53 protein-coding genes and 1 pseudogene (2 of these 54 cut by a window edge) are annotated in these 56,582 nt (G+C 59.6%); 36 read left to right on the top strand and 18 right to left on the bottom strand.

Features of this window, described 5'->3' with window-relative positions:
- On the top strand, nucleotides 1-514 hold the 3' portion of the coding sequence (locus tag J1G35_RS02495; RefSeq protein WP_223013267.1) for an IclR family transcriptional regulator. 308 nt of this gene lie to the left of the window's left edge; only the last 514 of its 822 coding nucleotides appear in the window; its start codon lies beyond the left edge, outside the window; it ends in the stop codon at nucleotides 512-514.
- Between the two features lie 182 nt (nucleotides 515-696).
- Here J1G35_RS02495 and J1G35_RS02500 read toward each other — a convergent pair whose 3' ends face one another.
- Complete coding sequence (locus J1G35_RS02500) at nucleotides 697-1,506, bottom strand: sugar phosphate isomerase/epimerase family protein (protein WP_223013269.1); 810 nt, start codon at nucleotides 1,504-1,506, stop codon at nucleotides 697-699.
- Nucleotides 1,507-1,775: 269 nt separating this feature from the next.
- Between J1G35_RS02500 and J1G35_RS02505 the strand changes: the two genes are divergently transcribed.
- Nucleotides 1,776-2,567, top strand: coding sequence for an SDR family oxidoreductase (locus tag J1G35_RS02505; protein ID WP_223013271.1), 792 nt, complete (start codon nucleotides 1,776-1,778; stop codon nucleotides 2,565-2,567).
- 188 nt (nucleotides 2,568-2,755) lie between these two features.
- Here J1G35_RS02505 and J1G35_RS02510 read toward each other — a convergent pair whose 3' ends face one another.
- Complete coding sequence (locus tag J1G35_RS02510; protein WP_223013273.1) at nucleotides 2,756-3,364, bottom strand: TetR/AcrR family transcriptional regulator; 609 nt, start codon at nucleotides 3,362-3,364, stop codon at nucleotides 2,756-2,758.
- A gap of 78 nt (nucleotides 3,365-3,442) precedes the next feature.
- On the opposite strand from J1G35_RS02510, the gene J1G35_RS02515 reads away from it, so the two are divergent.
- Entirely contained in the window at nucleotides 3,443-4,327 is an 885-nt protein-coding gene (locus tag J1G35_RS02515; protein WP_223013275.1) for an NmrA family NAD(P)-binding protein, read from the top strand.
- Between the two features lie 175 nt (nucleotides 4,328-4,502).
- Here the strand turns inward: J1G35_RS02515 and J1G35_RS02520 are convergent, their stop codons facing one another.
- Complete coding sequence (locus tag J1G35_RS02520; protein ID WP_223013445.1) at nucleotides 4,503-5,420, bottom strand: LysR substrate-binding domain-containing protein; 918 nt, start codon at nucleotides 5,418-5,420, stop codon at nucleotides 4,503-4,505.
- Nucleotides 5,421-5,607: 187 nt separating this feature from the next.
- On the opposite strand from J1G35_RS02520, the pseudogene J1G35_RS02525 reads away from it, so the two are divergent.
- The 7 genes and pseudogenes from J1G35_RS02525 (at nucleotide 5,608) to J1G35_RS02555 (ending at nucleotide 13,627) form a co-directional block, all read left to right on the top strand.
- Nucleotides 5,608-7,109, top strand: a pseudogene (locus J1G35_RS02525) (ABC transporter substrate-binding protein).
- 81 nt (nucleotides 7,110-7,190) lie between these two features.
- Nucleotides 7,191-8,108 carry an ABC transporter permease gene (locus tag J1G35_RS02530; RefSeq protein ID WP_064053624.1) on the top strand — a complete coding sequence of 306 codons (918 nt, stop codon included), beginning with the start codon at nucleotides 7,191-7,193 and terminating at the stop codon, nucleotides 8,106-8,108.
- A gap of 9 nt (nucleotides 8,109-8,117) precedes the next feature.
- Complete coding sequence (locus J1G35_RS02535; protein ID WP_053139004.1) at nucleotides 8,118-9,020, top strand: ABC transporter permease; 903 nt, start codon at nucleotides 8,118-8,120, stop codon at nucleotides 9,018-9,020.
- Between the two features lie 32 nt (nucleotides 9,021-9,052).
- Nucleotides 9,053-10,069: an ABC transporter ATP-binding protein gene (locus J1G35_RS02540; RefSeq protein WP_223013276.1), complete on the top strand. Its 1,017-nt coding sequence runs from the start codon at nucleotides 9,053-9,055 to the stop codon at nucleotides 10,067-10,069.
- Nucleotides 10,066-11,055, top strand: a complete 990-nt coding sequence (locus tag J1G35_RS02545; protein WP_223013278.1) for an oligopeptide/dipeptide ABC transporter ATP-binding protein — start codon at nucleotides 10,066-10,068, stop codon at nucleotides 11,053-11,055. Before J1G35_RS02540 ends, J1G35_RS02545 begins: the two co-directional genes overlap by 4 nt.
- The gene (locus tag J1G35_RS02550) at nucleotides 11,052-12,476 is read left to right on the top strand and encodes a M20 family metallopeptidase (RefSeq protein ID WP_053138998.1); all 1,425 of its coding nucleotides are present in this window, start codon (nucleotides 11,052-11,054) and stop codon (nucleotides 12,474-12,476) included. Before J1G35_RS02545 ends, J1G35_RS02550 begins: the two co-directional genes overlap by 4 nt.
- Nucleotides 12,473-13,627 (top strand): M20 family metallopeptidase, encoded by a 1,155-nt coding sequence (locus J1G35_RS02555; protein ID WP_223013280.1) that lies wholly within the window; start codon nucleotides 12,473-12,475, stop codon nucleotides 13,625-13,627. The genes J1G35_RS02550 and J1G35_RS02555 overlap by 4 nt, the downstream gene beginning before the upstream one ends.
- 34 nt (nucleotides 13,628-13,661) lie before the next feature.
- On the opposite strand, the gene J1G35_RS02560 is transcribed toward J1G35_RS02555, so the two are convergent.
- The 3 genes from J1G35_RS02560 to J1G35_RS02570 all read right to left on the bottom strand — a co-directional run bounded on the left by J1G35_RS02560 (nucleotide 13,662) and on the right by J1G35_RS02570 (nucleotide 15,740).
- A complete protein-coding gene (locus J1G35_RS02560) occupies nucleotides 13,662-14,084 on the bottom strand; it encodes a hypothetical protein (RefSeq protein WP_223013282.1) in 423 nt (140 codons plus the stop codon).
- A 47-nt stretch (nucleotides 14,085-14,131) separates the two neighbouring features.
- Nucleotides 14,132-14,596, bottom strand: coding sequence for a transketolase (locus J1G35_RS02565; protein WP_223013284.1), 465 nt, complete (start codon nucleotides 14,594-14,596; stop codon nucleotides 14,132-14,134).
- Between the two features lie 127 nt (nucleotides 14,597-14,723).
- A complete protein-coding gene (locus J1G35_RS02570; protein ID WP_027603421.1) occupies nucleotides 14,724-15,740 on the bottom strand; it encodes a 1-aminocyclopropane-1-carboxylate deaminase in 1,017 nt (338 codons plus the stop codon).
- Nucleotides 15,741-15,938: 198 nt separating this feature from the next.
- On the opposite strand from J1G35_RS02570, the gene J1G35_RS02575 reads away from it, so the two are divergent.
- Nucleotides 15,939-16,448, top strand: coding sequence for an Lrp/AsnC family transcriptional regulator (locus J1G35_RS02575; RefSeq protein ID WP_223013286.1), 510 nt, complete (start codon nucleotides 15,939-15,941; stop codon nucleotides 16,446-16,448).
- A 7-nt stretch (nucleotides 16,449-16,455) separates the two neighbouring features.
- Here the strand turns inward: J1G35_RS02575 and J1G35_RS02580 are convergent, their stop codons facing one another.
- The gene (locus J1G35_RS02580; protein WP_223013288.1) at nucleotides 16,456-17,436 is read right to left on the bottom strand and encodes an AraC family transcriptional regulator; all 981 of its coding nucleotides are present in this window, start codon (nucleotides 17,434-17,436) and stop codon (nucleotides 16,456-16,458) included.
- 188 nt (nucleotides 17,437-17,624) lie between these two features.
- On the opposite strand from J1G35_RS02580, the gene J1G35_RS02585 reads away from it, so the two are divergent.
- Both J1G35_RS02585 and J1G35_RS02590 read left to right on the top strand, forming a co-directional pair.
- Nucleotides 17,625-18,803 carry an aldo/keto reductase gene (locus tag J1G35_RS02585; RefSeq protein WP_223013290.1) on the top strand — a complete coding sequence of 393 codons (1,179 nt, stop codon included), beginning with the start codon at nucleotides 17,625-17,627 and terminating at the stop codon, nucleotides 18,801-18,803.
- 178 nt (nucleotides 18,804-18,981) lie between these two features.
- On the top strand, nucleotides 18,982-19,692 hold the full coding sequence (locus J1G35_RS02590; RefSeq protein WP_223013292.1) for a hypothetical protein: 711 nt from the start codon (nucleotides 18,982-18,984) through the stop codon (nucleotides 19,690-19,692).
- A gap of 42 nt (nucleotides 19,693-19,734) precedes the next feature.
- Here J1G35_RS02590 and J1G35_RS02595 read toward each other — a convergent pair whose 3' ends face one another.
- Nucleotides 19,735-20,628 (bottom strand): LysR family transcriptional regulator, encoded by an 894-nt coding sequence (locus J1G35_RS02595; RefSeq protein WP_223013294.1) that lies wholly within the window; start codon nucleotides 20,626-20,628, stop codon nucleotides 19,735-19,737.
- A gap of 100 nt (nucleotides 20,629-20,728) precedes the next feature.
- Between J1G35_RS02595 and J1G35_RS02600 the strand changes: the two genes are divergently transcribed.
- The 3 genes from J1G35_RS02600 (at nucleotide 20,729) to J1G35_RS02610 (ending at nucleotide 24,303) form a co-directional block, all read left to right on the top strand.
- Nucleotides 20,729-21,898 carry a mandelate racemase/muconate lactonizing enzyme family protein gene (locus tag J1G35_RS02600; protein ID WP_065939592.1) on the top strand — a complete coding sequence of 390 codons (1,170 nt, stop codon included), beginning with the start codon at nucleotides 20,729-20,731 and terminating at the stop codon, nucleotides 21,896-21,898.
- Between the two features lie 101 nt (nucleotides 21,899-21,999).
- On the top strand, nucleotides 22,000-23,307 hold the full coding sequence (gene dctA / locus J1G35_RS02605; RefSeq protein WP_223013296.1) for a C4-dicarboxylate transporter DctA: 1,308 nt from the start codon (nucleotides 22,000-22,002) through the stop codon (nucleotides 23,305-23,307).
- 123 nt (nucleotides 23,308-23,430) lie between these two features.
- Nucleotides 23,431-24,303: an isocitrate lyase/phosphoenolpyruvate mutase family protein gene (locus J1G35_RS02610; RefSeq protein ID WP_223013298.1), complete on the top strand. Its 873-nt coding sequence runs from the start codon at nucleotides 23,431-23,433 to the stop codon at nucleotides 24,301-24,303.
- 58 nt (nucleotides 24,304-24,361) lie between these two features.
- Here the strand turns inward: J1G35_RS02610 and J1G35_RS02615 are convergent, their stop codons facing one another.
- Nucleotides 24,362-24,949: a TetR/AcrR family transcriptional regulator gene (locus tag J1G35_RS02615; RefSeq protein ID WP_027603413.1), complete on the bottom strand. Its 588-nt coding sequence runs from the start codon at nucleotides 24,947-24,949 to the stop codon at nucleotides 24,362-24,364.
- Nucleotides 24,950-25,049: 100 nt separating this feature from the next.
- On the opposite strand from J1G35_RS02615, the gene J1G35_RS02620 reads away from it, so the two are divergent.
- A complete protein-coding gene (locus J1G35_RS02620; RefSeq protein WP_223013299.1) occupies nucleotides 25,050-25,808 on the top strand; it encodes an SDR family NAD(P)-dependent oxidoreductase in 759 nt (252 codons plus the stop codon).
- Between the two features lie 212 nt (nucleotides 25,809-26,020).
- Nucleotides 26,021-26,761 (top strand): NAD(P)-binding domain-containing protein, encoded by a 741-nt coding sequence (locus tag J1G35_RS02625; protein ID WP_347709448.1) that lies wholly within the window; start codon nucleotides 26,021-26,023, stop codon nucleotides 26,759-26,761.
- Nucleotides 26,762-26,827: 66 nt separating this feature from the next.
- On the opposite strand, the gene J1G35_RS02630 is transcribed toward J1G35_RS02625, so the two are convergent.
- On the bottom strand, nucleotides 26,828-27,238 hold the full coding sequence (locus J1G35_RS02630; RefSeq protein ID WP_053138985.1) for a helix-turn-helix domain-containing protein: 411 nt from the start codon (nucleotides 27,236-27,238) through the stop codon (nucleotides 26,828-26,830).
- Between the two features lie 88 nt (nucleotides 27,239-27,326).
- Here J1G35_RS02630 and J1G35_RS02635 point away from each other — a divergent pair, with 88 nt between their 5' ends.
- Both J1G35_RS02635 and J1G35_RS02640 read left to right on the top strand, forming a co-directional pair.
- Nucleotides 27,327-28,175 (top strand): SDR family oxidoreductase, encoded by an 849-nt coding sequence (locus J1G35_RS02635; protein WP_223013303.1) that lies wholly within the window; start codon nucleotides 27,327-27,329, stop codon nucleotides 28,173-28,175.
- A 269-nt stretch (nucleotides 28,176-28,444) separates the two neighbouring features.
- A complete protein-coding gene (locus J1G35_RS02640; RefSeq protein ID WP_223013447.1) occupies nucleotides 28,445-29,023 on the top strand; it encodes a DUF1349 domain-containing protein in 579 nt (192 codons plus the stop codon).
- 143 nt (nucleotides 29,024-29,166) lie between these two features.
- Here the strand turns inward: J1G35_RS02640 and J1G35_RS02645 are convergent, their stop codons facing one another.
- The 3 genes from J1G35_RS02645 to J1G35_RS02655 all read right to left on the bottom strand — a co-directional run bounded on the left by J1G35_RS02645 (nucleotide 29,167) and on the right by J1G35_RS02655 (nucleotide 31,133).
- Complete coding sequence (locus J1G35_RS02645; RefSeq protein ID WP_223013305.1) at nucleotides 29,167-30,360, bottom strand: GGDEF domain-containing protein; 1,194 nt, start codon at nucleotides 30,358-30,360, stop codon at nucleotides 29,167-29,169.
- A gap of 127 nt (nucleotides 30,361-30,487) precedes the next feature.
- Complete coding sequence (locus J1G35_RS02650) at nucleotides 30,488-30,970, bottom strand: Lrp/AsnC family transcriptional regulator (RefSeq protein ID WP_053138978.1); 483 nt, start codon at nucleotides 30,968-30,970, stop codon at nucleotides 30,488-30,490.
- Complete coding sequence (locus J1G35_RS02655; RefSeq protein WP_223013307.1) at nucleotides 30,963-31,133, bottom strand: hypothetical protein; 171 nt, start codon at nucleotides 31,131-31,133, stop codon at nucleotides 30,963-30,965. Before J1G35_RS02655 ends, J1G35_RS02650 begins: the two co-directional genes overlap by 8 nt.
- A gap of 26 nt (nucleotides 31,134-31,159) precedes the next feature.
- On the opposite strand from J1G35_RS02655, the gene J1G35_RS02660 reads away from it, so the two are divergent.
- Nucleotides 31,160-32,200, top strand: a complete 1,041-nt coding sequence (locus J1G35_RS02660; RefSeq protein ID WP_223013309.1) for a zinc-dependent alcohol dehydrogenase family protein — start codon at nucleotides 31,160-31,162, stop codon at nucleotides 32,198-32,200.
- Between the two features lie 80 nt (nucleotides 32,201-32,280).
- Here J1G35_RS02660 and J1G35_RS02665 read toward each other — a convergent pair whose 3' ends face one another.
- Nucleotides 32,281-33,636, bottom strand: a complete 1,356-nt coding sequence (locus J1G35_RS02665) for an aromatic acid/H+ symport family MFS transporter (protein ID WP_223013311.1) — start codon at nucleotides 33,634-33,636, stop codon at nucleotides 32,281-32,283.
- Nucleotides 33,637-34,169: 533 nt separating this feature from the next.
- Between J1G35_RS02665 and J1G35_RS02670 the strand changes: the two genes are divergently transcribed.
- From J1G35_RS02670 to J1G35_RS02690, 5 genes are read left to right on the top strand one after another with little or no spacing between them, the layout of a single operon-like run.
- Entirely contained in the window at nucleotides 34,170-36,602 is a 2,433-nt protein-coding gene (locus J1G35_RS02670; RefSeq protein WP_223013313.1) for a TonB-dependent receptor, read from the top strand.
- 44 nt (nucleotides 36,603-36,646) lie between these two features.
- Complete coding sequence (locus J1G35_RS02675; protein ID WP_223013449.1) at nucleotides 36,647-38,260, top strand: ABC transporter substrate-binding protein; 1,614 nt, start codon at nucleotides 36,647-36,649, stop codon at nucleotides 38,258-38,260.
- The gene (locus tag J1G35_RS02680) at nucleotides 38,257-39,207 is read left to right on the top strand and encodes an ABC transporter permease (RefSeq protein WP_053138972.1); all 951 of its coding nucleotides are present in this window, start codon (nucleotides 38,257-38,259) and stop codon (nucleotides 39,205-39,207) included. The genes J1G35_RS02675 and J1G35_RS02680 overlap by 4 nt, the downstream gene beginning before the upstream one ends.
- A 3-nt stretch (nucleotides 39,208-39,210) precedes the next feature.
- Complete coding sequence (locus J1G35_RS02685; RefSeq protein ID WP_223013315.1) at nucleotides 39,211-40,095, top strand: ABC transporter permease; 885 nt, start codon at nucleotides 39,211-39,213, stop codon at nucleotides 40,093-40,095.
- The gene (locus tag J1G35_RS02690; protein ID WP_223013317.1) at nucleotides 40,092-41,714 is read left to right on the top strand and encodes an ABC transporter ATP-binding protein; all 1,623 of its coding nucleotides are present in this window, start codon (nucleotides 40,092-40,094) and stop codon (nucleotides 41,712-41,714) included. Before J1G35_RS02685 ends, J1G35_RS02690 begins: the two co-directional genes overlap by 4 nt.
- Before the next feature lie 3 nt (nucleotides 41,715-41,717).
- Here J1G35_RS02690 and J1G35_RS02695 read toward each other — a convergent pair whose 3' ends face one another.
- Entirely contained in the window at nucleotides 41,718-43,049 is a 1,332-nt protein-coding gene (locus tag J1G35_RS02695; RefSeq protein ID WP_223013319.1) for an ABC transporter substrate-binding protein, read from the bottom strand.
- 275 nt (nucleotides 43,050-43,324) lie between these two features.
- Here J1G35_RS02695 and J1G35_RS02700 point away from each other — a divergent pair, with 275 nt between their 5' ends.
- Nucleotides 43,325-43,714 (top strand): DUF2946 family protein, encoded by a 390-nt coding sequence (locus J1G35_RS02700; RefSeq protein WP_053138967.1) that lies wholly within the window; start codon nucleotides 43,325-43,327, stop codon nucleotides 43,712-43,714.
- 82 nt (nucleotides 43,715-43,796) lie between these two features.
- Nucleotides 43,797-45,884, top strand: a complete 2,088-nt coding sequence (locus tag J1G35_RS02705) for a TonB-dependent receptor (protein WP_223013321.1) — start codon at nucleotides 43,797-43,799, stop codon at nucleotides 45,882-45,884.
- A gap of 793 nt (nucleotides 45,885-46,677) precedes the next feature.
- On the opposite strand, the gene J1G35_RS02710 is transcribed toward J1G35_RS02705, so the two are convergent.
- Entirely contained in the window at nucleotides 46,678-47,196 is a 519-nt protein-coding gene (locus J1G35_RS02710) for an SgcJ/EcaC family oxidoreductase (RefSeq protein WP_053138965.1), read from the bottom strand.
- A 164-nt stretch (nucleotides 47,197-47,360) separates the two neighbouring features.
- Here J1G35_RS02710 and J1G35_RS02715 point away from each other — a divergent pair, with 164 nt between their 5' ends.
- Genes J1G35_RS02715 through J1G35_RS02730 form a run of 4 tightly spaced genes read left to right on the top strand, consistent with a single transcriptional unit; the run spans nucleotide 47,361 to nucleotide 52,021 of the window.
- Nucleotides 47,361-48,539 carry a sensor histidine kinase gene (locus tag J1G35_RS02715; protein ID WP_223013324.1) on the top strand — a complete coding sequence of 393 codons (1,179 nt, stop codon included), beginning with the start codon at nucleotides 47,361-47,363 and terminating at the stop codon, nucleotides 48,537-48,539.
- Nucleotides 48,536-49,189 (top strand): response regulator transcription factor, encoded by a 654-nt coding sequence (locus J1G35_RS02720; RefSeq protein WP_053138962.1) that lies wholly within the window; start codon nucleotides 48,536-48,538, stop codon nucleotides 49,187-49,189. The genes J1G35_RS02715 and J1G35_RS02720 overlap by 4 nt, the downstream gene beginning before the upstream one ends.
- A 10-nt stretch (nucleotides 49,190-49,199) precedes the next feature.
- Nucleotides 49,200-51,515, top strand: a complete 2,316-nt coding sequence (locus tag J1G35_RS02725) for an ATP-binding protein (protein WP_223013325.1) — start codon at nucleotides 49,200-49,202, stop codon at nucleotides 51,513-51,515.
- On the top strand, nucleotides 51,512-52,021 hold the full coding sequence (locus J1G35_RS02730) for a response regulator (RefSeq protein WP_053138957.1): 510 nt from the start codon (nucleotides 51,512-51,514) through the stop codon (nucleotides 52,019-52,021). The genes J1G35_RS02725 and J1G35_RS02730 overlap by 4 nt, the downstream gene beginning before the upstream one ends.
- A gap of 18 nt (nucleotides 52,022-52,039) precedes the next feature.
- On the opposite strand, the gene J1G35_RS02735 is transcribed toward J1G35_RS02730, so the two are convergent.
- Both J1G35_RS02735 and J1G35_RS02740 read right to left on the bottom strand, forming a co-directional pair.
- Complete coding sequence (locus J1G35_RS02735) at nucleotides 52,040-52,603, bottom strand: carboxymuconolactone decarboxylase family protein (protein ID WP_223013327.1); 564 nt, start codon at nucleotides 52,601-52,603, stop codon at nucleotides 52,040-52,042.
- Between the two features lie 11 nt (nucleotides 52,604-52,614).
- The gene (locus tag J1G35_RS02740; protein WP_053138953.1) at nucleotides 52,615-53,943 is read right to left on the bottom strand and encodes an aspartate aminotransferase family protein; all 1,329 of its coding nucleotides are present in this window, start codon (nucleotides 53,941-53,943) and stop codon (nucleotides 52,615-52,617) included.
- 360 nt (nucleotides 53,944-54,303) lie between these two features.
- Here J1G35_RS02740 and glnH point away from each other — a divergent pair, with 360 nt between their 5' ends.
- The 4 genes in view from glnH to J1G35_RS02760 are tightly spaced (at most 30 nt apart) and all read left to right on the top strand, a layout consistent with a single transcriptional unit that may run on beyond the window.
- A complete protein-coding gene (gene glnH / locus J1G35_RS02745) occupies nucleotides 54,304-55,047 on the top strand; it encodes a glutamine ABC transporter substrate-binding protein GlnH (RefSeq protein WP_027605668.1) in 744 nt (247 codons plus the stop codon).
- 30 nt (nucleotides 55,048-55,077) lie between these two features.
- A complete protein-coding gene (gene glnP, locus J1G35_RS02750; RefSeq protein WP_053138949.1) occupies nucleotides 55,078-55,734 on the top strand; it encodes a glutamine ABC transporter permease GlnP in 657 nt (218 codons plus the stop codon).
- Nucleotides 55,731-56,453 carry a glutamine ABC transporter ATP-binding protein GlnQ gene (gene glnQ, locus J1G35_RS02755; RefSeq protein ID WP_053138946.1) on the top strand — a complete coding sequence of 241 codons (723 nt, stop codon included), beginning with the start codon at nucleotides 55,731-55,733 and terminating at the stop codon, nucleotides 56,451-56,453. Before glnP ends, glnQ begins: the two co-directional genes overlap by 4 nt.
- A 9-nt stretch (nucleotides 56,454-56,462) precedes the next feature.
- Nucleotides 56,463-56,582, top strand: the start of a protein-coding gene (locus tag J1G35_RS02760) for a C45 family peptidase (RefSeq protein ID WP_223013329.1). It continues 942 nt past the right edge of the window; the window shows 120 of its 1,062 coding nt (coding positions 1-120); its start codon is at nucleotides 56,463-56,465; its stop codon lies off the right edge, out of view.

Consider the following 56,582-nt stretch of genomic DNA (forward strand, 5'->3'; position numbering starts at 1 on the left):
GGCGGAGGTTGCTGAGGATCATCTGACCTGGGTACTACAGGCCACGAAAAATACCAGAGGTCTTCAGTACCGCCGCGCCCTGGATGAAAAAATCATTCCTCACACAACCGCGGCGGGCAAAGTGTGGCTTTCCACCATGCGCGAAGAGCGCGCCATGCGAATTCTTACCGCCTGGGACATCGAGAACACCCGAGACTATGCAGGGCCCAATGCGCGCGTTTCGATTCGCGACATCTTTGATGACATCGCCTTGATCCGCAAAGAGGGGCACGCGGTCGTTCGCGAAGAAGGTGAAGTGGGCGTGTGTGTCGTGGCGGTAGCTATATTCGACATCTCACGGCCAGACAGCTCAGTCCCGGTGGCCACCCTGAGCATCGCCGGACCCATCGCACGCATGCGAGAGGAAACCCTGGGCACTCATATACAAAGCTTGAAACGCTCAGCCGTGAAAGTGGGCGAGCACTGGGCACTCTGGACCTCAGTCAGCGGGAAGGATTCACTGCCTACGCACTAGCACCGAGCTTACCGCCGCGACCATGAACAGCTCCAGCAGGCCTTAGCCCGCATAACGCTTATGATCGCGCGCGGGCCTATTGCTGGTGACAACGCTGTCGCTTGGACCTGGGGCTAGTGCAAGCCTCAGGGCCACTAGAGCAGTCGGGTCGCAGGCCGTAACGACAAGCGACCGAAAGGTGATTACGGAATGGTCCAACCCTTGGCACGAAGATCCTGCACACCCCTGTTCAGCTCATACAACGCGTTTTCTTCACGGATGATTTCGAGTACGCAGTTTTCAATACCGCAGGTCGCCTGAACGGCGTCGCCCAATCCGACGAAGTCCACGACACCGGTGCCGACCGGATCATGCCCCCACACATCCATACCGGTGTCGGACACATGCACAAAGTCGATCGCGGCATGGTAAGCCAGCAGACTCGCTACCGGGTCTTCACCTATGTAAGCGGCATTGGCGATGTCATAGACGACCTTGACCACATCGTCATTGAGGGTGCCTACAACCTCTGCCAGTTCCGGCATGGTGGGGGTAAAGCAATACGGGGTATTTTCCAGCAGTAAGCGTACGCCAGCCTGCTTCGCCATCGGAATCAGGACTGCCAGGCTCTCGTACATCCAATCGTAGGTCTTTTCAAGCGGCGGCGAAATCATGGGACGCCTGGTACCGGGAGATATCACCACTTCCTGAGTACCCCAAGCTGCGGCCAGGTCAATCACCGACTTGATGTGTTCAATGCTCTTGTGGCGCATGTTTGCGGCAGGACTGGCCAGATTAATGTCATAGCCGCCGGCGTTGAGGGACCTGATCTTTGCGTCGTACTCATGAAGACGCACGCTTACGGTAGAACGTTCTGCCGTCGAGATTTCTACCGGCCAGCAATGTGGTGAGCTGACCGGCACCTCAAACACGCGATGCCCGTGCTCGGCCAACTGCGCAATTGCATCAATTGCCTTGGATGACCATAGATAGGAGAACGTGCTGATGATCATATCGAAACATCCTTTCAGTTGAGTATTCGCTGGAGTGAAAACGGCCATTCGTATTATGGATTTTGTACCTGGACCACTATCGCTAGCGGGAAAACGCGACGATGGATGGATCTGAACCGCCATAAACACTGCGCTGGCAAGGGTATCTGACGGCGAAAAAACGATAACGGAATCAAATTCCGTTGTCAATTTGATTGCAAAGTGAAATCTATTTTCGTATTTTACAAAGCTCTTTTGCCCCAATGTCTAACTATAAGAAGGAGTGTCCAATGAGAGCTTTGGTCAGTGGCGGTAGTAGCGGTATCGGTGCGTCTGCATGCTTGAGGATCGCGGAGGCGGCCCTTGCCCGGGGCTTGCAGCCGAAAATTGCGGTATGCGGACACACACTCACGACTACGCAGGAAGAAGTCGTTCAATCCATCAAGGCCATGGGCGGTATCGCCATCGCATTGTCCGGAGACCTCGGCAACCCTGAGGTGCCGAGCCAACTGGTGGCGGCCGCAGTAGCGGAGTTCGGCGGGCTCGACGCGTTGGTGGCGAATGCCGGCATCGCCAGCCCTGGCGCGATCTGTGATTTGTCCATTGAGGACTGGGACGATATGTTCTCGGTCAATCTTCGCGGCGCCTGGCTGCTTGCCAAAGCCAGCTACCCATACTTACGCGAGAGCAGAGGCTCGGCGTGCTTTACCTCGTCGATGTCTGGCCAGCTTCCGCATGCAGGCTCAGGCGCGTACAGCCCCACCAAGGCAGCATTGACAATGCTGGCCCAGACGCTCGCGCTGGAGTGGGCTCCTGACGGAATCCGTGTCAACGTGGTGTCCCCAGGCATGACCCATACGCCGATGTCGGAAAAAATGTATGCCGACCCCCAGATCAAGAAAGCACGGGAAGCAATCATTCCGCTGGCGAGAATCGGCGAGCCCGTGGATATCGCGAACGTGATCGAATTTCTCGTTAGCCCCTTATCGGCCTATGTCACGGGACAGGATATATGTGTCGACGGTGGCTTCTCCAAATCGATACTGAGTCATATTCCGGGGCGACCAAGCTCCAAATCATGAGCGCAGTTGCTTTAGAGTGAGTTCAGCACTCAACTCGGAGGTGTGAGTTGAGTGTAAGCGAGGCCGTACGGGCTTAGGCTTAAGTGCTACGTGCGGCTTCGACCGGCCCCAGCACCCTTCGCGTGCTTACACCTTTACTGAGCCAGCTCAACGATTTAACGGATCCCCCTACCATCGGGGTTACTCAATCATGTCGTTTCAGTACCCGAACTATCTTGGCTCTCAGGCCATGCCGACATCGCGACATCAATGAGGCCGCCAAGTGTCTGGTTAGTCGCCCCGACTGAAGGCAGATTTACCACAGCCTGCAGTATTCCGAAGTAATACCAAGCCAGTAGATCCAAATCGACATGCTGCCCTATCTCACCCTCCAACTGACCATGAGTCAAAATATCCAGAAAAATCTGTCGCTGCTGGCAAGCCGCAAAATTCGCGGTTTTCTTTCCTGCGGCAGTGAGGTCTTCTTGCTCAGCGTTACTGCGAGATATCAGGCAACCAGGCGGACGCTCTGCGCCAAATGTCTTCGGAAGAAACTCTCGGAGCAGTGCTTCTACGCTTGCCTTGGAGGTCTGTGCCCGGGTCGATCTCATTCGCGTTAATACACGGTCGGTATATAGCTGAAGAGACTCGTTGAAGAGCCCATCCTTATCATGGAACCGCTGGTACAGACTTGATCGAGACAAACCCGTTGCCTCAGTCAGATCGCTGACCGATGCATTTGCGTACCCATGCCGCCAGAAAACAGCCGTCGCCGCCTTCAGGACAGCACTTTCGTCATATTGCGGTTTGCCGCTCATAAATCCTCCGTTGACAACATGGAACGATCAGACCAGGATAGTTGGACTGATCGTTCCAATGTATAGGAAGATTTTATCATGCTCAATCCATCGACTAATCGGACGCAACCACTCAGCATCGCCGTTGCCGGCGCGACAGGCCGTGTAGGCAGGCGATTGATCAGTCAGTTAGTGCAAGACCCCGTCACGATACTGGCGCTCACACGGCAAAAATCATCCACGACCTTTCCACAAGGGGTGGTCTCTGCCGAGTTGGATTTTGATCAGCCGTCCACGCTCAGAAAAGCGCTTGTCGGTGTCGAGAAACTGTTCATTGCTCACGGCACTTCACCCCAACAAGTCGCCAACGAGATCGCCCTCATTGACGCTGCCGTAGAAATGGGCGTGCAGCACATCGTAAAGCTTTCGGTGATGGGGCCATCGACCCCTCTCAATCCATTTGCTTGGCATTCATTGATAGAAGCACATCTGGGTCAACAACCTATCGCGTCTACCGTATTGAGACCTACAACCTTCATGGACGTGCTCAAGCGTGCTGGCAACGCTGTTGCAACGGGCACTTGGGCAGGCGCCGCAGGCAATGGACGTGTGAACCTGATAGACACTCGAGATGTAGCAGACTCGGCGCGCGTAGCATTGCTGGAGGAAGTAGCAGAAGGATCACAGCGTGCGTATCACCTGACAGGGCCTCGAAATTGGACAATGCCGCAAGTTGCCGAGCAATTGTCCGTTCTGTTAGGCCACACAGTCGCCTATACCCATCGGTCTCCCGTCGCACAGCATTCAGCGTTAGTTGCCGATGGACTCTCCCCGTTTGTAGCCGAGATTCTCGTGGGGCTTGATCGCATCTTCCATGATTCCATACTGACAGAACGAACCTTTACGGTTGAAGACCTCACCGGCACCCCACCGCGTTCGCTGTCCGCCTGGCTCCGTGAAAACCTTGAGGCCTTCAAGAAATAGGCATTACCGACCATTAGAACCCGAGCATCGCCCAAAATTGGAGTGCTGATGTAGCAGACGCACACCGTTTAAATCTCAAACTATAGGTTGCTGTTCATGAGAGCCTTCAAACATCCGGAAGCCAGGGAAAACTCGCTGATCTTCCAAAGTGGAAGATGTGAGTAACCTCATCTTTTCAACGCCGCTTCGCCTTCGCCAGCTCAGCGATCAGAAAATCCCTGAACGCCGAAACCGCCGCCGGTAGATTGCGCCCAGCCATGCTTTGCAGTTCGATGCGCCGTGCCTGCATGCCTTCATCAAGGATCGGCAAGCATTGCAACTGCTTGTCCGCCACCTGTTGGTGCAAGGTCATTTCGCTGGCCAGGCTGATGCCTCCCTCTTCACGGACGAAACTGTAGAGCGCGGCAACGTAATTAGTGGTCAATACCGGGTCGAACAACAACCCCTGGACGCCGCAACAGATGTCGAAGAGTTGCCGTATCGTAGTGTCAGCCTTGGGTAACGCAATGGGCCAGGGTTGCAACTCGGCGAGGTAGACAGACTCGCGCCCGGCCAAGGGATGGGCATTGGAGACCACGGCAAAAATCGCCCCGCTCAGGACATGTTCAACCTTGATTTCCTTTTGCGGCGTCAGGCTGAACGTCATCGCTAGGTCGGCTTCACCGGAGCGAACCTTCTCGGTCGCTTCAGCGGGCGCACAGACCTCCAGCGTGAAATGAATGCCCTGATACTCACGCCTGAACGCGCTGATGCTCCTGGGCATGTATTCCAAGGCAAATCCTTCCGAACAGGCCACATGCACATGACCGCGCTGCAAGCCGTGCAACTCGGTAATTTCCAGCACCACCTGCTCGGCCTCAAGCTGCGACTTGCGCGCATAAGCCGCCAGTCGCGCCCCCGCCTCGCTGAGCACCATGCCGCGGGCACGACGCTCAAACAGGCTGGCATCCAGGGCCAACTCAAGCTTGGAAATTTGTCGACTCACCGCTGATGCCGCCACATTCAGCCGCATTGAGGCCTCGCTGATCGATCCGCATCGCGCGACCTCAAGAAAATAGCGCAGTGCCGTGGACTGCACGCCATACAGCTGCATCGGAGCCCCCAAGGATTGCCTTTTCGGCAAAGGAAGTATCGAAATATTGTGCTTGTGGCATTGATAGCCCTTCCCTACATTCGTGTCCAGACCAAAAAAAACAGCGCCCGTCCTTTTCCTCCTCCTTCTACGCATTTGCGATTCGCTGCCCTTTGATTCAACCACTCTCGCCAACGGAGACGACGGCATGGGCATCAAAGGTTTCGCCTGCAGTATTGCGCTGATGGGTCTTATCAGCAGCTTTCCGGCGCATGCCGGCAAAGCCAACGACACCCTGGTTTACGCTTCCGACAGCGAGCCTGAAAACATCAGCCCCTATCACAACGATTTACGCGAAGGCGTGATTCTCGGCCGGCTGATCTGGGACAACCTGATCTACCGCGATCCCAAAAGCGGCGAATACAAACCCATGCTGGCCACCAGCTGGAAACAGGTCGACGACACCACCCTCGACTTTGAGCTGCGCAAGGGCGTCAAATTTCACAACGGCGACGCCTTCACCGCCGACGACGTGGTGTTCACCCTCAACTACGTGGTGTCGCCCGAAGCGAAAGTCGTTACCGTGCAAAACGTAGACTGGATCAAGAGCGCCGAAAAAACCGGTGACTACAGCGTCCGCCTGTATTTGAAGAAGCCTTTCCCGCCGGCACTGGAATACCTGTCCAACGCCGTTCCGATGTTTCCCAAGCAGTACTTCGAGAAGGTCGGCCTGGCCGAATTCAGTCGCAAGCCAATTGGCACCGGGCCGTATAAAGCCGTGTCGGTGGTGGCCGGCGAAGGCGTGACCATGGAGATCAACAAGGACTACTTCCCGGACAGCCCACAAGGCAAGCCCCATATCAGCCACCTCAAGTTCCGCGTGATCCCGGATGCAGAAACCCGCCTGGCTGAGTTGATGACCGACGGTGTCGACTGGATCTGGCGGTCGACCTCAAAGGTATGCCGAACCTGACCGTGACCAGTGGCGAAACCATGCGCATCGGTTTCCTGATTCTTGATGCACGCGGCACCTCCACTGAAAACTCACCGATGAAGAACCTCAAGGTGCGCCAGGCCATCAACCATGCGATCAACCGCAATGCGCTGGCCACGCAATTGGTGGGTGGCGAAGCCAAGCCCTTGCAGGTTGCCTGTTATCCAGGCCAGTTCGGTTGCGATACCACCGCGGCCACGGTCTACAACTATGACCCCGCCAAGGCCAAGGCGCTGCTCGCCGAAGCCGGTTACCCGAATGGCTTCGAGACAGAAATCTTCGCTTATCGCGACCGTGATTACGTCGAAGCCATCATCGGCAACCTGCGCGCGGTGGGCATCAACGCCAAGCTGCGCTACTTGAAGTACGCCGCCCTGCGCGATCAGCAACGTGGCGGCAAGGTGCCCATGTCGTTTCAGGCCTGGGGCTCGTTCTCGATCCTCGACACCTCGGCGTCGGCCGGTACCTGGTTCAAGGGCAATCCGGACGACAATATCAAGGACCCACAAGTCCAGGGCTGGCTACAGACCGCCGACAATGCCCTCGACCCGCAAGTGCGCAAGGACAACTACCGCAAGGCCTTGCAACGCATCAGCGAGCAGGCCTACTGGGCGCCGCTGTTCAACTACTCGATGAACTACGCCTACACCTCGGAACTCGCGTTCACACCGTACCCGGATGAGCTGCCGCGTTTCGTCGAGTCCACGTGGAAGTAATACGTCACCGGGCGCACGGACTCTCGTGCGCCACGGACACGTCCTCACACTTGTCATCCATTGGATATGAGGAAACTTGCCATGCTTGGATTCCTTCTGCGCCGCCTGGGCATCGCCATTTGCGTTGCCATTACCGTGTCGGTGATCAGCTTTTCTCTTTTGCACCTGTCCGGCGACCTCGCCACCGCCATTGGCGGACCGGAAGCTACCAGCGAACAGATCGAACAGATTCGCGTGCAGTACGGCTTGAACAAACCGCTGCCGACCCAGTACTTCAACTGGCTGGGCGATTTGCTGCGGCTGGACCTGGGCAACTCGTTTTTCTTTCAGGAATCGGTCTACAACCTCGTCGCCAGCCGCTTGCCGATTACCCTGGGGCTGGGTGCCATGGCGCTGGGGATCGCCTTGCTGGTGGCCATTCCACTGGGCGTACTGGCCGCAGTCAAACGCGATACCTGGATTGACCGGTTGGCCTTGAGCATCGCGGTGCTGGGTCAGGCAATGCCAAGCTTCTGGTTTGCGCTGATGTTGATCGTGGTGTTCGCGGTGACGCTCAAGTGGCTGCCGGTGTCCGGCAACTCGACCCTGCTGCACTTCGTCATGCCGGCCATTGCCCTGGGCTACTACGCGACGCCGGCAATCATGCGCCTGACCCGCGCCGGCATGCTTGATGTGCTCAGTTCCGACTACATCCGCACCGCCCGCGCCAAGGGCCTGCGCCCTGCCCGCGTGTTGTTCAAGCATGCACTGCGCAACGCCCTGATTCCGGTTGTCGCGCTGGCGGCGGTGGAGTTCGGCTTCATGCTCGGCGGCTCGGTGGTGATCGAAACCGTGTTCTCCCTGCAGGGCATCGGGCAACTTGCCTGGGACGCCATCGCCCGTGACGACTTTCCGGTGGTACAGGCCGTGGTCCTGCTGATTGCAGTGATCTACATCATCCTCACGTTGCTGGCCGATGTGCTCAACGCACTGCTCGACCCGCGTATTCGCGTGCGCTAGGAGGCTTACATGAGCACCCCCACTACCCTCGCGATCAATGACTACCTGCCACCACCGAGCAGCCTGAGCCGAGTACTTGGCAAGAGCTTGCGTCATCGTGGTTTCGCCATCGGCGCAGTGTTGTTGCTGATTATCTTCGCGGGTGCACTGTTCGCGCCGTGGCTGGCACCTTACGACCCCTATGCGCAAGACGTGATGCTGCGCATGAAACCGCCGGTATGGATGGCCAACGGCACCTGGGAATACGTGCTCGGCACCGACAAGCTGGGCCGCGACTACCTGTCGAGGCTGCTCTACGGCGCACGTATTTCGCTGTTCATCGGCATTGCAGCGGCGCTGATTTCCGGCTTTATCGGCACGGTCATGGGGCTGTTGGCAGGCTACTACGGCGGCAAGGTCGATGGGTTTATCAGCTACCTGATCACCACCCGGCTGGCGATGCCGGTGGTGATGGTCGCGCTGGCCTCGGCCTCGCTGATGGGTGGCTCACTGAAAGTGGTGATCGTGCTGCTCGGCTGCCTGTTATGGGATCGCTTCGCGGTGGTGGTCAGGGCCTCGGTGCAACAGATTCGCGATGCTGAATATGTGGCGTCAGCCCAGGCGCTTGGCTGCTCGACCCTGCGCATTCTAGCCAGTGAAATCCTGCCCAATCTGGTCGGCGCACTGATCGTCGTCGCGACGCTGGAAATGGCCCACGCGATCCTGCTGGAGTCAGCACTGTCGTTCCTCGGGGTTGGCGTGCAGCCACCGACGCCGTCCTGGGGCCTGATGATCGCGGAAGGCAAACCCTACATGTTCTTTTCCCCGTGGGTCATCGCCATTCCCGGCGTCGCCCTGATGATTCTGGTGCTGGGCATCAACCTCGTCGGCGATGGCCTGCGCGATCTGATCCTGCCCGACGGCCGTAACTGATAGACCGCCGTAACTGATAGAGGGAACCGAACATGGCACTACTCCATGTAGAAAACCTGCGCGTGGACATCCCCATGGGCAACAGCCCGACGCCGGATGACATGCTGCATGCCGTACGCGGCCTGAATTTTGAAGTCGAGCGCGGTGAAATGCTGTGCATCGTCGGGGAATCCGGCTGCGGCAAATCCTTGACCTCGCTGGCGTTGATGGACCTGTTGCCACGCAAGGCAAAACGCACCGCGTCCCGGCTGACGCTGGACGGCATCGACATGCTCGGCCAGAGCGAGCGGCGCATGTGCGACCTGCGCGGCAACCGCCTGGCGATGATCTTCCAGGAGCCGATGACCTCGCTGAACCCGGCCTACAGCATTGGCGATCAACTCAGCGAGGTACTGACCCAGCATCGCAAGGTCTCACGCAAAGAGGCCCTGGCGCGCGCCGCGCAGATGCTGGAGAGGGTCGGGATCAGCAATGCCACCGAGCGCTTGCGTCAGTATCCGCATCAGCTTTCCGGCGGCCTGCGCCAGCGGGTGATCATCGCCATGGCGTTGATGTGCGAACCGGACCTGATCATCGCTGATGAGCCCACCACGGCGCTGGACGTGACCATTCAAGCGCAGATCCTGCGCTTGATCCGCGACATTCAGAAAGAACTCGGCCTGGCGGTGATCTTCATCACCCACGACCTTGGGCTGGTGGCACGGATCGCCGACCGGGTCGCCGTGATGTATGCCGGGGAAATCGTCGAAACCGCCCCTGCCCTGCAACTGTTCGAGAACCCGCAGCATCCGTACACCCGGGGTCTGCTGGCGAGTATTCCAATCCCTGGCCGGACCAAACCGGGTGAGGCGCTGGGTTCGATTCCAGGCCTGGTGCCGAGCCTGGTCGGCGCACAGCAAGGGTGTGCGTTCCGCAATCGTTGCGGTCAGGCGATCCCGGCCTGCGCGCAAAACATCCCCGAAGTCGAACAGGACGGGCACATGGCGCGCTGCCTGTTCGCCGCCCCGGCCCCGGCACCGATTCGCCTTCAGGAGCGTGCAAGGTCATGAAAAAAGACATCGCTTTGGAGCTGTGTGACATCCGCCGTGAGTTTCGGATCAACCAGGGCTTTTTCAAACCCGCCGCCACCCTGAAGGCTGTTGATGGTGTTTCCCTGCGCCTGATGCGTGGCGAGACCCTCGGTCTCGTGGGCGAGTCCGGTTGCGGCAAAAGTACCCTGGCCAAGATGCTGCTCGGTCTGTTGCCGCCCACCAGCGGCGACGTGTTGGTCAATGGCAAACACCTGGCGGCGACTGATCGCAAGGAAATGTCCCGGCATATCCAGCCGATTTTCCAGGACCCGTATTCCTCGCTGAATCCACGCAAGACCCTGCGCGAAATCGTTACCCTGCCGCTGATCGTGCATGACATCGGCAGCACCGCCGAGCGACGCAAGAAGACCGAAGCGATGCTTGATGTGGTCGGCCTGCCCAAGCGGGTGATCGACAGCTACCCGAGCCAGCTGTCCGGCGGGCAACGCCAGCGGGTGGCGATTGCCCGGGCGCTGATCATGCGCCCTGACGTGTTGATCTGCGACGAGCCCACATCAGCGCTGGACGTGTCGGTGCAGGCGCAGATTCTCAACCTGCTGCAGGACCTCAAGCGCGAATTCGGCCTGACCTATCTGCTGATCAGCCATAACCTGGCGGTCATCGAACACCTCGCCGACCGGGTCGCCGTGATGTACCTGGGGCGCATCGTCGAAGAACGCACGCGCGAATCGTTGTTCGCTCAACCCGGCCACCCTTATACACGTGCCTTGCTGGATTCGGTGCTCACGCCCGATCCGCGCCTGGGCATTCCCGAGATCGGCCTGCACGGCACCTTCCCCAACCCCATGTCACCGCCGTCCGGCTGCGCCTTCCATCCGCGCTGCCCGAGCTGCTTCGCCCCCTGCAAAACGGCCTACCCGGCCAATAGTCCGCTTATCGGCGGCAACGTGCGTTGCCACCTTCACGACACTTCTGCCCAAACACTGGAGCTTGTCCACTCATGAGTCGTTCACTGGCTATCAGCAACACCACAGCGCAATTCGACAACGGCGAGTTTTTCAATCTGCTCGAACGTAGCGTCGCCCTGCACACCGAAAGCCAGGCAGCGGACAGCCAGCCCGAGCTGTATCGCTACCTCAATGACTTCATCACCCCGCATGTCGAGGCGATGGGTTTCAGCGTCAAGATCTATGACAACCCGGTGGCCGAGCGCGGCCCTTTCATGATCGCCACGCGCATTGAACACCCGGACCTGCCGACCGTGCTCAGCTACGGCCACGGTGATGTGGTGCGCGGCTATGAGGCGCAATGGCGCGAAGGCCTGTCGCCGTGGCAAGTCATTGCCGAAGGCGATCGCTGGTACGGCCGCGGCACGGCGGATAACAAAGGCCAGCACCTGATCAACCTGACCGCGCTGGAACAAACGCTCAAGGCGCGCGATGGCCAACTGGGTTTCAACGTCAAGCTGCTGCTGGAAATGGGCGAAGAAGAAGGCTCGCCGGGCTTGAACGCATTCTGTGCCGCGCACAGCAAAGAGCTTGCGGCGGATATTTTCATCGCCTCGGACGGCCCGCGCCTGGCGGCATCACGCCCGACGATTTTTCTCGGCTCACGCGGGGTATTCAACTTCGAGCTGGTGGTCAATTTACGTGAGGGCGCCCATCACTCCGGCAACTGGGGCGGGTTGCTGGCCAATCCCGGCATCATCCTGGCCAATGCCATCGCGAGCATGGTCGATGAACACGGTCGGGTGAAAGTGGCGGGACTGATGCCCGAGACACTGCCGGAGCCGGTTCGACAGGCACTGGCCGATATTGCCGTGGGTGGCGGACCGGGCGATCCGGACATCGACGCCAACTGGGGTAACCCGGCGCTTTCGCTGAGCGAAAAGGTGTTCGGTTGGAACACCCTCGACGTCATCGCCTTCAAGACCGGCAACCCAGACGCCCCGGTGCATGCGATTCCCGGCAAGGCTAACGCCCACTGCCATATCCGCTTCGTGGTCGACAGCGACTACACGACCTTTATCCCGGCGGTACGTACCCATCTGGATGCGCATGGCTTCAGCAATGTCGAGGTCAAGCAAAGCCGCATCGATGTGATGCATGCCACTCGGCTGGACCCGCAGAGCCCTTGGGTCGATTGGGCGCTCAGTTCCCTGGCACAGACCACCGGCAAAAAACCTGCGCTGCTGCCAAACCTCGGTGGCTCGCTGCCCAACGACGTGTTCGCGGACGTGCTGGGCCTGCCAACATTGTGGGTGCCGCACTCGTACCCGGCCTGTTCACAGCATGCGCCGAACGAACACTTGCTGGCGCCGGTGGTCAAGGAAAGCCTGCAAATCATGGCCGGGCTGTTCTGGGACCTGGGCAACGACGCGGCACGCCTGACGCGGGAACATCAGTTACGGGAGCAGGCGCAATGAGCGCCACGCCACAACAGGCCTTGGACTGGCTTGCCGACCAGCGCCAAGCCATGGAAGCGCTGCTGCGGCGTATCGTCGACACCGATTCCAACAGCTATGACAAGGCGGGTGTCGACGCTGTGGGCGCGCTGCTCGCGGCTGAACTGGAGGCCGACGGCATATTGCTCAAGCGCATACCGGTCGAGGGTTTTGGTGACGTGCTGCTCGCCGAAGTGCCAGGCGATTCTGGAAAACCGGTGCTGTTGCTGGGCCATCGCGACACGGTCTTCCCCAAAGGCACCACCACGACTCGCGGCTACAGCCGCGACGCCAACCTCGCCTATGGCCCCGGCGTCGCCGACATGAAAGGCGGCCTGGTGCTCAATTGCTTCGCCCTCATGGCCCTCAAGCGCGCCGGCCGGTTGCCCTATCCGGTGCAGGTCCTGTACACCGGCGACGAAGAAATCGGCTCCGGCAGCGCCAGGCCCCATATCGAAAACGCCGCCCGTGCCGCCCGCGCCGTGCTCAATACCGAACCCGGCCGGGCCAGCGGCAACGTGGTCAGCGCACGCAAAGGCGGGGCCACGCTGATCATCGAAGTCAGCGGCCGCGCGGCGCATGCCGGGGTCAACCATGCCGACGGGGCCAGCGCCATCGAGGCCCTGGCACGCAAGATCATCAAGCTGCATGCCTTGACCGATTACCCGGCAGGCATCACCACTAACGTTGGGCTGATATCCGGTGGTACGTCGAGCAACACCGTCGCGCCCAGCGCCTGCGCCCGGCTGGACGTGCGCTTCATTGAACTCAAGCACTGGGACCAGATCTTCAGCGCAATCCAGGCCATCATCGCCGAAGAAGAAGTGATCGGCACCCGGGCTGTCCTCAAGGAAGCGACGACCTTTCTACCGATGGAAGCACGCCACAGCGCACGACTGCTAAGCCTCTACCAACAAAAAGCACTGGCGCTGGGTTTCAGCGTCGAAGGCGAATTCACCGGCGGTTGCGCCGACTCCGGCTTCACCGCCAGCCTGGGCGTTCCAACCCTGTGCGGGCTCGGTCCGGTGGGTGGCAAGGTTCACACTGATCGCGAATACCTGGAACTGGACACCCTGGTGCCTCGCGCCCTGGCCTTGGTGGCGACCATTCTGGCGGTCGGCGACAGCGTTTGAGGTCGTGGTTTTCTACGTGTGGTCTCCGACAGGTTCACGGGCAGTTCCTGACGCTGTCGGGTATCGTTTCAAGGTGACGGGAATTGCTCACTCGGGCGAAGTTTTTGACCTGTTCTACTGCTGCAATCACCGAACATTCGGCCGACCCGTCTGGCGCTATGGAGTAGAGGCATCGCTTACCCATGGAAAGGCTATGCAATAAACGCTCATCCAGTTCACCGAGCACGACAAAAGAACAGTCACTCTTGACCCCTTGCACATCAACGCGCTTGCCAGGCACGGTGTTCACCGTATCGACATGGATCAGCGCAACATTGTCAAAACAGCTGAACCCCTGATGGATCAAGTCAATATGAGCGCTATCAAGCCCGCACACGATGACCACGATACGCGTGCCACTTGAAGGCTCGCGCATCCACTTCATTGCATGGGTGCGACAGTCGACGGTTCGGCTCATAAGCGATGCCTTTATTGTTCCAACAGGCGAATGGACCAAGTCCTTGGTTAAATGACGCCGCGTGCCTGCAACACGCTTTTCGCCAGGCTTCGGGTCGCCGCTAACACCGCCTCCACCTGTTGATCCATCTGTGCAGTGGAGGAGGCTATTTTTCCAAGTTCGACCACGCGCAGTGGATGACCAAAGACGGACCCCAGCCACGTCATGCCGCAATTCCTGCCAGTTTCGACATCCAGTAAAAAGCTGCCGTGGCAGACGCCGCGCAACAGTTGGCTGGCATGGCACGCGTAGCCCCCGACAGACGGCTCCGGGCTGGACCCGACCTGCAACCAGTCGAGCATCAACGCCTCGGACTGTTTGACGGCTAGATAAGCCACCTGGTCCCACTCATCTATCGCCACATGCAGCTTGTCGATCATGTATTGAGGCAACGCGGCGCTGGTAACGATCACCACTCCGGCATCCGCCGAAGGCTCCTTGATCCAGACTGCGGATTGCGTTATCGCATGCATGGCGGTACTCCCGGCGGTTGGATAGGAGCAACGTGCTCCGGGTGGCGATTCGACGATGGGGTCGTGACATTCAATATCGGTGCCGACTCACCCATCGCTTTGTGAGCTCCCTGGTTATTGGCGTTAATCAGCCATTGCGAAACAGGAAGCTGTAGGCATTCAGCGCAGGCGCCCCACCCAAGTGCGCATACAGCACTTTCGAGCCTTCGGGGAACTCACCACGGCGAACCATTTCAATCATCCCGTGCATGGATTTGCCCTCGTACACCGGATCGGTCAGCACACCTTCCAGGCTCCCGCACAAACGAATGGCTTCCAGCGTGCCTTCGTTGGGCAAACCGTATTCCGGGTAGGCAAAACGTGTATCGAGCACCACATCGTCTTCGGTGATTTCACGGCCCAGTTCCACCAACTCTGCGGTGTGCCTGGCGATACGCAGGATCTGGGCCTTGGTTTGCTCCGGCTTGGCCGAGGCATCAATGCCGATAACGTTCTTCGAACGGCCGTCCGCGGCGAAACCGACGACCATACCGGCCTGGGTACTGCCGGTCACAGAGCAGACCACGATGTAGTCGAACGTGAACCCCAGTTGTTTTTCCTGCTCACGCACTTCTTCGGCAAAGCCGACGAACCCAAGGCCGCCGTAGGGATGTTCGGAACACCCGGCAGGGATCGGAAACGGCTTGCCACCCCGCTCCACCACATCGTCCATGGCCTTCTGCCAACTGGGCCGGATGCCAATGTCGAACCCGGCGGCGTCCAGTCGTACGTCGGCGCCCATGATGCGCGACATCTCGATATTGCCAACGCGGTCATACACCGCATCGGAGTAGTTCACCCAGTTTTCCTGCACCAGCACACACTTCATGCCCAGGTGAGCGGCAACGGCGGCCACCTGGCGGGTCTGGTTCGACTGGATACCGCCAATGGAAACCAAGGTATCGCAGCCTTGCTCGAGCGCTTCGGGAATCAAGTATTCGAGCTTGCGCGTTTTGTTCCCGCCAAAGGCCAGGCCACTGTTGCAGTCTTCACGTTTGGCATACAGCTCGACCTTGCCTCCCAGGTGTTCACTGAGGCGCTTCAAGGGCGTGATGGGAGAAGGACCGAAGGTCAACGGATAACGTTTAAAACGATTCAGGTTCATGACGCTGCTCCTTGATTACTGGACATCAAAGCGCCAGACCGAAAGGCAAAGGTTGCCTTCCAGGTTCTTTCAGACGGGCTTCGATGAGTTCAATATTAAGAAGTTTTCCAAAAAGATGTCTTGCAAACTTTTATCACTTGAAGAACTATAATTTCTCACTATAAATATCAAACATACTTTAATTGCGAATAAACAGTTATGAACGCAATAAACACTCGCAAGAAGCCAAGCGTATCAGCCCCGGTGCCGCAGCCGCTGGATCGAACCGACCGCGCCATTCTCAAGGCCCTGCAGCGAGATGCGTCCATCTCCAATGTGGCGCTGGCAGAAAAGGTGAAATTGAGTGCACCTGCGTGCCTCAGGCGCGTCGAGCGGCTCAAGCAAGTCGGCCTGATCAAAGGCATCGTCGCACTGCTGGACACTGTCACGCTGGATGCGGGAATGGTGGTGTTGATCGGCGTGGTGCTGGACCGCTCCACACCGGAATCCTTCGCCGCATTCGAGGCAGCCGCACAAAAAGTGTCCGGCTGCATGGAGTGCCATGTGGTGACGGGGGAATTCGACTACTTCATGTTGATACGAACCAAGGACAGCAACAGTTTCAACCGGCTCCACGCGGAACAATTGCTGTACCTGCCAGGGGTTCGCCAGATTCGATCGTTCATGGGCTTGCGTCAGGTCTTGTCGACCACCCACATTCCCCTTTGAAGCGCCGCTAGTCGAGCATTCCACCCTGCTCCCGTACGTGCTTGATGTCTCTCGAGGGCGGGGCTCCGAAACGCCGGGCATACTCACGGCTGAATTGAGCGACACTTTCATAGCCGACGCGCAACGCGGCGGTGTTCACGTCTATCCGATCGGTCAACATCAGGCTGCGTGCGGCTTGCAGCCGTAACGCTTTTTGATACTGAACAGGGCTGGTGCCTGTCAGCTTGCGAAAACTGTGATGCAGCGTAGAGCTGGCCATTCCTGATCGTTCGGCAAGATCAGCCACGTGCAGCGGTTTGTCGTAGTGATGTTTCAGCCATTCAATGGCTCTCACGATGCCCTTGTCTCGATAACCGTCGCGCGTGACGCTGCGCAGCCACTGCCCTGCACTACTTAGCAATAGCCGAACGCATATTTCCCGCTTGATCAGATCCGACATCAAGCCTGCTTCAAGCGGCCGTTCGATCAGCGTAGCGAGTCGAGCGAATGCATCGAGCATCTCACTCGACGCCGCACCGGATACGAAGCCACGCGCTTCAGTAGTCATTTCCTGCGCAGGCGGTTCCAAAGTCTGGATCACCTCGTTGAGCATGGAAAGGTTGAGCTTCAACACGACGGATAAATAGGGGGTTTCCTCGCTGGCAGCAGTAACACGGGCCAGTGTGGGGATGTCGACCGACGTGACGAAGAACGCCCCCTGCCCGAACTCACAGGCCTCCTCGCCGAACGTGATCTCCTTCGCGCCCTGCAGAATGATCGCCACGCAAGGCTCATAAATGCAGTAAGTGGGCGTACCCAGGTCAGCCATTCGATAAAAGGCCAGACCTGGAATGGATGTTTTGCAGACCTCGTTCAAACCAATCTGCCGGGTGACTTTTTCGATCAGCCGCCTGAGTGCCTGGAGACGCTCGTTGGGCTGGATGGGATCACGCAACGCCAGAGAATGCAGATGGCCGGAACCGAACTGCGAGAAGGAACCGCTCGTCATTACATGCGCCCCTGTTTACGGAATGCTCGAGTCTGCTGAGAGTGCCTGCTCAGCACAAGCGTATCGGCAGGATTGTGCAAAAAATATGGCGTATTAGGGTCACCCGGCCAACCCTCGTTGTTCTAACTTCCAGTACGAATACCGGCTTCGATGATCCCGTGAAACCTCGGTCGCGAAAGGAACGTTGGATGGACAGACGAGATTTTCTTACTTACTCGGCAGTGGGTACTGTTGCAGCCGCTTTGCTGCCAGCCTCGAGTATCGCAAGTTCGGCAGCCCCAGCGCCCGCTTTACTGACAGAGCGCGGGAGCGTGATGCGGACTGAAGGCCGGCCAGTGCGCACAGACCTGCCCTCCAATTCGCCCTCGCCTACCCTGCGATACATGACGCCTCAACGCTTTGGCATGGGCGGGACGCAGATCGGCAATATCTTTGCGCCGCTCAGCGACGAGCAGGCGGGCTCGGTTCTGCAAGCTGCTTGGGAGGCAGGTGTAAGGCTTTACGACACCTCGCCGTTCTACGGGTTTGGCCTGAGTGAATATCGTCTAGGCCGCTTCCTGCGCGGCAAAAATCCAGACGACTATGTGGTGTCCACCAAAGTCGGTCGCGTATTGACGGCCGCGGGTGGCCCGCGCGCAGACCATGCCATCTGGAAGTCACCCGCGCCCTTCAACTACCGGTATGACTACACCGCAGCAGGCGCACGGCGTTCCGTGGAAGACAGCCTGCAGCGGCTGGGGCTGCAGCGTATCGATATCGTCTTTATCCATGACATCTCGCCCGATAACAGCGAACTGGAAGGCGGTTGGGACGCGGCGTATCGCATTGCGCGCACGGGGGCGATGGTTGAGCTTGAAAAGATGCGTGATGAGGGCCTCATCAAGGCATGGGGCTTCGGCGTCAATACGCCGAATGCTGTGGTCCAGGCAATGGCCGGTGATGACCCGACTCCCGACATCGTGTTGCTTGCCTGCCAGTATTCGCTCCTTGAGCACGGCGATGCGTTACGCAACACCTTTCCGGCGTTGAGCAGGAAGGGCACCAGCGTTGTGGTTGGAACACCACTGAACGACGGATTCCTGGGAGGGCGCAGCCGGTATAACTTCAGCTTGGATCTGCCTGCAGGGGCGGTGGAAAAGCGCGCACGAATCATGGCGGTTGCCAAACGACATGGCATCGACATTCATACTGCCGCCCTGCAGTTCGCGGCAGCACATCCGCAAGTGTCAGCGATCATTCCGGGTGCCCGCACGCCGGGGCAGATCGTTTCCAATGTGCAGGCGATGAAGGTCGGTATCCCAGCAGCCTTTTGGGAGGAGCTCAAGAGCCGGAACCTGATCGATGCCCAAGCACCGGTCCCTTCCTGAGCAGGGTCTACGCCCGTGCAACCTGCTGATGGGGCGCTATCGTCGCTGGCCTCATTTAACCCGAAACCTATCTTCCTGGTTGCAGCAACGCTGCAAATAGCAGCCGCTTGATCCGCCTGTTCCAGTCAATAAACTGCGCACGCGTCCAACTAAAAACACTCGTCCAAGGCCGTAATAAATGAAGATACGCACGTCTTTCATGATTTTAGGCGGCCTGCTTGCGCTGTCCGGCAGTGGCTACTTACTCGCCGACACACCCGCGCTGAGCGTTCCATTGCCGGCTCCACTCCCACAGCTAAAAGTGCTGACACTCCTTATAGGTATACACCTGCTCGGCATGTGCTTCGGTCTTGGTGGGGCGACGATGCTGGACCTCTGGATCTTGCGTTGGATGCGCCGGGGTAGCCTGCCGGTTGAAATCGGACGCACCTTTCACTTCATCAGCGATGCGGTCACTATTGGACTCTGTCTTCTGTGGCTTTCAGGCCTTGGTTTCCTTGCCCTTTACGCGATGGAGTCGCCGGAAAAGTTTGAAAACCCCAAACTCTGGGCGAAGGTCATTGTGGTGATCGTGCTGACCCTCAATGGAATAATCATCCACGCGCTTGTGCTGCCAGAAGCCCTACGCGACCTGAGTCGCCCCCTGCTCTTTGGCGTATCCCGCAAAAGAGCGGCCTTATTTCTCGCATCCGGTGCAGTTTCAGGGGTGTCTTGGTACACGGCTTTTGCCTTCGGCATTTTTCGCGAGTTAAACAACAGTGTCACCTTCACCCTGCTGGTCATCATGTGGCTTACGCTGATAGTCGCGGCCTCTCTCGCCGCCATGCTGCTCTGGTTAAACTCTGCAGCGGGAGCCAGAAAACCTCCGTCGCTCAGTCATCCGACGTGAAGATAAAGACCCGCTTGGGTAGTGCGCGTAACTGGGCGCTCGTCATGTGGGAGCTTGCGCGTCACTACCCGCCCGGCTCCAAAACTCTTCAGCAGATTGACTGAGGATTGCTTTCGGGCGGGTCAGATGAATTTCCAGAGGTATGTCCCAGCTTTCGTCGAGCGCTCTGACTAAGCGCCCATCAAGCACTTCTTGCTCGGTAAGGCTCTTGGGCAGCCACGCCACACCTTTGCTTTCCAGGGCCATGGACATGAGTACCGCTGCAAGGTGGCTGCTGAAAAGCGGCTTGAGGTGAAGGTAATCTTCCTTGCCACGCAACCTGTGGGCGACGATACGTCCCAGTCCAGACTCATGGGTGTATGCGAGGTATGGCAATGCCGCGGGCGAGGTGCCGAAGTGAGTGGAAGCACTCGCAAGCGGAACGAGGACGTCCTCCCCCACCTTCTTGTTGGTGAACTGATCAGGCGCCAGTAAAGGCGGAACGTCGGGATGGCGGTGGCAGAGCAGGAACTGAACCTGACCATGTATCAGCATCTGCTCACAGACGGCCATGCTGTCCGAGTGCAGTTTCACTGCCTCAATGGGGGCACCGTTTTCTGAGCTTCGAAGCCACTTGGGAAAAAACGTAAACGACAGCGAATGAGTTGCCGCGAATTGCAACGACTTGGCGGCGATTCCTGCTACCTCTTGAGCCTCGTTGCGCATCCTGTACAAGTGTCGAGCCGCTTCCTGAGCACTGGGCAAAATTTGCCTTCCGGCCTCGGTAAGGGTTGCGCCTTGTGGTGTGCGCACAAACAACTCGACGCCCATCCAATTCTCCAGTGAGCGTACTCTTCGACTGAAGGCTGGCTGAGTAACATGGCGTGCCTCAGCGGCACGGACAAAGCTGCCGTACTCCGCAAGCGCTGAAAGATCTTCAAGCCAAACGAGTTCCAAGGGGCCATGCCTCCTGTGCATAGGGTCCGGCATTAATAGCATTGGGCGGGTGACATCGCAAAGCATAACGTGGGGCCACAAACAACAAGAGGAGCCCGTTATGCGTATCGTAGACATCCGTGAAAAAACAGTTTCCATTGCCTCCCCAATTGCCAATGCCTATATCGATTTTTCCAAGATGACCTGCTCGGTCGTCGCGGTCATCACCGATGTGATTCGCGATGGCAAACCCGTCATCGGCTACGGTTTCAACTCCAATGGCCGCTATGGCCAAGGCGCTCTGATGCGGGACCGTTTCCTGGCGCGTATCACGGAAGCTGATCCTGACACGCTCGTCGACCATGAAAACAACAACCTGGATCCGTTCGCCATCTGGAAAACCCTGATGACCAACGAAAAGCCAGGCGGCCACGGCGAGCGCTCGGTCGCGGTTGGCACCATCGACATGGCTGTATGGGATGCCGTCGCCAAGATTGAGGGCAAACCTCTGTATCGCCTGCTGGCTGACCGCTACCGTAACGGCGTGGCAGATGACAAGGTCTGGGTCTACGCAGCCGGTGGGTATTACTACCCAGGTAAAGACCAGACCAAGCTCAAAGCAGAAATGCAGAGCTATCTGGATCGTGGCTACGACGTCGTCAAAATGAAGATTGGGGCAGTACCGCTGGATGAGGATATTCGTCGCATCGAAGCGGTGCTTGAAGTGGTTGGTGACGGCCGTCGACTGGCGGTCGATGCCAACGGTCGTTTCGATCTACAGACCGGTATTGCTTACGCGGAAGCCATCAAGCAGTACAACCTCTTCTGGTACGAGGAGATCGGCGACCCGCTGGACTACGCACTTCAGGCTGAGCTCGCCAATCACTATGAGCTGCCCATGGCCACCGGGGAAAACCTGTTCTCCCACCAGGATGCCCGTAACCTTCTGCGTCACGGTGGAATGCGCCCTGATCGCGACTTCCTCCAGTTCGACTGCGCCCTGTCCTACGGGCTGGTGGAGTACATGCGCACCCTGAAAGTGATGGAAGACATGGGCTGGTCTTCCCGCCGCGTGGTTCCCCATGGTGGCCACCAGATGTCCCTGAACATCGCAGCCGGCCTGCACCTGGGTGGCAACGAATCTTACCCCGACGTGTTCCAGCCTTTCGGCGGCTTCGCCGACGGAATCAAGGTGGAAAATAGTTATGTCGGCCTGCCGGATATTCCAGGTGTTGGTTTCGAAGCCAAGTCCGCCTTGTACGCGGTCATGCGCGAGTTAGGCGAAGGCTAACAACCTCGGTCTGCGGTTTCTTTTAAAGGGGCCGCAGACTCAGGCGTCATCCACTGACGCCAAACCACATGCCCATCACAAAAATAAAATGAGGTGCTTCCGTGGAAATGTCCAAGTCCCGCTGGTACAGCCAGCTGTATGTGCAGGTGCTGATCGGTATCGTCATCGGCGCTGCAATCGGTCACTTTGAACCGCAATTCGGAGCCAAGCTTCAACCTTTTGCGGATGGCTTTATCAAACTCATCAAAATGCTGTTGGCGCCGATTATTTTCGGTACTGTCGTGGTGGGTATCGCCAAGATGGGCAGCATCAAGGAGGTCGGGCGGATCGGCGTCAAGGCGCTGCTCTACTTTGAAATCCTTTCAACCATTGCGCTGGTCATAGGCCTTATTGTGGTCAATGTCGTAAAGCCAGGCGCCGGGATGAATATCAACGCTACCACGCTTGATGCCAGCGCTATCGCCAAGTACAGCCAAGCCGCCAGTGAGCAGGGCGGGACTATCGATTTCTTTCTCAACATCATCCCGAGCACCTTCATTGGCGCATTCTCCAATGGCGTCATGCTTCAGGTCATCTTGATTTCGGTATTGATGGGCATCGCCCTCGTTCAAATGGGTGAAACCAGCAAACCGCTGATCAATACCATCGACTTGTTTCTGCAAGGACTGTTCAAGATCGTAGCAATGGTTATGCGCCTGGCGCCGATTGGCGCCGGCGCCGGGATGGCGTTCACGATAGGCAAGTACGGAATTGGTACCTTGCTGTCACTCGGCCAGTTGCTGGTCGCGCTCTACATCACCACCTTGATTTTCATCGTGGTCGTACTGGGGACGGTCGCTAGATGGTCGGGCATGCCGCTTATGCAATTTCTGCGTTATTTCAAAGATGAAATTCTCATCACGCTTGGCACCTGCTCAACCGAGGCCGTGCTTCCGCGAATGATGGTGAAACTTGAAAAGCTGGGCTGCAAGAAGTCAGTGGTGGGCATGGTGCTACCCACTGGATATGCGTTCAATGCGGATGGCACCTGCATTTACCTCACCATGGCGGCGATTTTTATCGCACAGGCAACCAATACGCCCCTGACGTTTATGGATCAGATGATTCTGCTGGGTGTCTTCCTGCTGACCTCAAAAGGCTCCGCTGGCGTGGCGGGTGCCGGGTTCATAACCCTTGCGGCAACGCTCACGACCATCCACTCCATTCCGTTGGTAGGCCTTGTCCTGCTGTTGGGCATCGACCGCTTCCTCAACGAAGCGCGTGCCGTGACCAACCTGATCGGCAACGGTATCGGCACCATCGCCATTGCCAAATGGGACAATTCCTTTGACGTCGAAGCCTGCGAGCGTGAAATTGCCGCAATGAAACACCAAAAAGCAGTGCGCAAAGCACTGTTGCCGCAAAAGTAATCAGCACAATTTACCGGTCATTTGCGCGTCAACCATGGCCATGACCGGTCGTGATTTCCAGGTCTCGTTCAACGCGGGACGATCCCAACGAAGACCGCGAATGAAGTGGATGGAGCCGAAAAAATGATCGAGCGATCTCATCATGAATTGCGCAAGACGTTTGGTGACTTACTTCACGGAACCGCCTGTAAATTTGCCGCGTCCGTATTCGATCCTATCTCGGTTCGTATGGCGTCCGACCTTGGCTTTGAGGTTGCCATCCAAGGTGGTTCCGTCGCCTCGCTTCAAGTGCTCGGGGCACCTGACATTGCACTGCTCACGCTTGATGAATACGTTGAACAGGTTTCTAGAGTCGGGCGGGCCAGTCAGATCCCAATCATCGGCGACGCTGATCATGGGTTCGGTAACGCACTTAATGTCATGCGAACAGTGACCGAGCTTCAGAAAGCCGGTGTTGCCGCTCTGACGCTGGAAGACACCCACCTCCCGGCCAAGTACGACGAGCAGTCGAACGTGCTTATCGAAAGGCAAGAAGCCGCAGCCAAGATCTACGCTGCGCGATTTGCCCGTTCAGATGATGCGCTCAGCATCATTGCCAGAACGAATGTGGCCGCTACCACGTTGGAAGACTCCATCGCTCGCACTGCGGCCTATCAGAAGGCTGGGGCAGATGCAATTTGCCTGGTTGGCGTTAAGGATTTCCAGCACCTGGAAGCACTCACGGCACACCTCAGCGTGCCCATCATGCTGATCAACTACGGCAATCCGGCCCTGAGTGATGTCGAGAAACTGAGTGCCGCCAATGTGCGGGTCGTGGTCAATGGGCATGCCCCTTATTTGTCCGCAATCAAAGCGACCTACGAGGCGCTGCGCGAACAAAGCGGCACACACGCAAACGAGCTTTCCCTTCCTGAGCTGCTTTCAAAATACACGCTCTCGGATAACTATCGTGAGTGGGCCAAGACCTACTTGAAGTCAGGGCACGATTCAAATTGAACCTGAACGGGCGGGCGGAGTGACCACTAGGTTGCTGGCAATAGGGCTGCCCTAAAGGCTACACGTTTTTCTTCAGGCTCTCGGGGCTGCCAGCGCACAGACCATCCATCACCAGGTTCATCAATCTGGCGAGACGCGAGCGCCATTCACTCTGGGCATCCATTTGCCATATGCCAGCAATGGCTAGAAAGAAATCGTCGTTAGTAATCCCGCTACGAATAGTTCCGGCCTTTTCATTCGCCCTCAAAAGCAACTCGGCGGCGGCCTGGACTGGAGCATATCCCGATTTCCCTGGGAACTCGTAAACAGACGCAGCTTGTTGAATCGCAGCAGCGAGTCCTGCCTTTGTCATTGCGTATTCAGCGAGGCTGTCCATCCATTCCCGCAGGGCCTCCTTGGGCGGTTTTGTCGCGAGAAGCTGTTCCGCCAACGATGCCACCTGTTGCATCTCGAATTGATAGACCTCGAATACCAGTTTCTCTCGGGTGGCGAAGTGGCGATAGAACGTGCCCTGCCCCACCCCGGCCTTCTTCGCAATCGTGCTCAACGCAACCGCAGGATCGCTGGTCAGCTCGAGCACAGCGACTTCCAGTATCCGTTCGCGGTTTTTCTTGGCGTCAGAACGCATCACCAATTCGTCAGTCATGGGCAAAGTTTTCCTTCATTGCATTGCTAATCGGACAATTGTCCGGTAATTTTCATCAAGCGGACACTTGTCCGTTTAAGCGTCGTTTCTGGAGTTTACTATGAACAGCACTGGCAACACGATTCTGGTTACTGGCGGCACCTCAGGCATCGGCCTCGGTCTGGCGCTCAGGCTTCACAAGGCGGGCAACACCGTCATCATTGCAGGTCGTCGCAAGGCTCTGCTCGACAAGATCGTGTCGGAGCATCCGGGGATTGAATCCGTCGTGCTGGACGTCTGCGATCCACAATCCATCCAACGCAGCAGTACAGCGCTTGCGGCCAGCCATCCGAATCTGAACGTCCTTATAAACAACGCCGGGATCATGCACTGGGAGGATCTGACTGATCCGCAAAGCCTGAGCACGGCCGAAGATATCGTGACCACGAACTTACTTGGCACGATTCGTATGGTTTACGCGTTCACTCCCCACTTGATCAAGCAGCCCAGTGCAACGATTGTGAATGTCAGTTCGGCCTTGGCATTTGTCCCGCTGCCTGCAACACCTACCTACAGCGCAACCAAAGCTGCAGTTCACTCGTTCACTCAAAGTCTTCGAGTTCAGCTAGAGAACTCGCCGGTTGAGGTTATAGAGCTTGCGCCGCCGGGGGTGCGTACCACTTTACTGGGGCAGGAAAACGACGAACACGCCATGCCCCTGGAGGAGTTTTTGGATGAAATCTTCGAACTGCTCGAGATCTCTCCGACCCCACGCGAACTTGTCGTCGAGCGCGCCAAACCCTTACGGTTTGCTGAAGCGAACGGATCACATGATGAGGTCTTGAAAATGCTTGCGGACTACAAACCACCGGCAGAATGACGTCAACCGTATGAGTAGCCTCTGCTGCTTACCTGGACACTCAATGGGTGCTCGCTCAGCGTGCTCAGTTTTAAACAGATAAGTTCGCCGTCGCCATGATGGATCTCGAGAGCGGTGCCATGGAAAATCAATTTGAAGCGCTCATTTCGCAGCGCTCAAGAATTGATCGGCACCGCTTAATAGCTTGATTATTGTTCGTAGGTGAGGATGCGATTGAAATGAAAATCGGAATTATCGGCGCAGGCAACATTGGCGCAACTCTTGCCCGAAAGCTCGCTGCGTGCGGCCATGAAGTCAAACTGGCAAACTCGAAGAGTCCCCATACCCTTGAGAACCTTGCCAACAAAATCGGTGTACACGCGGTGACCAAAGAAGATGCAGTCTCCGACGTGGAAGCCGTGATCCTCTCGATCCCCTTTGCAAAGTACCCGGATCTGCGGCAAACATTGAGCCGTATTCCCGAGAGGGTCGTCATCATCGACACCTCCAATTACTATCCCGAACGAGACGGGGCGATCAAAGAGGTGGACGACGGCAAGCCCGAAAGCGTTTGGGTAAGCGAGCAGATTGGCCACCCGGTTGTTAAGGCATGGAACGCCGTCCTCGCAGCAACGCTTGCCGACCACGGCCAACCCGTCGGGTCCTCCTCACGCATAGCCTTACCTGTCGCTGGCGGTGACATCAATGCTCAGAGGATCGCGCAAGATCTTGTAGAGGATACCGGCTTCACCGCGCTTGCCGCTGGTGGCCTGGAAGACTCGTGGCGTCAGCAACCAGGTACACCTGCCTATTGCACCGAACTCAAGTTGCCAGCGTTGAAGTCGGCCTTGTGCGCGGCAGATAAGTTGAGGGCGCCTCAAAACCGGGATGCCCTGATGGCCACGTTCATGACGCCCGGTGGCCATTTCACACACGAGGACATTGTTGCCATGAATCGGGAACTGACCGCCTGACTATCGGATTGGAGGGCCTCTCACCTAAAGTCCCGCCTGAGTGCTCAATCAGAGGTCGCAAGCCCGTTATGAAATCTGGCGAGAACGTTGTTCATCCAAAATCTTTGGCAGATTGCCTTCGATCCAGTCAACCAGGCCTTCAACATGGCGGGCTACTTCAGTTCCCATAGGGGTAAGGCTGTACTCAACGTGAGGTGGCACAACCGGATAGGATTTGCGCAGGACGAAACCATCGAGTTCCAAAAACTGGAGGGTCTGCGCAAGCATCTTTTCGCTGACGCCGCCAATCTTGCGACGCAGATCGCTGAAGCGATGCGTACCCGCGAGCAAGGCCACCAATACCAATACTCCCCAGCGGCTGCTGACGTGCTGGAGCACAATCCTTGAAGGACAATCCGGGTCGAATAATTCACCGCTGCGCAGCCGGTTGGCCACTGTTGCGGGACGGGTTGCTCCCGAGGGCTCGGAATCTGACATGCTTACTTACCTTTAGGTACGTACTTACGAAAAGTTAGTTAAGGCCCTACTCTGCCTGCTCTATCACTTTTTGTAAAAGGAACCGCTCATGATCGCCGTCACCGGAGCCACCGGCCAACTGGGTCGCCTCGTTGTCCAGCAACTCAAGCAAAAAGTCCCCGCGTCCAACCTGGTCGCGCTGGTGCGCAGCCCTGACAAGGCCAGTGATCTAGGCGTGGACGCACGGGCTGCCGACTACGACAATCCGACAACGCTGGTCGCGGCGCTCAACGGAGTCGACACGCTTCTACTTATTTCCTCGAGCGAAATAGGCAAGCGACTCTCACAGCATCGAAATGTCATCAACGCCGCAAAGCAAGCCGGTGTGAATCGCGTTGTTTATACAAGTTTACTGCACGCGGATACCTCTTCATTGAGCCTCGCCGAGGAGCATCGGCAAACGGAAGCCGAGCTCAAAGCGTCGGGGTTGGCATTCACGATATTGCGTCATGGTTGGTATACCGAGAACTACACCGGCTTTATCGCTGGCGCGTTATCGGCCGGTGTATTTATCGGCAGTGCCGGTGACGGAAAGATTGCCGCGGCGACACGGGAAGATTTCGCCCAGGCTGCTGCCGTCGTGCTGACCCGCGGCGATCAAGAGGGGAAGGTTTACGAGTTGGCGGGTGACAGCGCCTGGACGTTATCGGAACTCGCAGCCGAGGTTTCTCGGCAAACGGGTAGGAACATTCCCTACAAGAACTTGCCTGAAAGTGACTACGCCTCTGCGTTAATCAATTTCGGCCTCCCGGAGCCGCTCGCACATGCCCTGGCGGGCTGCGATATCAGCGCATCCAAAGGCGCACTTTTCGACGACAGCCATCAGCTTTCGACGCTGATCGGCAGAGCCACGACCTCCCTTTCAGCGGCAGTGGCAATTGCTCTCAAAGGGCAATGATCAGAGAGGGCCATGACGCCGCCTCGAAGGTTAGGAGTGACCTTCGAGCTTGAGGGGTTCGAGGACTCCAACGCTTTTGCTCGCGCCTTTCAAGCGTGGACTGGAAGTACGCCACTCAAAGTGAGGGCTCAAAATGGAAAATCCCAGCAAACCCTTGACTAATATTTCGGACGAATAAGAGATTACCAATATTCAGCGATCAAATTACGGAGGCAAGTTCGGTGGGTAAAAAACGGATTGCAGCGATCAGTCAGCGTTTTGAAGAGTCAATTTGGCGAACTGCCAACTGGCTGAATGAGCCGAGCCATTGCCTCGCCTATTCAGATGACTCATTGGAAGTGATTACGGATTTCCAGACCGATTTTTGGCGTGAAACTCACTATGGATTCATACGAGATAGCGGGCATTTTCTAGGGTTTAAAACAACGGGTGGCTTCACCGCTCAAGTGAGAGTCAGCGCCGAGTTCCGCGAGCTTTATGATCAAGCGGGGATTATGGTCAGGCTCAATGAACAGACCTGGGTCAAGGCCGGAATAGAGTTTAACGATGGAAACCCAATGATCAGCAGCGTGCTCACCCAAGGCCGGTCAGACTGGACGCCAGGCTGCTTTCCTGGAGACCCAGGCAATTTTTGGCTTCGTGTGACCGTTTCCGATGGTGTGCTGCGCTTGCAATATTCAACAGATGGAGTGAGTTGGCCACTGCTCAGACTTGCACCCTTTCCAGAGGCGGAAAGTTACCAGGTGGGCCCTATTTGCTGCACACCCCAGCGCCAAGGGTTGAAGGTAAGATTTTCTGAATGGTCTTTGACGCCTCCCTTGGGCCGAGATTTACATGATTTAAGCTAATGATCATCCTGATTCGTGCAGCCGATGCACCGATAAGCATGAAGTAAAGCTTTTGTAGGGTCTCCATTCAACGTCCGGGAGAAGTGTTCGAACAGCCACGGGCAAAGCTCACCTTCAGGCTTGTGAAACAAGACCGTCCCCGCTCACTGCTCGATGACACAAACGGGGTTAGTTTTACCGTGCTGCTCGTGCGGCGGTGCCAGACACAAGGTGTTGCGTCCCAGCCCCTTGGCTTCATAAAGAGCGGCATCCGCACGGGCAAGCAGGCTGGCCGTGGTGTCGACGTCGTCTGGCACCACGCAGCAAACTCCGATACTGATGCGCAGTGAGATAACTGCCTCGCCAAACCGAGCCGGTGACTCAGCCACCGACGCGCGCAACGCGTCCAGGACCGCCACGGCGTCTTCGGGGCTGGTGCGGGGAAGCAACACCAAAAACTCCTCGCCCCCATAACGACCAATGCTGTCGGATTCACGAAGTCGCTGGGTGAGATGGTTGACGCAGTGGCAAATCACCTCATCACCCGCCAGGTGTCCATACACATCGTTGATTTGCTTGAAATGGTCGATGTCGACCATCGCCACCGCCAGGTAGGAAGCGTCTCGACGCGCGCGCTCTATCTCTTTGGAAAACTGTTCGAGTACAGCCCTGCGATTGAGAATCCCGGTCAGCACATCCCTTAGCGCCAGGCGCTGGAATAGTGACTCACTGCGTTCCTTGGCGAGCAGCACCAGTCCGAGGGAAATCATCATTGCGGTGAACGTGCCGATACTGACCGAAATGGTTTGCTTGAGGTTACTGACGTCATAGCGCATCTCGGCAGCCCCGCCGCCGATGATAGCGACCACCCGCATGCCCAAACCGATCAGGCTGATACTCGATCCGATGATCAATAGCATGCGCGCACGCCCCTGAGCGGGGATGTAGCGGCGCGTCCAGTAAATGATCAAGGCGCACTGCACCATCAACACAAGCGTGGCGGCCAGCATTCGCGGCTCCAGCGTGTCGATCAGGCTGACCATCAATGCGAGCATCAATGCAGCAGGCGCAAATATCCGCCACCAAGAGACGGGCAATTCAACGATCCGAAAGATGCTGGCCCCGTAAAAGGCCAGCGCAACCGCCAGCAATGTGTTCGCCGCCCCGTAGGTCAACCACAACGGGGCGTGGCCGTATAGGGTATATCCCACGTATGCCAGGGCATGCGCTAACAAACCAAAGCCAATGGTCAGCAAGCCGTCACGCTGGTTGAACTGGCCGACCAATATCAGACAAAACGCCATGATCGTCGCCACTAAGGCGACGCAGGCAAAAAGCGTGGGGGTATGGGCAATCATCAAGTCTCACCAGGCGCTGTCAGGAGCAGCTCGGGTGGAGTTTAGTCGAGTAGACAGTCCCTCATATCGTCAATTCGCCTGCAAGCCAGGGCCAGGATAAGCAGCTTCGCGCCCGGCCCGACAACACTCAGATACTCAAGAGCTCGGTGACGGGCAGTCGATTGGTGGTCTTCAGCTCTCGCAAGGAGAGGTTCGACCGAATGCTTGAAACGCCAGGCAGCTTCCTGAGGACTTTTTCAACAAAGCCGCTATAGCTGTCCAAATCCCGTGCAACCACCTCAAGCAGAAAGTCCGCCTCCCCCGTTGTGTTATGGCAACTCAGTACCTGTGGGGCCGCCCGGATAATCCTTTCAAACGTCGCCGTGGCTTCTTCGCTGTGATCAGTGCACGAGATCTGGACAAAAGCCTTCAGGCCCAGCCCGAGTTTCTTTCGATTGAGAATGGCTTGGTATCCCTCGATAACGCCGCATTCTTCAAGCCGTCTTTGCTTGCGCCAACAGGACGCTTCGCTAAGCGAGAGCTGCTCGGCCAGCTTGACATTCGACAGCTTGCCGTCCCGCTGCAGACGCTCTGAGATCGCAATATCGGCCTTATCAAGCTGGTCAATCATGAAATAATTCCTCATATTCAGGCTTAAAAATGAAGGTTAATTTCAATTCTTGCGCTCCGTCAATTGCAACTTGAAGAGTAATTTCAAGGCGTTCATTCATAATGGAAATGCCTGGATCGTGCTGCTTGGGAAGCGAGCCGAGGGTGCTGGAGACAGGTCGCATCGCCCATCCAAACATAGGTAATTTGAATGAAAGCAGTCGTCTACGAAGCCTTTTCCAAGCCACCGCGCCTGATGAACGTGGCAGATCCGTCCCCGGAGCGTCATGGTGTGGTGATCCAGGTCCTTGGCACCGGGGTGTGCCGCAGCGACTGGCATGGCTGGAAAGGTCATGACCCCGACATTGAACTGCCGCATGTACCGGGTCATGAGCTGGCGGGCATCGTGGCCGAGGTGGGCAACGACGTCACGCGGTGGAAGGTCGGCGACCGTGTGACTGTGCCATTCGTGGGCGGGTGTGGTGCTTGTGCAGAGTGCAACAGCGGCAATCAGCAGGTGTGCCACACGCAGTTCCAACCCGGCTTCACCCATTGGGGTTCTTTTGCCGAATACGTCGGCATCCATCAGGCCGACCTGAACTTGGTCGCGTTGCCTGAGAGCATGGACTTCGCTACCGCTGCAAGCCTGGGTTGTCGCTTCGCCACCTCGTTCCGTGCAGTCGTTGACCAAGGCAAAGTCAGCGCCGGTCAGTGGGTAGCGGTCCACGGCTGCGGAGGCGTAGGCCTGTCTGCCGTGATGATCGCCCAAGCCATCGGCGCGAACGTGATCGCCATCGATATTTCCCAGGAAAAACTCGAACTGGCACGCGCACTCGGCGCCGTCGCGACCATTAATGCCCAGTGCGTCGCGGACGTCAGCGAAGCCGTGCTGGAAATCACTCAAGGCGGCGCCCACGTGTCGCTGGACGCATTGGGCCACCCAACCACGTGTTTCAACTCCATCAACAACCTGCGCCGTCGCGGCAAACACATCCAGGTGGGGCTGATGCTCGCCGATCACGCCACGCCAGCGGTGCCCATGAGCAAGGTCATCGCGCACGAGCTTGAGATCTACGGTAGCCACGGGATGCAAGCGCATCGCTATGACGCCATGATCGAGATGATCACCTCAGGCAAGCTGACGCCTGAAAAACTCGTGGGTAAAACCATCAGCCTTGAGCAGTCCATCGACGCGTTGATGAATATGGACCGCTTCGAGACGGCAGGTGTGACCGTCATCACCGAGTTTTAACCCACGCCTCCCTGAGTCGCGGCATGCAACAGATTGCCCGGCTCGTCAGGCGCTGGTGGTGACGCAGTCGTGGAAGCGACTTAACGCTGGAGATCCGGCGTTGAAGTGAGCTGGGCAGCCGGCAACGCGACAGCGCTGCGCCGCTCATTCAAGGCGAACACAGTCATCGCCAGCGCCGCAATGGCACCGGGAATGGCGAAAGCCATGAAGTTCAATTGCAGGGGCAGTTCGATTGCCATCAGCGCACCGCCCAGCAGCGGGCCGACGATGGCGCCATTGCGACCGACGCCGGACGCCCAGCCCAGGCCCGTGGCACGCATGGAAAGGCCATAGAGTTGCGCCGCCCCCGCGTACAGCAGGATTTGCGTGCCGATGGTGGTAGCGCCCGCGATAAAGATCAGCAGGTACAGGACCGGCATCGGACTGTTGATGCCCAAGAGGCTGATCGATAGCACCGCAGCGATAAAAAAGCCGATCACCACCTTCACCAGGTTCAGCCGATCCCCCAACCAACCGCCGATGAGTGCGCCTGCCATCCCGCCCAGGTTCAGCGCAATCAGGAACGACAGGCTTGAGCCCAGGCTGTAGCCGGCGCCGGCCATCAGCTTGGGCAGCCACGAGCTCAAGGCATAGACCATCAGCAGGCAGCAGAAAAACGCCGTCCAGATCATCGCCGTGCGCACCGCCAAACCTTCGCGAAACAGCGCCATCACCGAGGCGCCCTGGCCTTTGCCGTCGGTGATGAGCAACTCGTCCCCCGCATTGATCGGGGTACCCGGCGACAAGCGATTAAGCAGCACCCGTGCCTGTTCCACGCGGCCCTGGCGGATCAGGAAAGCGATGGATTCAGGCAACCAGTACATAATCAGCGGCAACAGCAGCAGCGGGATCACTGCGACGAAAAACATCGACGACCAACCGAAGCTCGGCAGCATGAAAATCCCCACGCTGGCCGCCAGCATGCCCCCTAGGGAATAACCGCCGAACATGACCGCCATCAGGGTGCTACGCACTTTCTTCGGCGCATATTCGTTGATCAGGGCCGCAGCGTTGGGCATCAATCCGCCACAGCCGAGCCCGGCGATAAAGCGGCAGATGCCGAACTCGGTGGGGCTGCTGGCAAAGCCGTTGACCACGGTGGCAATGCTGAACAACACAAAACAGAACACGATGCCCTTCTTGCGGCCCCAACGGTCCGCCAGGGTGCCGAACACCAGCGCGCCGAACATCATGCCGAACAGCGCATAGCTGCCCAGGACGCCGGCTTCCATGGGTGTCAGCCCCCACTCGCGCATGATCGACGGCAGGACCACGCCGTAGATGAACAGGTCATAGCCATCAAAGATCAACAGCAGCGCACACAGGCTCAGGACCAACCAGTGAAAACGATTGAACGGCGCATTATCAATAATCGAATGGACATCATGGGTACGCATGGCAGTGCTCTCTTTTTTGTTGTTGTGAGTCAATGTCTGCAGGTGGAGTGCGCGTGAGCCGAGGTCACGATGCTCGCCAGGGCGTGAACCTGGATGTGCTCACTTAAAAGCACGCTCAGGGTTGCGCCTCTGTCAGTTACCGGGCTCAGGCTGATGCCTGGGGTTGCGACCGTCCAATATGGATAAGGTCTGCATGAATACCCTGGAGGTATGCTGATACGACGCAGCGCGATACGCCGCGGCGGGCGGTTTGCCAGTGCCTTGGGCGGCGAAATGTCTTGATACGCGTTCGTCGATCCGCTGTTTTGTGAGCCGAACGTTCCCGCCATGGCAAGGCATCACCACATAATAAAAATAGATGATTTTATAAATTCACAAGATAACAATTTATAATAATTAGCTTATTCCAAAAAAGACTTTCCCCAAGGTTTTTTATAGAGATATCTTCATTTCACAGACCGACCCCATGCCTGGCGGAGGACGTACCCCGACCACCAGGAGCCTTCAGCAGGCTTACATGGACCCTTTCCGACATGCCAGACCTCACCTCCCCACTGCCCCTCAGAAAATTCCACCTGTCACTGCTGACCAGCTCCCTGCTGCTGGCAGGCGCGCCCTCCTTCGCCGAGGCCGCCGCCGAGGATGCCCAGCTTGGCACCGTCACCGTGATCTCCACCGGCCTGCGTGGCCAGCAGCGCACAGTGGCCGACAGCCCGGCGCCGATTGATGTGATCAACAGCGAGCAGTTGCTCAAGACCGGGCGTGCCGAGTTGTCCGAGGCGATTGCCAAGCTGCTGCCGTCGTTCAACTTCGGCACCAATATCGCCGGCTACAACTCGGTGACCCGCCCGCTGAGCAACCGCAGCCTTGGTCCGGCCTACACCCTGGTGCTGGTCAACGGCAAACGCCGGCACAACGGCGCCACCGGTCAGCGCGGCTCGATCGACAACAGCGGCGCCAATGCGGTGGACATCGACCTGATTCCGGTCAGTTCGGTGGACCACATCGAGGTGCTCAAAGACAGCGCGGCGGCCCAGTACGGTTCTGACGCCGTGGCCGGGGTGATCAATATCATCCTCAAGACCGGCAACAGCGGCGGGCACCTGGAAACCAGTTATGGGCAGTTGTTTTCCGGCCAGGGGGAAACGATCAAGGTGGCCGGCGACCAGGGTTTCAAGCTCGGCGACGGCGGCTTTTTCCACCTCTCTGCAGACGCACGCAAACGCGGCGAAGCAGCGTGGAACGACAAGGCCGACAGCAGCGTGCGCGCCTTCAACGACCCCGCCAAGGAAGCGGCCTGGGACCGCGTGGCCATCAAGAACGGCGACCCGGACCTGAAGGCCTTCAACCTCGCCTACAACGCCGAACTGCCCCTGGAAGACCTGACGCTCTACTCGTTCTCCACCTACGGCGAGCGCGATGCCGAGGCCGCCAACTACTTCCGCCTGCCGACCGGCCGGGCCGCCGTGCCCGAGGTGTTCCCCGACGGTTACTACCCACTGAACAACATCAAGGACCGCGACTACCAACTGCTGTTCGGCGGCAAGGGCCAAGCGGCCGAGTGGAACTGGGACCTGAGCACCACCTACGGACGCAACAACGTCCACCATTCCAGCGACCTGAATATAAACCCGTCCCTGGGCACCGCCTCGCCGACCAAGTTCGACAACCTGGCGACCTTCCGCTTCGAGCAGTGGGTGAACAACCTGGACATCACCCGCCGCTACGACAGCCTGTTCAACCTGACCTCGCCGGTGCAGGTGTCGGCCGGCCTGGAGCATCGCTGGGAACATTTCAGCACCTTCGCCGGTGACCCCGAGGCCTATATCACCGGCACCTACCCGGCGGCATCGGGCGCACAGGCGGCGGTGACGATTCGCCCGGAGGATGAAGTCAGCTTGATCCGCAACAACTACGCCGGCTACCTGGACCTGGGCTTCGACCTGACCGAACGCTGGTTTCTCGATGTCGCCGGGCGCATCGAACATTACGATGACGACTCGGGCAACACCTTCGGCCTCAAAGTGAATTCGCGCTACGAACTGACCGACAGCGTGGCCGTGCGCGGCACCGTCGGCACCGGCTTCCGTGCACCGTCACTGACCCAGATCGGCTACACCGTGGCCGACAACCGGGTGGCCGTCGACGTGAACGGCAACGTGGTGCCTGCCGTGACCCGCCTGACCCCGTCGGGCAGCAACCTGGCCAAGGCCTTGGGCGGCGATGACCTCAAGCCGGAAAAGTCACGCAACCTCGGACTGGGCTTGACCTGGCAGCCGGCACCGCGCACCAGCATCACCGCCGACGCTTACCTGATCGACATCGACGACCGCATCGCCCTGACCAGCAATATCTACGATCAGGGCAACGGCGTGATCAACGGCATCCTCACCGCCCAAGGCGTGCCCTCGGGGACCTGGGTCAACTACTACACCAACGCGTTCGATACCCGCACCCGTGGCCTGGACGTGGTCGCCGACCACACCACGCCGCTGGATGCCTGGGGCGATGTGCGCTGGAGCCTGGGCTTCAACTGGAACAAGACCACTATCGAAGGCACCCGGGACACCCCGAGTGCGCTGGCCAACTCCGGCGTCACCCTGGTGGGCCGCGACCGCGAAGGCGATCTCACGCAAGCCTCGCCCAAGACCAAATGGATCCTGGGCGCCAACTGGAAGGTCGAGGACCTCGCCGTGAACCTGCAGACCAGTCGCTATGGCGCGGTCAAGACCCTGGCGGTCAACCCCACCGGCGACCGCAGCTTCGGTGCGAAATGGATCACCGACCTGGACGTCAGCTACACCTTCGTCGACCAGATCACCGTCAGCATCGGCGGCACCAACATCTTCGACGTGCGCCCCGACCGGCACGCCGTCTACAGCAACCTGGGCCTGGCGCCCTACGGTAACCCGCCGTTCTACCCCGGCGGCGGCTACTGGTACACCAAGCTGGCCTACGACTTCTAAGCCAATCGCCATACGAGGGCATCCCATTGAACACCTCCAACTTGATGAGCCGTCTATTGGCCCCTTGCGTCCTGGCGTTGAGCCTGGCCGCCTGCTCGCCTGCGGGCAGTGACAGCCAGGCCGGCCAGACCCTGAACATCGCCTTCTTTGGCGACAACACCATCCTGGTCAGCGTCGACCCGTTCCAGGTCTATTGGCTCGAACACCGGGTGCTGCTGCGCAATATCGCCGAATCCCTCACCGACCAGGACCCGGAAACCGGCAAGATCATTCCCTGGCTGGCGAAAAGCTGGGAAGTCAGTGACGACGCGTTGACCTACACCTTCCACCTGCGCGACAACGTCACCTTCAGCAACGGCGAACGCTTCGATGCCAAGGCCGTGAAAACCGCGTTCGACAGCAACAAGGCACTGGCTACCGAACTGCCGGCCACCTTCGGCGCGACGTACCTGGCGGGCTTCGATCACGCCGAAGTGGTCGACAACTTCACCGTCAAGCTGGTGCTCGCCAAGCCCAATGCGGGCTTCCTGCAGGCGACCTCCACGACCAATCTGGCCATCCTCGCGCCGGCCTCCTACGCGCTGAGCGTCAAGGAGCGGTCGCTCGGCAAGATCATCGGTACCGGCCCGTTCGTATTGGCCAGCTACACCCCGGAAGTCGGCGCGCACCTGACCAAGCGCAAGGGTTACGCCTGGGCGTCGGCGAATATGAAAAACCAGGGCGAAGCGCACCTGGATGCGGTGGACGTCACCTACATCCCCGAGGAAAGCGTGCGTAACGGCCTGTTCCTGCAAGGCAAGGCCGACATTCTTTGGCCACGCAACCCGTTCTCGGAAGTCGACCTGAAACTGTTCCAATCCAAGGGCGCGACTATCCAGAGCCGCTCGCTGCCAGGCCCCTCCCTGAACCTGTTGCCCAACACCCGTGGCGGTCGCGTATTGGCCGATAAACAGGTGCGTCTCGCCGTGCAGAAAGCCATCGACCGCAAGAGCTACGCGAGTACCGTCTACAACGACGAGTTCGCGGTGGTAGACGGCATCTTTGATGTGACCACGCCTTACTTCAAGAGCCAGGGCGCCAAGCTCGCCTACGACCCGACGGGCGCCGAGCGCCTGTTGGACAATGCCGGCTGGGCCAAAGGGGCAGACGGCTACCGACAGAAGGACGGTAAGCGCCTGAGCCTGAACTACAACGTCATGCAGGCCGAGACCGCAGGCGACGTGCTGCTGCAGGACCAACTGCGCAAGGTCGGCATTGAAGTAAAACTCAGCGTGGTAACGCGTGCCGAATGGGTCGCCAACAACTCCGCCGGCAACTACGACCTGACGATCAGCTACATGACCCGCGCCGATCCGATCATCCTGCAAACCATCCTTGATCCACGTACCGCCAACAGCTCAACCGTAGCGACGAACATCTTTGAGCCACACGTGCTTGAGCGCGCCAAGGGCTTGTTTGACGCCGGCATCACCGCCACCCAAAGCGCTCAAAGGGCGGCAGCCTACGGCGACCTGCAGGACCTGCTGATCGACGAAGGCTCGGCGTTCCCGGTGTATGAGCGCGTGTGGCAGGCCGCGACGTCGCCCAAAGTGAAAAACTTCCGCTGGACCGCCGAAGGCTTTGCCCTGTTGGGTGACATCGAGGTCGGCACGCCATGAGCCGCTACCTGATCGGCCGGGTCGGCCAGGCGCTGCTGGTGCTATGGGGGGCCTATAGCATCACCTACTTCATCCTCTATCTGCTGCCGGGCGATACCTTGTCGATCATGCTCAGTGCGTCCGGTATGGAAGCCGACGCCCTGTCGGTGGAAGACCTGGCCAAGGCGCGCGCCTACTACGGGCTGGATAAAGGCCTGTTCGAGCAATATATCGACCTGCTCCTGGGTGCACTGCACGGTGATTTCGGGCAGTCACTGTCGCTCAATCGCCCGGTGGCCGAGTTACTCGCCGAACGCCTGCCCCAGACGCTGTCCCTGGCCGGCCTGGCGATTGTGCTGTCGCTGCTCGGCGGTATCGGCCTGGCTTACCTCACCGCGTACATCCGCTGGCAACCGTTGAAAAAAGCCCTGGCGCGCTTGCCGTCCCTGGGCTTTTCGGTGCCGGTGTTCTGGATGGGCTTGCTGCTGATCCAGGTGTTTGCATTTGGCCTGGGCTGGTTTCCCGCCACCGGCAGCAAGGGCTTCGAAAGTCTGGTGCTGCCGGCAGTCACCCTGGCGATTCCGAGCGCCGCGGTGTACGCCCAGGTGCTGCAACGCAGCTTCCAGGGCGTGTGGAAGGAGTCCTATATCGTCACCGCCTACGCCAAGGGCCTGAGCCGGGGCCAGGTGCAGGCCCGCCACGCCTTCAGGAATGCGGCGCTGCCGATCCTCACCCTGATCGGCCTGCAGGTGGGTAACACCGTGTCCGGTGCGGTGCTGGTGGAAACCATCTTCGCCCGCTCCGGCATCGGCCGCCTGGCCCAGGAGGCGGTGTTGCGCCAGGACATTCCGGTGGTGCTGGCCATCGTCGCAGTTTCGGCGGCGGCATTTGTCCTGGTGAACCTGCTGGTGGACCTGTTGTATCCGTGGCTCGACCCGCGCATCTCCCACACGCCAAAGGTGTCCTAGACCATGACGACGCTTACCCAGAAACTGAGCCGCAGCGAAACACTCTGGCGCCGCCGCAGCCCCTGGCAACGCGCGACGGCGACACTCTTGCCATTGCTGCGCCGGCCAGGGTTCAGCCTGGCGGTGCTGGTGGTGCTGTTCTCGCTGGTCGCCGCCGTGACGCCGCAGTTGCTGAGCAGCTTCGACCCTTACGCCACCGCGCCCGCCGCCAAACTCAGCGCCCCCAACCTGACCCACTGGTTCGGCACCGATGAGCTGGGCCGCGACCTGTTCACCCGCGTGGTGTACGGCGCCAGCCTGTCAGTGCTGGCCGCCTCCCTGGCCGTCGGCATCGCACTGGTGGGCGGGCTGGGGCTGGGCATTTTGTCCGGGTTTGCCGGTGGCCGTATCGATGCGGTGATCATGCGCTTTGTCGATGTGCTGCTCGCCCTGCCCGGCCTGCTGCTGGCCCTGGCGATTGTCACGGCCATCGGCTTCGGTACGGTGCCCGTGGCGATTGCCGTGGGCATCGGCATCATTCCGGGCTTTGCCCGCACCACCCGCGCCGAAGTGCTGCGGGTGAAAACCCTGCCCTATGTCGAAGCCGCTCGCCTGGGCGGTGCCAGTTGGGGCCGCACCTTGTTGCGGCACATTCTGCCCAACGCCTGGGGCCCGGTGGCGGTGTTGGCCACCCTGGATTTCGGCGCGGCGATCCTTGCCACCGCCGGCCTGAGTTTTCTCGGTTTCGGCGCAGCACCACCGGCGGCGGAATGGGGCACGTTGATTGCCAACGGCCGGCACTTCCTGATCACTGCGCCGTGGGTCTCGTTATTGCCTGGCCTGTTCCTGGTCGCCGTGGTGTTCAGCCTTAACCATATTGCCCGCACGTTCGAGGAGATGCAGCGATGAGCGCCCTGCCCCCATTAGTCGATGTTCGCCACCTCAGTGTCAGCTATGGACACGGCCATACGGCGGTCAATCGCCTGTCACTGACCCTCGCCCAAGGCGAGACGCTGGCGATTGTCGGTGAATCCGGCTCTGGCAAGACGACCCTGGCCAACGCCATTCTCGGCCTGCTGCCCGTTAACGCGCAGATCAGCGCCGGCGAGCTGTGGGTCGACGGCACCGACCTGACCCACGCCAGCGAACGCCAGAAACGCACTTTGCGTGGCCGCACCATCGGCCTGGTGCCCCAAGACCCGATGGTCAGCCTCAATCCGACCCTGCGCATCGGCCAGCAAATTGCCGAGGCGCTGATACTCGCCAAGGGCAAACGCTACCCGGCTGTCGACGCCGACATTGTCGAGCTGCTGCAACAGGTGGGCATCGACAAGCCGGTACTGCGCGCACGCCAGTATCCCCATGAGCTTTCCGGCGGCATGCGCCAGCGCGTGCTGATCGCCATCGCCCTGGCTGGCAACCCGCGCCTGATCATCGCCGACGAGCCCACCAGCGCCCTCGATGTGACGGTGCAGCGCAAGATCCTCGACCACTTGCAGCGTTTGGTCAGTGAGCGTGGCATTTCCCTGCTGATCATCACCCATGACCTGGGCGTAGCCCTCGACCGTGCCGACCGCGTCCTGGTGATGCAACAGGGCGAAGTGGTCGAACAAGGACCGCCACGGCAGATCCTCGCGCGCCCCAGCCACGATTACACCCGCGCGCTGATTGCCGCCGCTCCCGCCTTCGCCAAGCGGCGTGAGCCATTGATCAACCTCGACATCGGGCACCAGCCGATCCTGCGCCTGCACAACGTCGGCAAGACCTTTGCCCTGCCCAAGGTCAAGGGCGAAGCTTCTACGTTCGTGGCCTTGGAGGATCTGAGCCTGGAGGTGTACCCCGGCCAGACCCTGGCCATCGTCGGCGAGTCCGGCTCGGGCAAGAGCACGGCGCTGCGCATCGCCCTGGGCCTGGACAAACCCAGCCAGGGACGGGTCTGGTTCGAACAACAGGACGTCACCGACCTCAGTTGGCGCGACTTCCGCCCACTGCGCCAACGCCTGCAACTGGTGCAACAAAACCCCTTCGCAGCGCTGGACCCACGCTTCACGGTATTCGACAGCATTGTGGAGCCGCTGGTCTCGTTCGGCTTGCTCAAGGGCGCCGCCCTGGAGCAGGCAGCGCGGGAGTTGATCAGCCGCGTGCACCTGCCGGTGAGCTTTCTGGATCGTCTGCCCCGTGAACTGTCGGGTGGGCAGTGCCAACGGGTCGCCATCGCCAGGGCCTTGGCGTTGAAACCCGACCTGCTGTTGCTGGATGAACCGGTCAGCGCCCTGGATGTGTCGGTGCAGGCGCGTATTCTCGACTTGCTGCAAGAGCTGCAACGGGAGATGGGCATTGCCTACGTGCTGGTGTCCCACGACTTGTCAGTGGTGGCCAACTTCGCCCATGAGGTGCTGGTGCTGCGCAATGGCCGCGTGGTTGAGCAAGGCTCGGTGGCGCAGATCTTCAACCAGCCGGCCAGCGACTACACCCGTGAACTGATTGCCGCCATCCCTGGCCGGCAACTTACGGCAAGCGCCGCCTGAGATTTACTGCGCCGAGCAGTCCCGCGCCACGATGCCCTTCTCCTGGGCATACGCGGCGGACTTGGCTTCGATCAATGGGCGCAACGTGGCGCGGTCGGCTTGCAGCCAGTCGGTCACCAGCACCCACTTTTGCCCATCCCACTGCCGCACCCGGGCGGACCCGCCGCCTTCATGGTCGGCGCAGGACAATGTCAACGGCGCCAACAGCCCTTCGAAGCCCATGGCCTTGAGGCGTGCAGCGTCGATATTCAGGTGTTCGAACGCCCAGCGGGTTTCCTCGCCGTTCAGCGCGCGGTTGCCGAATTTGGCCTGGCCGGTGCGCAGCGCTTCGACAGCAATCGCGGCGTTGATCAGGCCGATGTTGTAGTAGACCTTGCCGAAGTAGCTGAGGTCCTTGAGGTTGCTCTTGCCGGGATCGAGGATGAACTGCTTGAGCTTTTTATGGATCTCGAAGCTGTCGCCACCGGGGAACGGCGCCAGCGCCTGGTAGCCCTTGGCAGCGGTGCCGGCGGGTATCACGTCGGCTTCGGAGCCGGCCCATACATCACCGATCAGGCGGTCCACGGGGATGCCAAAACGCACGGCGGTCTTGATGCCGACCGGGGTGGACACGCCCCACGTGCGCAGGAACACCCAGTCCGGGTTGATCTGGCGTACCTGGCGCCATTGGGTCGACTGCTCGTTGCCGGGATCGGCCACGGGGATCTGGATGTTCTCGAAGCCATACTTTTGCGCGAGCAACTGCATGGCCGCCTGGGTTTCGCGGCCGTAGGCGGAGTCGTGGTAGACGGTGACGATCTTCTTGCCCTTGAGCTTGTCCAGGCCGCCTTCGCGCTGGGCGATGTAGTTGATGCCCACCGACGCCTGGCCGTAGTAGTTGAGCAACAGCGGGAACGCGTAAGGGAACACGCGGCCATCGGTGGATTCGGTACGCCCACCGGCGCCGTCGATCAGCGGGATGTGGTCAACGGCGGCGCGGTCCATCAGTGCATAGGAGGCCGGGGTGCTGTGGGTGAAAAAGAACCCGGTGGGCGCGCCGTCCAGGCCGCCTTTGTAGCGCTCGTAGCATTCAATGATGCGGTCGGTCTTCCACTCCGTCTCGCATTCCTGCCAGACCAGCTTGACGCCGTTCACGCCGCCTTCGACCTCGTTGATGTAGCGAAAGTAATCAATCTCCCCCGCCCACCACGGAATACCGCTGGAAGCGTAGGCGCCGACCCGGTAGGTGGCCAGCGGGATGAACTGTTGATCGTTGGCGGCCTGGGCAACAGGCCCGCCGAAGACGCCGAGTGCCAGCAGGCTGGCGATGACTGTGCGTTGCAAGACGTTGTGCATGGGTTCGGTTTCTTATGAAAGGTGAGGTTTCCCTCCCGTTGTCGGGTCAGCGCCAATCGGGTCACAACACAATTCATGCCAAGCCTATAAGCCCCTCATTTCGAGGGTTGGCGCTGTACCAGTCACCCTTCACCGCCAGGAGAATCGAACACTTTATTGAACCGCTGTTGCGCCACCAACACCGCGCTCGGTCGCCCGGCCTGCGGCAAAATAGCGCGTTTTACTTCGTGCCAGAACTGCGGCTAAATACCCGCCCTTTTGCGTCGATTGCGTCGATGGCTATGTTCAAACGGATCAGCCCCTGGATCGCCTGCCTGGCCCTGTTGCTCAACATGCTGGCCATGCCGCTGAGCCGTGCCCTGCAAACGCCGGACATCGGCCTGATGCTGTGGGGTGGTTTCTGCACCGGCGGCGCCTCGCAAGCCCTGCCGCCAGGCTTTGCCAAGCTGATCGACCCGTCGCAGTCGGCCCCGGCACCCACCGCCATGAAGCACGGCGATTGCTGCTGTGGCCATGCCGGCTTGGCCGCCCTGCCCTCCAGCCACTACCGTCATCTGCTGCCGCGCTATACACCCGATATCGCCCTCGACAACCCGTTGCTGCCGACGCTGCAACCCAAGGTGCGTTGGCCGAACCTGAACCCGCGCGCCTCTCCTATCGCCTGATCGCCCCAAACCTTACGTGTTCGGCCACCTCCCGGGGATGGCTGAAACGTCCTTGAAGTTTTTGGTCATCAGGAAGTGTTCCATGCCTGCTCCCTTTACTGCGCCTCGTGCGCAGCGTCACTCCGTGTCCCGTCGCCTGTGGCCGCTGATTTCAGCCGGCCTGTTCGCCCTCAACCCGTTATCTTCGGCACTTGCCCAAGCCAGCAAAAGCGAAGACTCGGCCCTGACCCTCGGCACCGTCACCGTCCAGGGCGCAAGCGGCGCCAGCGGCCCGTTGAGCACCGCCAGCGTGCTCAGCTCGGTGGATATTCTCGGCGCCGATATCCTCGAAAAAATGCCGGTCAACTACAGCTGGGAGCTGTTCAGCCGTGCGCCGGGGGTGATGCTCACCGAGTTCAATCAGGGCACCACCTCCGGCAAGATCTCCTTTCGCGGCTTCAACGGCGAAGGCGAAGTGAATGCGGTGAAGCTGCTGATCGATGGTATTCCAAGCAACAGCAACGACGGCAACATGCCGTTTATGGACATGATTTTCCCCATGGAGCTGGACAGTATCGAAGTGGTGCGCGGCACCAGCGATGCGCGCTATGGCCTGAACAACATCGCCGGCAACGTCAATATGCTCACCCGCACGGGCGGCGACTACACCAAGGCGCGCCTGCGCTATGGCAGCTTCAACACCCAGGAAACGCAGTTCGCCAAAGGCATCCAGGGCAGCAATTGGACGCAGAATTACTTCTTCGCCTACCAGAAGTCTGACGGCTACCGCGACCATGCCGAGGCGGACAAATTCTCGATGTCCGGCAAGTGGTTCTACACCCCGGACGACAACAGCTACCGCCTCGGACTGATCGCCCGTCACTATGAAACCGAGGCCCAGGAGCCGGGCTATTTGACTGAAGAGGATGCCCGCCAGCACCCCAAAATGACCAACCGCTACAACGCCACCGACAAAGGCACCCGCCGGATGAACCAAGTCAGTGTGCACTTCGACACCGACCTGGCCGACACCCTTGCCTGGTCGGCGAAAACCTACGTCAACACGTTCGATGACCGACGCTGGACCCAGTACTGGCGCACCAGTGCCCAACAGGAGCGCGACGCCTACGAAACCCAGTACGGCGCCCTCACGTCCCTGACCTGGCGCCCGCAAGTCAGTTGGCTGTATGACTTCGCCCTGGAAGGCGGCGCCGATACCCAACAGCAACAGAACAAAAGCGAGCGCTACCGCACCCTCGACCGCGCGCGCCTGGCACAAACCCGCGACCAGCAGTTCGACTTCGACACCTACGGCGCCTATGTGCAGGCCGAGATCAAGCCGTTCGAGTCGTTGAAGATCATCCCGGCGTATCGCGTCGACAAGATCCAGGGCAGCTTCACCAACGAAATGACCGGCCAGGACTACGACATCAACGACTACGGGCTGATCAAGCAACCCAAACTCAGCGTGGTGTACTCACCCTGGGACGTGGCCAGCGTGTACGCCAACTGGGGGCGCACGTTCCAGGTCGGCACTGGCGCGGCGGCCTACAAGATTCCGCCCAGGGACACCGACCTGGCGCCGTCCATCAACGACGGTTGGGAAACCGGGATCAAATTCACCCCCGCCGATTGGATCGACGGGCGTGTGGCGTACTGGCAACAGCAGGCCAGTGGCGAAGTCAGCCGCCGACTCAACGACCCCAGCGGCGAGTCGGACAACGTCGGCGAAACCCGCCGCTGGGGTTACGACGCGCAGTTGAACCTGCACCCGAATGAGCGCACCGAGATCTGGCTGGCCTATGCCTGGCAATACTCGAAAATCCTCCAACCCAGCGCGACGCTGCCCAACAGCAAAGGCCAGGAAATCGACCACATCCCCCATCACCTGTACAACGCCGGCATCAGCTTCAAGGCCACGCCAGCCCTGCAACTGACCGCCTGGATGAGCGGCCAGACCCACTACTACCTGGAACGCGAGAACACTCAGGGAACTTACGGCGGCTACGTATTGATGAACCTGGGCGCGACCTACCAGGTGACGGAGTCGCTCAGTGTCGACCTGCAACTGAAAAACCTCACCAACCGCTACTACGAATACGCCTGGTATGACCCGGACGGTGCCAAAGCGTCGCTGCACTCCCCGGGTGACGGACGTGCGCTGTATAGCGGGGTGACGCTGGACTTCTGAATGGGTGAGAGCACACAAGCCCAAAGAGCCAGACCGGCAAAAAAGCCGCGCTAACCACGATGCGAAGCGAGCCGCTCTTGCTCTTGCTGTAGATCTTGATCTTGATCTCAGGCGCCCCGTTAACCACGCTGGCCGGAATCCGATAGTGATTTGGGGGGTAAACCGGCAGGGATGCCGGTTTAGCCGCCCCGCGCCATGGATGGCGCGTGGCGGCGGCCCCCCACATCACTGTCGGATTACGGGCACACCGAGCCTTGGCGAGGTGCCGAGTGGTGGGGCAAGAGCCCTTTTGGTTACTTTTGGGGCTCTTTTCCAAAAGTGACCCGCTGTAAGAGCGGAACCCTAAGTGGCCGTTACCGCAGCAACGGATATGTATTCGGTCTGATCCAATATCCTGGTCGGCTGTAAAGCCGCCATCGGGGCACGGGTATCTACACAACTTTGGCTCAACGCTGAACGCCCGACAGACAGCGCTGTTGTGGCGAGCGGGCTTGTCCCGCGTTGGGCTGCGCAGCAGCCCCAAAACCAGGCGCAGAGGCGTGCTTGACACACCGCATTCGTATTCATCAGGGGCGCTTCGCACCCCAACGCGGGACAAGCCCACTCGCCACAGAGGTTCCAGTTTACTGGGCGACAGCGCTGCGTCGAAGAGGTGGTGCCCCCCTCCCACATTTGGATCGGAGACAATCAGTCAAATGTCGCCAGGCTGCGGATCCGTCACAGCAACAATCTCCCAGCCACAACAAAAAAATGCCCACCCCCGGCCAAGGGATGGGCATTTTTCCTCCAACCATTACTGCTTAGCGTGCTTGGCCTGTACCTCAGGCATCGCCGAAGAGTGATGGTTAAGAATTTTCCACTGGCCACCCACCTGCTCATAGACGAAGGTGTAGCGTGCCTGCACATGGCGCACCTTGCCGTCCGACTCGGTCAGGGTGAAGGTGTAGACACCACTGTCCATGGCCACGTTACTGCCCAGTTGGCGGATCTCGCGGTAGTTGATCTGCCCCACCGGCTTGAGCGCCAGGAAGTGGTCGAAATAGTCGGTGATCTGCTCCGGCGTCGTACGCACCTGGTTGGACACGGTCGGCTGCAACACCGCACCCGGCGCGTACAGGTCGACCACGGATTTCACGTTGCCGGTCTGCAAGGCGCTGTTCCAGCGGTCGAATAAACCGGCAATCTCGCGGTCTTTCACATTGGCCGGCGCCTGGGCCACTTCACGGTAGACATACGGGGCCGTCTCGGCGGCGTGAACAAACGGTACGCTCAGGGCAAACATCAGGGCGATTGGGGCGATCTTGAATTTCATGGCGTTACTCCAGTGGTCGTCGTTGAGGCCACTTTGCCAACCTGCCCGCCGGCCGCCATCGGCCAACCGGAGGTATTTACCTATGCCATTTGGCAGATAGCGCCCGAGGGGTCCGACCATGTTTAATAGCTACCCCTCGCGCCCGCAGCAATGGAGCATCACCTATGCATGACACGCCCCATGACCCCGGCAGCGCCTTGGCCATGCGCGCTCATTTCCGCCAATCGGAAAGTCGTACGGCGCGCCTGCGCCTGTTGGTGGATACCGGCCAGCAACTGCGCCAGCTGGCCCCCGACGCCATGCGCGAACGCGTGCTCGCCCGGGCCTGCGCGTTTCTGGCGATGGACCACGGGCTGCTGCAGGAGTGGGACGCCGAGGGCGTCGCCTACACCAGCGCCCGCCACGGCAACCCTGCGCGATTGAACAGCCTGGCCGCCCTCGCCGACCGCAGCCTGCGCACACCGTGTTGGCAGGAACGCCCATCAGAGGACTTGCCCAGCGTCTTGCAAGTGCCGTTGCGCGCCGGTGACGGCGATGCGTTTGGCGTACTGGTGCTGGGCAATAGCGTCAGCCTGCGGGCGCCGGAACACGAAGACAGCGAATCCCTGCAACTGCTCGCTACCTTGCTGGCGGCCCACCTGGAAAACGATCGTCTGCTGATCACCCTCAAGCTGCGCGACAAAACCCTGTCCGACCTGGTCAACCGCTTGCTCCGCGCCCAGGAGGACGAACGCAAGCGTGTGGCCTACGACCTGCACGATGGCCTGGCGCAAACCCTGGCGGGCCTGCATCAACGGCTGCAAGGCTTTGCCGGGCGCTGCCCGCCGCTGCCGGAGGCATTGGCCGCCGACCTGCAGGCGATTCTTACCCTGGCCCAACACTCGGTTGGCGAGGGCCGGCAACTGATCGCCGGCCTGCGTCCCACGGTGCTGGATGATTTCGGCTTGTTCAAAGCCCTCGATAAAGAAGCCGACCGCCTGCGTGACGCCGGAATCAACGTGGTGTGGCAGGCGCACTGTGAGACGCGCTTACCCAGCCAGGTGGAAATCGCCTTGTTCCGCATTGGCCAGGAAGCCATCAACAATGTGCTCAAGCATGCGCGCGCCAGTCGGGTGCAGCTGACCCTGGCGCTGCACGACGGCCAGGCATCCCTGCGGCTGGACGACAACGGCAAAGGCTTCACCTCGGCGCCATCCCTCGATGACGCCCAGCATCTGGGCCTCGCCACCATGCAGGAGCGCGCCAGCCTGCTGGGCGGCAGCTTCACCTGCGTCAGCGCAGTCGACGGCGGTACCCAACTGCACGCGCGCGTGCCAGCCCACTTGATTGGAGTACCCCAATGACCCACGTCTTGCGCCTGGTGCTGGCGGACGATCATGAAGTCACGCGCACCGGTTTCGTCTCCCTGCTGGCCGGCCATCCGCAGTTCGAAGTGGTCGGTCAAGCCAGTGATGGCCTGCAGGCGGTGGAACTGTGCGAACAGCTTCTGCCCGACATCGTCATCCTCGACATCCGCATGCCCGGACTCAACGGTTTGGGCGCCGCACGCTTGCTGCAACAACGCCTGCCAGCGGTGAAGGTGGTGATGTTCACCATGGACGACAGTCCCGAGTACCTGGAGGCGGCCATGAATGCCGGTGCGGTGGGCTATCTGCTTAAAGATGCCAGCCGCGCCGAGGTGATCCAGGCGCTGCAACAAGTGGCCGCTGGCGGCGAGGCGCTCAACACGGCGGTCAGCGCGCGGCTGTTGCGGCGCATGACCGAACGCCAGGCCAGCGGTGCCGCCCCCAGCGAACCGCTCACCCCACGGGAACGCCAGGTCCTCGGTTTGGTCGCCAACGGTATGAGCAACCGGGCCATCGGCGAACACCTGGGCATTACCACCGGCACGGCCAAGGCCCATGTCGAGCGCGTGATCGGCAAGCTCGGCGCGGCCGACCGCACCCAGGCCGCCGTGAGGGGCATCGCCTTGGGCCTGGTGACGCCAGCATGAGGCGGCCCAAATGAGAAGGCGCTGGGCTGACCTGCCGCTGCGCGGCAAGGCGCTGGTGGTGATTTCGCTGCCACTGGTGGTGCTGTTGTTGTCCCTGGTGCTGATCTACACCACGGAACGCCAGACCGCCCGCGCCGAAGAAGATGTGCGCCGTGTTTTACGCGTGCAAAGCGATATTCAGGCCGTGCATACCCTGCTCGCGGAAGCCGCCGCCAGTGTGCGCGGTTACCTGCTCACCCGCCGCGAAGACTTCCTGCCCAGCTACCTCAACGCCAAGCCCCAGATCGAGTCAGCCCTGCACCGACTGGACCGCAACGTGCGCGATCAACGGGTGCGCGAGCAGCTCAGCGCGATCAAGCCGTTGATCGACGGCAAGGTCGACGGGCTGGAGGAAATGCTCAAGGACAGGGACGCCACACCGGAGTCCATCAGTGCCATCCTGATCAGCAACAAGCACATCCTCGATGCGCTGCGCCAACACATCAGCACCATGCTCACCCTTGAGGAGTCGTTGCTGGCCGAGCGCAGCGCCGCCGCCTCCGAAACCCGCCAACGCTTGTTGCTGTCCACCTGGCTGGCGGCGATCTGCGGGTTGTTCGGCGCGATTGTCGCGGTGCTGTTTCTGTCCAAGGGCATTGTCGCCCGGGTGCAGAATGTGCAGCGCAATGCCCAGCGCCTGGCCCTGGGCTCGCCGCTGCTGCCGCAGCCACCGGAAAAAGACGAGATCGGCCAGTTGGGCACCAGCCTGGTGGAGGCCGGGTTATTGCTGGCCGAACGCGAACGCGCCTTGCGCGACAACGAAGAACGTTTGCGGCTGATCATCGATGGGGTCAAGGACTACGGGATCTTCGCCCTCGACACGGCGGGCCATGTCACCAGTTGGAACAACGGCGCCGAGCGGATCAAGGGCTATACCGAGCAGGAGATCATCGGCCAGCATTTCTCACTGTTCTACCTGCCCCAGGAATGCCCGCAGCACCCGGACATGGCGTTGCGCGAAGCCACCCGCAACGGCGATTACACCGAAGAAGGCTGGCGCTGCCGCAAGGACGGCACGCGGTTCTGGGCCAGCGTGGTGATCACGGCGCAATACGACGGCACCGGCGCCCTGCGCGGTTTTTCCAAGATCACCCGCGACATCACCGACCGCCGTGCGGCGGAGATTGCCCTGCGCACCGCCCGCGAGGAAGCCGAACGCGCCAGCCGCGCCAAAAGCGAGTTTCTGTCGCGCATGAGCCACGAACTGCGCACCCCGCTCAACTCGATCCTGGGCTTTGCGCAGTTGTTGGACATGGACGCGCCCAAGGCGCAAAAGGCCGATGTCGGTCACATTCTGCGCGCCGGCCAGCACCTGCTCACGCTGATCAACGAGGTGTTGGATATCGCCAAGATCGAGGCCGGAAGCCTGGCGTTGAATATCGGCCCGATCCCGCTGGCGAGCGCATTGCAGGAAGCGTTGACGCTGGTATCGCCCATGTCCACCGACGCGGGCGTGCAGTTGCAGCCACTGCCGGCGCTGGCGGCGGATACGGGCATCGTTGCCGACCGCCAGCGTCTGACCCAGGTGCTGCTGAACCTGCTGTCCAATGCGATCAAATACAACCGGCGCGATGGCCAGGTGAGCATTGAGGTCGATATCCACGACCAGCGGATCAGCGTGTCGGTCTGCGACACCGGCAAAGGCATCGCCGCCGATCATATGGGGCAACTGTTCAAACCGTTCGAGCGCCTGGGGGCCGACCCAAATGTGGAAGGCAGCGGCCTGGGCCTGGCTTTGAGTAAAAGCCTGCTGGAAAACATGGACGGCCAACTCGACGTGCAGAGCCAACCCGGCATCGGCTCACGCTTCACGGTGCAATTGCCATTCGCACGCGTGGCGCAATCCCAGCCGATTGCCACCCCCGTCATCGACACCGAATTGAAGCGCCCTGCCCCCGTCGCCAGCCCCTTCCAGGGCAAGGTGTTGTGCATCGAAGACAACCTCTCCAGCCTGGCGCTGATCGAAACCCTGCTGCAACGCCGGCCCGGCATACGACTGCTGTCGAGCATGCAAGGCCAACTGGGCCTGGACCTCGCCGCGCAGCACGCACCCCAGTTGATTCTGCTGGATGTGTCGCTGCCGGACATCAATGGCTTGAAGGTGCTGCAACGCTTGCGTCAGTCACCGATCACCCGCGACACGCCGGTGCTGATGATCACCGCCGACGCCAGCGACCTTACCCGCCAGGCGTTGCAGGAAGCAGGCGCCACTGCCGTATTGAACAAACCGATCAACGTGCCCGCCTTTCTCGCCCACCTCGACCAAGCTTTTCCGGAGCCCGCGTGAACCTCGACCTGCGTATTCTGATCATCGACGACCAACGCCCGAACCTCGACCTGGTGGAGCAACTGCTGGCGCGCGAAGGGCTGACCAACGTGCTGAGCAGCACCCAGCCGCTGCGCACCCTGGAGTTGTTCAACAGCTTCGAACCGGACCTGGTGATCCTCGACCTGCACATGCCGGAGCTCGACGGCTTTGCGGTGCTGGAACAGCTTCACCGACGCATCCCCCAGGGTGAATACCTGCCGATCCTGGTGCTCACCGCCGACGCCACCCGCGACACGCGCCTGCGCGCCCTGGCCCTGGGCGCCCGGGACTTCATCAGCAAACCCCTGGACGCGCTGGAAACCATGCTGCGGGTGTGGAACCTGCTGGAAACCCGGGTGCTGTACAAGACCTTGCGGACGCTGGTGCCGGCGGATCAGATTGAGTTGTTGCAGCGGCGCGGTGCTACCCCCACGCCCGGCAACGTCGAGGCGGCGCCGGCGTCAACCGCGATACGACGCTGCTAGCGCCCGCGAGCTCGGCTTTCAAGGTTCGACAAATGGCAGCGGTGTATCGGTATGACGGCGAACGGCAAACACATTCAGGGTCATCGCCACCAGGGCGTAATAACCGAAGACCCCGACCAGCTCGACCACGGCGGGCTCCCCGAACACTTGGATCGCCTGCGCATACAGCGCGTCGTCGATTCGACGCGTCTCGTACAACGTCTTGCCTAACCGATAGACCAGTTGCTCGTCCTCACGCGTAAAGACCGGAACTGCCCGCTCACGCAACGCCTCGATCACCGCATCAGCCACCCCCGCCGAACGTGCGATAGGCTCATGAATCTGCCACTCCGCCTGGGACTGCCACCACGCGGCAGTGAACAGGATCGCAAGTTCGGTCAGGCGCAGTTCGAGCCGAGTGCCATACCGACAGAACGCCCCCAGGCGCTGCGCATGATTGGCCAGTTCCGGGCTTTGAATCCACGCCAGGAATGGGCCGTCCAGGTTCCCGCGTGGTCCCGCGAGAATGTCCTTGAGCACTGCGCGCTGAGCGTCGTCCATGGTCGCTTCAGTCAATTCGCTGAGCCGCGATTGAATCGTCATGCGCTATTTCCTCAGAGGCTTTTCAATGTGCTGTTCACCGCACTCAGGAGTTTGTCGGTTATCTCATCCAAGTGACAGTCCTCGAGAATGAACGGCGGCGCCAGCAGGATATGATCGCCCCGCAACCCATCCACCGTGCCCCCCATCGGGTAGCACATCAGGCCTGCCGCCATGGCGGACTGCTTGAGTTTGGCGTGCAGCTTGAGCGCGGGGTCGAACGGGGTCTTGCTGGCTCGGTCGGCAACCAACTCAATGCCCTGGAATAACCCGCGCCCGCGAATCTCACCCACATGCGGATGCTCGCCCAACTGCGCCAGCAGACGTTCACGCAGACCTGCGCCCAAGTGGTTGACCCGGTCCAGCAAGCCGCGGGACTCGATGGCTTTCTGCACCGCCAGTGCGGCCGCGCAGGCGGTGGCGTGGCCGATATAGGTGTGACCATGCTGGAAAAACCCTGAGCCCGCCGCAATGGCGTCACGGATTCTCTGACTCACCAACGTTGCACCTATCGGCTGGTAGCCCGCGCCCAGGCCTTTGGCGATGGTGATCAGGTCAGCGGTGATGCCCTCCTGCTCGGCGGCAAACAGGGTTCCGGTACGGCCCATGCCGCACATGACCTCATCAAGGATCAGCAACACCCCGTAGCGGTCGCACACCTCGCGAATGCGCTTGAAGTAGCCTGGCACTGCGACCACGGCACCCAGCGTCGCCCCTACGACGGGCTCGGCCACAAACGCCATGACATTTTCAGCCCCCAGCCGCAGGATCTCCGCCTCCAACTCTGCCGCCAGGCGCACACCCATGGCCTCAACGGTTTCGCCCGGTTGTTGCTCGCGGTAGGCATAGCACGGGCTGACATGGCTCACGCCAATCAGCAGCGGTTCAAACTGCCTGCGCCGCCACTCATTGCCACCGGTGGCCAATGCCCCGAGGGTATTGCCGTGGTAGCTCTGGCGACGGGCGATCAAGTGCTTGCGCTGAGGCTGGCCCACCTCGATGAAATACTGGCGGGCCAATTTCAATGCCGCTTCTATCGCTTCGGACCCACCCGAGACGAAGTACACCGAGGCAATACCTTCGGGTGCGCGGGCAACCAGGAAATCCGCCAGTTCTTCCATGACCTGGGTGGTGAAGAACGAAGTGTGTGCGTAGGCCAACTGCCCCACCTGTTGACGCACGGCTTCGATCACCTGGGGGTCGCTATGGCCCAGGCATGACACCGCCGCCCCACCGCTGGCATCCAGGTAGCGACGGTTGTCGCTGTCGATCAGATAAGGCCCTTCGCCCCGGACGGCCATTGGGTAGCTCTGTGTAAGGCTGCGATGAAAGACGTGGCTCATGGTGACGCTCCCGATATTTTTGCAAATAATAGATGCATAGATTTTAAATGCAATTAATTTTTGCAAGACGTTCGAGACCAGGAAACCCGGCTAAAACACTATAAAACCCAGTATTTACTGGATAAAACCAACCTATCTGACTGAATCTCGACAAGCAAAATATAGTTGCATGCAAATTAAATGCATGTATATTTTGCGAAAGAGCAAATGTTTCGTGCGCCTCCTTTCTCGGATGGCTAGCCGGGCCAACAATAAAAAAATGGAGTGGGTCGTGATGCATCACTCAAAAATTAAACTGCCGCTATCCCCACCACCCCAGGCTTGCCTTGGGGCTTGTATCCCCCTGAAGAGAAAACACGCATGAAGAACTTTCTGAAGGCCTCACTGGCGGTAATGGCACTGCTCACCACCTCAAGCTCGTTCGCTGCCGGCAAGGAATTGCTGGTGGCCACCGATACGGCATTCGTGCCTTTCGAGTTCAAGCAGGGCAACGAATACGTGGGTTTCGATATCGACCTGTGGGCGGCGATCGCGAAAGAAATGGGCGTGACCTACCAGCTCAAACCCATGGATTTCAATGGCATCATCCCTGCCCTGCAAACCCGCAATGTCGACGTGGCGTTGGCCGGTATCACCATTAAGGAAGAGCGCAAGCAAGCCATCGATTTTTCCGACGGCTACTACGACAGCGGCTTTCTCCTAATGGTCAAGAGCGACAACGACACGATCAAAGGTGAGGCGGACATCGCCGGCAAGACCCTGGCGGTGAAAAGCGGTACGTCGGCGGCGGATTATGCCAAGGCCAACCTGAAGGCCAGCGACCTGCGTCAGTTCCCCAATATCGACAATGCCTACCTTGAATTGCGCACTGGCCGTGTCGACGCCGCCATGCACGATACGCCGAACGTCCTGTACTACATCAAGACAGCCGGCGAAGGCCAGGTAAAAGCGGTCGGCCAGCAGATGCTCGCCCAGCAGTACGGCATCGGCTTCCCAAAAGGCAGCGAACTGCGTGAACCGGTCAACGCCGCGCTGAAAAAGATCCGTGAAAACGGTACCTATGCGCAGATCTACCGCAAATGGTTCGGCACTGACCCGAAATAACTCCCGCCCTTCATCAATAGAGAATTCAGCATGCATTTCCAATGGAGCGCCATTTGGGATGCGCTGCCGGTACTGCTCGAAGGCGCCAAGCTGACCTTGTGGATTTCGATCCTGGGTCTGATCGGTGGTGCCGTGATCGGCGTGGTCGCGGGCTTTGCCCGCGCCTACGGCGGTTTTTTCAGCAGCCGCGTTGCGCTTGTGTTCATTGAACTGATCCGTGGCACGCCGATCATGGTGCAGGTGATGTTTATCTACTTCGCCTTGCCCATGATGGTTCCGGTGCGCATCGACCCTTTCACCGCAGCCGTGGTGACCATCATGCTCAACTCCGGGGCCTACATCGCTGAGATCACCCGTGGTGCGGTGCTGTCGATCCACCGTGGCTTTCGCGAAGCGGGGCTGGCGCTGGGGTTGTCCAAGCGCGATACGCTGCGCTACGTCATCGCACCGCTGGCGTTTCGACGCATGATCCCGGCGCTGGGCAACCAGTGGATTGTCAGCATCAAGGATACGTCGCTGTTCATTGTCATCGGCGTCGCCGAACTGACGCGCCAGGGCCAGGAAGTCATCGCCGGTAATTTCCGCGCCATGGAGATCTGGTCTGCAGTTGCCGTCATCTATCTGATCATTACCCTGGTGCTGAGCTATGTCCTGCGGCGCATGGAATCGAGGCTGAAAATCCTATGATTGAGTTCAAAGGTGTTTCCAAGCACTTCGGCAGCACCCAAGTGTTGCACGACATCAACCTCAAGATCGCCAGCGGCGAAGTGGTGGTGATCATTGGTCCTTCGGGCTCGGGAAAGTCGACGCTGCTGCGCTGCATCAACAAACTGGAGGAAGTCACCGACGGCCAACTGATGGTCGATGGCCTGGAGGTCAATAACCCGAAGGTCGACGAACGCCTGATTCGCCAGGAAGCGGGCATGGTGTTCCAGCAGTTCCATCTGTTCCCACAGATGACCGCGCTGCAGAACGTCGCTTTTGGCCCGGTGCGCGTGCGCGGCGCCAGCCGCAAGGAGGCGGAGAAACTCGCCGCCGAACTCTTGGCCAAAGTCGGCCTGGCCGACCGTGCCGATCACTACCCTTCCGAGCTGTCGGGCGGCCAGCAGCAACGCGTGGCGATCGCCAGGGCGCTGGCAGTAAAACCCAAGTTGATGCTGTTCGACGAGCCGACTTCCGCCCTCGACCCGGAGTTGCGCCACGAGGTGCTGACCGTCATGAAGTCGCTGGCGGATGAGGGCATGACGATGGTCATCGTCACCCACGAAGTGGACTTCGCCCGCAAGGTCGCCACGCGCCTGATCTTCATCGACAAGGGCCGCATCGCCGAGGACGGTGCCCCCGCTGAACTGATCGCCAACCCACCCAGTGCCCGCCTGCGGGAATTCCTGCAACACGTATCCTGAGGAGATGCCATGACACTGCCCTCTATTCACCTTGATGGAAGCGCTTTCGCGATTGGTCGCGGGCTGGGTGTCTTCGGTCGGGACGCCGTGCATGGGCACTTACGCCCTCTTGCACTCTGGCAATACCTG

Source organism: Pseudomonas sp. SH10-3B, from assembly GCF_019891415.1.
Taxonomy (GTDB): Bacteria; Pseudomonadota; Gammaproteobacteria; order Pseudomonadales; family Pseudomonadaceae; genus Aquipseudomonas.

Coding starts and splice junctions, on each gene's coding strand:
- J1G35_RS02710 (WP_053138965.1), bottom strand. CDS start 47,196: ATGAAATTCAAGATCGCCCCAATCGCCCTGATGTTTGCCCTGAGCGTA.
- J1G35_RS02635 (WP_223013303.1), top strand. CDS start 27,327: ATGATCGCCGTCACCGGAGCCACCGGCCAACTGGGTCGCCTCGTTGTC.
- J1G35_RS02740 (WP_053138953.1), bottom strand. CDS start 53,943: ATGAGCCACGTCTTTCATCGCAGCCTTACACAGAGCTACCCAATGGCC.
- J1G35_RS02580 (WP_223013288.1), bottom strand. CDS start 17,436: ATGACGAGCGGTTCCTTCTCGCAGTTCGGTTCCGGCCATCTGCATTCT.
- J1G35_RS02615 (WP_027603413.1), bottom strand. CDS start 24,949: ATGACTGACGAATTGGTGATGCGTTCTGACGCCAAGAAAAACCGCGAA.
- glnP (WP_053138949.1), top strand. CDS start 55,078: ATGCATTTCCAATGGAGCGCCATTTGGGATGCGCTGCCGGTACTGCTC.
- J1G35_RS02520 (WP_223013445.1), bottom strand. CDS start 5,420: ATGCAGCTGTATGGCGTGCAGTCCACGGCACTGCGCTATTTTCTTGAG.
- J1G35_RS02645 (WP_223013305.1), bottom strand. CDS start 30,360: ATGATTGCCCATACCCCCACGCTTTTTGCCTGCGTCGCCTTAGTGGCG.
- J1G35_RS02500 (WP_223013269.1), bottom strand. CDS start 1,506: ATGATCATCAGCACGTTCTCCTATCTATGGTCATCCAAGGCAATTGAT.
- J1G35_RS02685 (WP_223013315.1), top strand. CDS start 39,211: ATGACGACGCTTACCCAGAAACTGAGCCGCAGCGAAACACTCTGGCGC.
- J1G35_RS02700 (WP_053138967.1), top strand. CDS start 43,325: ATGGCTATGTTCAAACGGATCAGCCCCTGGATCGCCTGCCTGGCCCTG.
- J1G35_RS02550 (WP_053138998.1), top strand. CDS start 11,052: ATGAGTCGTTCACTGGCTATCAGCAACACCACAGCGCAATTCGACAAC.
- J1G35_RS02620 (WP_223013299.1), top strand. CDS start 25,050: ATGAACAGCACTGGCAACACGATTCTGGTTACTGGCGGCACCTCAGGC.
- J1G35_RS02675 (WP_223013449.1), top strand. CDS start 36,647: ATGAGCCGTCTATTGGCCCCTTGCGTCCTGGCGTTGAGCCTGGCCGCC.
- J1G35_RS02570 (WP_027603421.1), bottom strand. CDS start 15,740: ATGAACCTGAATCGTTTTAAACGTTATCCGTTGACCTTCGGTCCTTCT.
- J1G35_RS02565 (WP_223013284.1), bottom strand. CDS start 14,596: ATGCATGCGATAACGCAATCCGCAGTCTGGATCAAGGAGCCTTCGGCG.
- J1G35_RS02655 (WP_223013307.1), bottom strand. CDS start 31,133: ATGCGACCTGTCTCCAGCACCCTCGGCTCGCTTCCCAAGCAGCACGAT.
- J1G35_RS02515 (WP_223013275.1), top strand. CDS start 3,443: ATGCTCAATCCATCGACTAATCGGACGCAACCACTCAGCATCGCCGTT.
- J1G35_RS02530 (WP_064053624.1), top strand. CDS start 7,191: ATGCTTGGATTCCTTCTGCGCCGCCTGGGCATCGCCATTTGCGTTGCC.
- J1G35_RS02535 (WP_053139004.1), top strand. CDS start 8,118: ATGAGCACCCCCACTACCCTCGCGATCAATGACTACCTGCCACCACCG.
- glnH (WP_027605668.1), top strand. CDS start 54,304: ATGAAGAACTTTCTGAAGGCCTCACTGGCGGTAATGGCACTGCTCACC.
- J1G35_RS02505 (WP_223013271.1), top strand. CDS start 1,776: ATGAGAGCTTTGGTCAGTGGCGGTAGTAGCGGTATCGGTGCGTCTGCA.
- J1G35_RS02585 (WP_223013290.1), top strand. CDS start 17,625: ATGGACAGACGAGATTTTCTTACTTACTCGGCAGTGGGTACTGTTGCA.
- J1G35_RS02510 (WP_223013273.1), bottom strand. CDS start 3,364: ATGAGCGGCAAACCGCAATATGACGAAAGTGCTGTCCTGAAGGCGGCG.
- J1G35_RS02665 (WP_223013311.1), bottom strand. CDS start 33,636: ATGCGTACCCATGATGTCCATTCGATTATTGATAATGCGCCGTTCAAT.
- J1G35_RS02725 (WP_223013325.1), top strand. CDS start 49,200: ATGAGAAGGCGCTGGGCTGACCTGCCGCTGCGCGGCAAGGCGCTGGTG.
- J1G35_RS02540 (WP_223013276.1), top strand. CDS start 9,053: ATGGCACTACTCCATGTAGAAAACCTGCGCGTGGACATCCCCATGGGC.
- J1G35_RS02575 (WP_223013286.1), top strand. CDS start 15,939: ATGAACGCAATAAACACTCGCAAGAAGCCAAGCGTATCAGCCCCGGTG.
- J1G35_RS02695 (WP_223013319.1), bottom strand. CDS start 43,049: ATGCACAACGTCTTGCAACGCACAGTCATCGCCAGCCTGCTGGCACTC.
- J1G35_RS02735 (WP_223013327.1), bottom strand. CDS start 52,603: ATGACGATTCAATCGCGGCTCAGCGAATTGACTGAAGCGACCATGGAC.
- glnQ (WP_053138946.1), top strand. CDS start 55,731: ATGATTGAGTTCAAAGGTGTTTCCAAGCACTTCGGCAGCACCCAAGTG.
- J1G35_RS02670 (WP_223013313.1), top strand. CDS start 34,170: ATGCCAGACCTCACCTCCCCACTGCCCCTCAGAAAATTCCACCTGTCA.
- J1G35_RS02715 (WP_223013324.1), top strand. CDS start 47,361: ATGCATGACACGCCCCATGACCCCGGCAGCGCCTTGGCCATGCGCGCT.
- J1G35_RS02590 (WP_223013292.1), top strand. CDS start 18,982: ATGAAGATACGCACGTCTTTCATGATTTTAGGCGGCCTGCTTGCGCTG.
- J1G35_RS02680 (WP_053138972.1), top strand. CDS start 38,257: ATGAGCCGCTACCTGATCGGCCGGGTCGGCCAGGCGCTGCTGGTGCTA.
- J1G35_RS02660 (WP_223013309.1), top strand. CDS start 31,160: ATGAAAGCAGTCGTCTACGAAGCCTTTTCCAAGCCACCGCGCCTGATG.
- J1G35_RS02650 (WP_053138978.1), bottom strand. CDS start 30,970: ATGATTGACCAGCTTGATAAGGCCGATATTGCGATCTCAGAGCGTCTG.
- J1G35_RS02560 (WP_223013282.1), bottom strand. CDS start 14,084: ATGAGCCGAACCGTCGACTGTCGCACCCATGCAATGAAGTGGATGCGC.
- J1G35_RS02690 (WP_223013317.1), top strand. CDS start 40,092: ATGAGCGCCCTGCCCCCATTAGTCGATGTTCGCCACCTCAGTGTCAGC.
- J1G35_RS02555 (WP_223013280.1), top strand. CDS start 12,473: ATGAGCGCCACGCCACAACAGGCCTTGGACTGGCTTGCCGACCAGCGC.
- J1G35_RS02705 (WP_223013321.1), top strand. CDS start 43,797: ATGCCTGCTCCCTTTACTGCGCCTCGTGCGCAGCGTCACTCCGTGTCC.
- J1G35_RS02610 (WP_223013298.1), top strand. CDS start 23,431: ATGATCGAGCGATCTCATCATGAATTGCGCAAGACGTTTGGTGACTTA.
- J1G35_RS02720 (WP_053138962.1), top strand. CDS start 48,536: ATGACCCACGTCTTGCGCCTGGTGCTGGCGGACGATCATGAAGTCACG.
- J1G35_RS02600 (WP_065939592.1), top strand. CDS start 20,729: ATGCGTATCGTAGACATCCGTGAAAAAACAGTTTCCATTGCCTCCCCA.
- J1G35_RS02545 (WP_223013278.1), top strand. CDS start 10,066: ATGAAAAAAGACATCGCTTTGGAGCTGTGTGACATCCGCCGTGAGTTT.
- J1G35_RS02630 (WP_053138985.1), bottom strand. CDS start 27,238: ATGTCAGATTCCGAGCCCTCGGGAGCAACCCGTCCCGCAACAGTGGCC.